Origin of the sequence: Algoriphagus alkaliphilus (assembly GCF_900103735.1) — a bacterium.
Taxonomy (GTDB): domain Bacteria; phylum Bacteroidota; class Bacteroidia; order Cytophagales; family Cyclobacteriaceae; genus Algoriphagus; species Algoriphagus alkaliphilus.
Genome location: NZ_FMXE01000032.1, coordinates 1 through 57671, shown reverse-complemented (window position 1 = coordinate 57671; position 57671 = coordinate 1). Strand labels below are relative to the sequence as shown.

44 protein-coding genes and 1 rRNA gene (1 of these 45 running past the window's edge) are annotated in these 57671 nt (G+C 43.4%); 32 read left to right on the top strand and 13 right to left on the bottom strand.

The features are described from left to right. The 3 genes in view from BLQ81_RS17875 to BLQ81_RS17865 are tightly spaced (each overlapping or abutting the next) and all read left to right on the top strand, a layout consistent with a single transcriptional unit that may run on beyond the window. Window positions 1-1600, top strand: partial view of a TonB-dependent receptor gene (locus BLQ81_RS17875; RefSeq protein WP_092733060.1) — the 3' portion only. 1133 nt of this gene lie to the left of the window's left edge; only the last 1600 of its 2733 coding nucleotides appear in the window; its start codon lies beyond the left edge, outside the window; its stop codon occupies window positions 1598-1600. Beyond that, window positions 1600-2748, top strand: coding sequence for a DUF4249 domain-containing protein (locus BLQ81_RS17870; protein WP_092733056.1), 1149 nt, complete (start codon window positions 1600-1602; stop codon window positions 2746-2748). Before BLQ81_RS17875 ends, BLQ81_RS17870 begins: the two co-directional genes overlap by 1 nt. Further along, window positions 2741-4405, top strand: coding sequence for a hypothetical protein (locus tag BLQ81_RS17865; RefSeq protein WP_092733053.1), 1665 nt, complete (start codon window positions 2741-2743; stop codon window positions 4403-4405). The genes BLQ81_RS17870 and BLQ81_RS17865 overlap by 8 nt, the downstream gene beginning before the upstream one ends. Before the next feature lies 1 nt (window position 4406). Here the strand turns inward: BLQ81_RS17865 and BLQ81_RS17860 are convergent, their stop codons facing one another. The 5 genes from BLQ81_RS17860 to tilS all read right to left on the bottom strand — a co-directional run bounded on the left by BLQ81_RS17860 (window position 4407) and on the right by tilS (window position 11857). Beyond that, a complete protein-coding gene (locus BLQ81_RS17860; RefSeq protein ID WP_092733050.1) occupies window positions 4407-6062 on the bottom strand; it encodes a mechanosensitive ion channel family protein in 1656 nt (551 codons plus the stop codon). A gap of 66 nt (window positions 6063-6128) precedes the next feature. Next, window positions 6129-8834 (bottom strand): hypothetical protein, encoded by a 2706-nt coding sequence (locus BLQ81_RS17855; RefSeq protein WP_092733047.1) that lies wholly within the window; start codon window positions 8832-8834, stop codon window positions 6129-6131. A gap of 102 nt (window positions 8835-8936) precedes the next feature. Continuing rightward, window positions 8937-9872, bottom strand: a complete 936-nt coding sequence (gene mdh / locus BLQ81_RS17850) for a malate dehydrogenase (RefSeq protein ID WP_092733044.1) — start codon at window positions 9870-9872, stop codon at window positions 8937-8939. 146 nt (window positions 9873-10018) lie between these two features. After that, window positions 10019-10534, bottom strand: coding sequence for a Crp/Fnr family transcriptional regulator (locus BLQ81_RS17845; RefSeq protein ID WP_092733041.1), 516 nt, complete (start codon window positions 10532-10534; stop codon window positions 10019-10021). A gap of 3 nt (window positions 10535-10537) precedes the next feature. After that, a complete protein-coding gene (gene tilS, locus BLQ81_RS17840) occupies window positions 10538-11857 on the bottom strand; it encodes a tRNA lysidine(34) synthetase TilS (protein ID WP_092733038.1) in 1320 nt (439 codons plus the stop codon). 125 nt (window positions 11858-11982) lie between these two features. Here tilS and BLQ81_RS17835 point away from each other — a divergent pair, with 125 nt between their 5' ends. From BLQ81_RS17835 to BLQ81_RS17765, 15 genes are all read left to right on the top strand, one after another. Then, the gene (locus BLQ81_RS17835) at window positions 11983-13653 is read left to right on the top strand and encodes an OstA-like protein (protein WP_092733036.1); all 1671 of its coding nucleotides are present in this window, start codon (window positions 11983-11985) and stop codon (window positions 13651-13653) included. Window positions 13654-13795: 142 nt separating this feature from the next. Next, the gene (locus BLQ81_RS17830; protein ID WP_092733033.1) at window positions 13796-14506 is read left to right on the top strand and encodes a T9SS type A sorting domain-containing protein; all 711 of its coding nucleotides are present in this window, start codon (window positions 13796-13798) and stop codon (window positions 14504-14506) included. A gap of 70 nt (window positions 14507-14576) precedes the next feature. Then, entirely contained in the window at window positions 14577-15476 is a 900-nt protein-coding gene (locus tag BLQ81_RS17825; RefSeq protein WP_092733032.1) for an outer membrane protein assembly factor BamD, read from the top strand. Between the two features lie 27 nt (window positions 15477-15503). Continuing rightward, entirely contained in the window at window positions 15504-15818 is a 315-nt protein-coding gene (locus BLQ81_RS17820; RefSeq protein WP_092733029.1) for a DNA-directed RNA polymerase subunit omega, read from the top strand. A gap of 5 nt (window positions 15819-15823) precedes the next feature. Continuing rightward, window positions 15824-17032, top strand: a complete 1209-nt coding sequence (gene coaBC, locus BLQ81_RS17815) for a bifunctional phosphopantothenoylcysteine decarboxylase/phosphopantothenate--cysteine ligase CoaBC (protein WP_092733026.1) — start codon at window positions 15824-15826, stop codon at window positions 17030-17032. 28 nt (window positions 17033-17060) lie between these two features. Then, window positions 17061-17963 carry a type IX secretion system protein PorD gene (porD, locus tag BLQ81_RS17810; protein ID WP_092733023.1) on the top strand — a complete coding sequence of 301 codons (903 nt, stop codon included), beginning with the start codon at window positions 17061-17063 and terminating at the stop codon, window positions 17961-17963. A gap of 39 nt (window positions 17964-18002) precedes the next feature. After that, window positions 18003-19655 carry a DNA repair protein RecN gene (gene recN / locus BLQ81_RS17805; RefSeq protein ID WP_092733020.1) on the top strand — a complete coding sequence of 551 codons (1653 nt, stop codon included), beginning with the start codon at window positions 18003-18005 and terminating at the stop codon, window positions 19653-19655. Window positions 19656-19717: 62 nt separating this feature from the next. Continuing rightward, on the top strand, window positions 19718-20533 hold the full coding sequence (locus BLQ81_RS17800; RefSeq protein WP_092733076.1) for an enoyl-ACP reductase FabI: 816 nt from the start codon (window positions 19718-19720) through the stop codon (window positions 20531-20533). A 285-nt stretch (window positions 20534-20818) separates the two neighbouring features. After that, entirely contained in the window at window positions 20819-22411 is a 1593-nt protein-coding gene (locus BLQ81_RS17795; protein WP_092733017.1) for an amidohydrolase family protein, read from the top strand. Window positions 22412-22481: 70 nt separating this feature from the next. Then, the gene (locus tag BLQ81_RS17790; protein WP_092733014.1) at window positions 22482-23282 is read left to right on the top strand and encodes an alpha/beta fold hydrolase; all 801 of its coding nucleotides are present in this window, start codon (window positions 22482-22484) and stop codon (window positions 23280-23282) included. Window positions 23283-23420: 138 nt separating this feature from the next. Then, on the top strand, window positions 23421-23873 hold the full coding sequence (locus BLQ81_RS17785; protein ID WP_092733011.1) for a MarR family winged helix-turn-helix transcriptional regulator: 453 nt from the start codon (window positions 23421-23423) through the stop codon (window positions 23871-23873). 78 nt (window positions 23874-23951) lie between these two features. Then, the gene (locus tag BLQ81_RS17780; RefSeq protein ID WP_092733008.1) at window positions 23952-24506 is read left to right on the top strand and encodes a YceI family protein; all 555 of its coding nucleotides are present in this window, start codon (window positions 23952-23954) and stop codon (window positions 24504-24506) included. Between the two features lie 167 nt (window positions 24507-24673). Next, on the top strand, window positions 24674-25624 hold the full coding sequence (locus tag BLQ81_RS17775; protein WP_092733005.1) for a ring-cleaving dioxygenase: 951 nt from the start codon (window positions 24674-24676) through the stop codon (window positions 25622-25624). Further along, window positions 25617-26234, top strand: coding sequence for an alpha/beta hydrolase (locus BLQ81_RS17770; RefSeq protein WP_092733002.1), 618 nt, complete (start codon window positions 25617-25619; stop codon window positions 26232-26234). The genes BLQ81_RS17775 and BLQ81_RS17770 overlap by 8 nt, the downstream gene beginning before the upstream one ends. A 264-nt stretch (window positions 26235-26498) precedes the next feature. After that, window positions 26499-27695 (top strand): ATP-binding protein, encoded by a 1197-nt coding sequence (locus tag BLQ81_RS17765; protein WP_092732999.1) that lies wholly within the window; start codon window positions 26499-26501, stop codon window positions 27693-27695. 707 nt (window positions 27696-28402) lie between these two features. On the opposite strand, the gene BLQ81_RS17760 is transcribed toward BLQ81_RS17765, so the two are convergent. Then, window positions 28403-31435, bottom strand: coding sequence for an SbcC/MukB-like Walker B domain-containing protein (locus BLQ81_RS17760; protein WP_092732996.1), 3033 nt, complete (start codon window positions 31433-31435; stop codon window positions 28403-28405). Then, window positions 31432-32658, bottom strand: a complete 1227-nt coding sequence (locus BLQ81_RS17755; protein ID WP_092732993.1) for a metallophosphoesterase family protein — start codon at window positions 32656-32658, stop codon at window positions 31432-31434. Before BLQ81_RS17755 ends, BLQ81_RS17760 begins: the two co-directional genes overlap by 4 nt. Before the next feature lie 203 nt (window positions 32659-32861). On the opposite strand from BLQ81_RS17755, the gene BLQ81_RS17750 reads away from it, so the two are divergent. From BLQ81_RS17750 to BLQ81_RS17725, 6 genes are all read left to right on the top strand, one after another. Beyond that, window positions 32862-33425 carry a septal ring lytic transglycosylase RlpA family protein gene (locus tag BLQ81_RS17750; RefSeq protein WP_092732990.1) on the top strand — a complete coding sequence of 188 codons (564 nt, stop codon included), beginning with the start codon at window positions 32862-32864 and terminating at the stop codon, window positions 33423-33425. A gap of 412 nt (window positions 33426-33837) precedes the next feature. Continuing rightward, on the top strand, window positions 33838-35040 hold the full coding sequence (locus BLQ81_RS17745) for a hypothetical protein (protein WP_092732987.1): 1203 nt from the start codon (window positions 33838-33840) through the stop codon (window positions 35038-35040). 110 nt (window positions 35041-35150) lie between these two features. After that, complete coding sequence (locus tag BLQ81_RS17740; protein ID WP_092732983.1) at window positions 35151-36224, top strand: efflux RND transporter periplasmic adaptor subunit; 1074 nt, start codon at window positions 35151-35153, stop codon at window positions 36222-36224. 3 nt (window positions 36225-36227) lie between these two features. Further along, window positions 36228-39272 (top strand): efflux RND transporter permease subunit, encoded by a 3045-nt coding sequence (locus BLQ81_RS17735; RefSeq protein WP_092732980.1) that lies wholly within the window; start codon window positions 36228-36230, stop codon window positions 39270-39272. Continuing rightward, window positions 39269-42376, top strand: a complete 3108-nt coding sequence (locus BLQ81_RS17730; RefSeq protein WP_092732978.1) for an efflux RND transporter permease subunit — start codon at window positions 39269-39271, stop codon at window positions 42374-42376. The genes BLQ81_RS17735 and BLQ81_RS17730 overlap by 4 nt, the downstream gene beginning before the upstream one ends. 132 nt (window positions 42377-42508) lie before the next feature. Further along, window positions 42509-43657, top strand: coding sequence for a glycoside hydrolase family 5 protein (locus BLQ81_RS17725; RefSeq protein ID WP_092732975.1), 1149 nt, complete (start codon window positions 42509-42511; stop codon window positions 43655-43657). A 74-nt stretch (window positions 43658-43731) separates the two neighbouring features. On the opposite strand, the gene BLQ81_RS17720 is transcribed toward BLQ81_RS17725, so the two are convergent. From BLQ81_RS17720 to BLQ81_RS17695, 6 genes are all read right to left on the bottom strand, one after another. Beyond that, entirely contained in the window at window positions 43732-44424 is a 693-nt protein-coding gene (locus BLQ81_RS17720; protein WP_092732972.1) for a hypothetical protein, read from the bottom strand. A gap of 81 nt (window positions 44425-44505) precedes the next feature. Continuing rightward, a complete protein-coding gene (locus BLQ81_RS17715) occupies window positions 44506-45672 on the bottom strand; it encodes an ATP-binding protein (RefSeq protein ID WP_092732969.1) in 1167 nt (388 codons plus the stop codon). A 252-nt stretch (window positions 45673-45924) separates the two neighbouring features. After that, complete coding sequence (locus BLQ81_RS17710) at window positions 45925-47292, bottom strand: Gfo/Idh/MocA family protein (RefSeq protein ID WP_092732966.1); 1368 nt, start codon at window positions 47290-47292, stop codon at window positions 45925-45927. A 296-nt stretch (window positions 47293-47588) separates the two neighbouring features. Further along, window positions 47589-47804 carry a hypothetical protein gene (locus tag BLQ81_RS17705; protein WP_092732964.1) on the bottom strand — a complete coding sequence of 72 codons (216 nt, stop codon included), beginning with the start codon at window positions 47802-47804 and terminating at the stop codon, window positions 47589-47591. Between the two features lie 66 nt (window positions 47805-47870). After that, window positions 47871-48944 carry an Ldh family oxidoreductase gene (locus BLQ81_RS17700; RefSeq protein WP_092732961.1) on the bottom strand — a complete coding sequence of 358 codons (1074 nt, stop codon included), beginning with the start codon at window positions 48942-48944 and terminating at the stop codon, window positions 47871-47873. A gap of 165 nt (window positions 48945-49109) precedes the next feature. Then, window positions 49110-50051 (bottom strand): Ppx/GppA phosphatase family protein, encoded by a 942-nt coding sequence (locus tag BLQ81_RS17695; protein ID WP_092732958.1) that lies wholly within the window; start codon window positions 50049-50051, stop codon window positions 49110-49112. Window positions 50052-50225: 174 nt separating this feature from the next. On the opposite strand from BLQ81_RS17695, the gene BLQ81_RS17690 reads away from it, so the two are divergent. The 8 genes from BLQ81_RS17690 to BLQ81_RS17655 form a co-directional block, all read left to right on the top strand. Beyond that, window positions 50226-51809 carry an acyl-CoA carboxylase subunit beta gene (locus BLQ81_RS17690; RefSeq protein ID WP_092733073.1) on the top strand — a complete coding sequence of 528 codons (1584 nt, stop codon included), beginning with the start codon at window positions 50226-50228 and terminating at the stop codon, window positions 51807-51809. A gap of 51 nt (window positions 51810-51860) precedes the next feature. Further along, window positions 51861-52214, top strand: a complete 354-nt coding sequence (locus BLQ81_RS17685; protein ID WP_092732955.1) for a four helix bundle protein — start codon at window positions 51861-51863, stop codon at window positions 52212-52214. Between the two features lie 57 nt (window positions 52215-52271). Beyond that, window positions 52272-53336 carry a M20/M25/M40 family metallo-hydrolase gene (locus BLQ81_RS17680; protein WP_092732952.1) on the top strand — a complete coding sequence of 355 codons (1065 nt, stop codon included), beginning with the start codon at window positions 52272-52274 and terminating at the stop codon, window positions 53334-53336. Between the two features lie 63 nt (window positions 53337-53399). Then, complete coding sequence (locus BLQ81_RS17675; RefSeq protein WP_092732949.1) at window positions 53400-54158, top strand: helical backbone metal receptor; 759 nt, start codon at window positions 53400-53402, stop codon at window positions 54156-54158. A 115-nt stretch (window positions 54159-54273) separates the two neighbouring features. After that, window positions 54274-55626, top strand: a complete 1353-nt coding sequence (locus tag BLQ81_RS17670) for a Gfo/Idh/MocA family protein (protein ID WP_092732946.1) — start codon at window positions 54274-54276, stop codon at window positions 55624-55626. Between the two features lie 4 nt (window positions 55627-55630). Continuing rightward, window positions 55631-56392: a 3-keto-disaccharide hydrolase gene (locus BLQ81_RS17665; protein ID WP_092732943.1), complete on the top strand. Its 762-nt coding sequence runs from the start codon at window positions 55631-55633 to the stop codon at window positions 56390-56392. Continuing rightward, window positions 56389-56985 (top strand): 3-keto-disaccharide hydrolase, encoded by a 597-nt coding sequence (locus BLQ81_RS17660; protein ID WP_092732940.1) that lies wholly within the window; start codon window positions 56389-56391, stop codon window positions 56983-56985. Before BLQ81_RS17665 ends, BLQ81_RS17660 begins: the two co-directional genes overlap by 4 nt. A 498-nt stretch (window positions 56986-57483) precedes the next feature. After that, window positions 57484-57671 (top strand): 16S ribosomal RNA (locus BLQ81_RS17655); the annotation flags it as partial.

Here is a 57671-nt window from a genome sequence, read left to right as displayed (position 1 = left end):
ACCAATTGGACAAAAGACCACCTTTATAGTAGGTGCTAGAATGACCTATTCGGATTGGTTGTTGGATTACTTGGAGGATCGAGCGGATCTAGGAGCGAGTAGGGCATTTTTTGCTGATTTCAATGGCACTATTCAGCATCAGGTCAACGAGAAAAATATTTTAAGGTTTACCGGCTATTACAGTGAAGACGAGTTCCAATTTGATCCCGATACGGTTTACAGCTATTCCAACCAAAATTTCGCACTGTCCTGGACACATTATTTCAATGACCGGGTGGAGGCAACCTTTTCGGTTGGACAAGATGCCTACGATTTTCAGGTTCAGGGAGAGGATAATCCATTGAATTCGTACCGGTACAAATTCGATATCCGTCAGCGTTTTCTCAAGGCCCAGTTTCGTCAGGAAAAAGGTGAACGCCACATTTTCACTTATGGAGTTCATTCCATTTGGTATGATTTGAATCCGGGCAAAATAGCTCCTTTTGGGGCAGAGAGTATTGTCATTCCTGATGATGTGCCTACCGAGAGGGCATTGGAGACTTCCCTTTTTTTCGGAGACGAATTTGAAGTCAATGAACAGCTGACAATCTCCGGAGGGTTGCGATACAATTTGTACGGATACTTTGGCCCGCAGACTTTGCCCATTTATGCATCCGGCGAGCCAAATTTGCCACAAAATATCATCGGTGAGCAAAACTACAGTTCCGGTGAACTGGTCAACACTTATCATGGCCCTGAGTTCCGTCTGTCAGGTCGGTATGCCTTGACCAATTGGTCATCCATCAAAGCAGGAGTGAATACCATGCGACAGAATATCCACCTGCTGAGTAATTCATCTGTGATCACGCCTACCGATACCTGGAAGTTGAGTGATGCATTTATTGCACCCCAACGGGGGATTCAGTATGCATTGGGGTATTTTCAGAATCTTAAAAACAATGCGGTAGAGTTTTCTGCGGAAGTTTATTATCGTACCATGGAGAACCTTTTGGACTATCGGTCCGGCGCATCGATTATCCTAAACGACCGCATCGAACAAGATGTCCTGGTTACCAAAGGTAAGGCTTATGGATTGGAACTCTTTCTTAAGAAATCCACAGGAAAACTGAACGGATCAGTCGCCTACACCTACAGTAGATCTCTCCTAAAGACCGATCCACGCGAAGGGAAGGAGCAAATCAATCGGTCGGAATGGTATCCGAGTAATTTTGATCAGCCCCACAATGCCAACGTTGTGCTGAATTATGAACTGAGCCGAAGAGTAAATACCACCCTTGCCGGAAAATACAGTACTGGCCGACCCGTCACGTTGCCCATTGCCAAGTTTGAGTATGGGGGCTCGGAGCGCGTGTATTTCGGGGATCGTAATTCAGTCCGAATTCCGAATTATTTCCGAATGGATTTTTCAGTAAATCTGGAGGGAAACCACAAAGTCAAAAAGCTGGCGCACGCCTCCTGGTCATTCGGGGTGTACAACATTTTGGGAAGGGACAATCCTTTTTCTGTGTATTATATTCCGGAAGGAGGAAAATTGCAGGGGTATAAGCTTTCGATATTCGCAGAGCCTATTCCATTCATCACTTATAATTTCAGATTCTGATGCGAGCGAATATCCTAGGTCTTCTTGCTTTAATTTTCGGGCTTTTTGCCTGTAGGGAACCTTTTGATCCTGAAATTCCCCAGCAGCTCACTTCGGTATTGGTAGTGGAGGGATACCTCGATACAGAAGGGCTGGAGAGCGAACTTCGGATCAGCAGAACTGTTCCGATAGACGCTAAGACGACTTTTGCGCCGGAGATTGGAGCGAGTGTGAACTTATATTCCGAAAGCGGTGCGGCTTTTTCACTGGCTGAAAAAGTGCCAGGCGTTTATGTCTTCGCCCGTGACCTTCCTGAAAATGCCAACTATCGACTGGAAATCGTCCTGCGAGGCGGAGAGCGTTTTGAATCTACTCTGATCCGACCCATCATCACGCCCGATATTATCGATGCCGGTTTTGTAAGAGACCAAGAAGGAGTGGAGGTCTATGTCAATACCCAAGGGAATGAGGCTGCTGATGATTTTCTTTGGACGTATGAAGAGACCTGGATCTTCCGGCCTCGAATCAGAACGATCTATATCTATGATCCGGCCACCAGAAATGTCAGAGACAGAACTCAGGCTGAACAGATTTCGCTTTGCTTTAAAAGCGAGCAAAACCCCGATATTTTGTTGGAGACGAGTTCAAGATTTCAAAATCAGGTGGTTTTCAGAAAAACTATTACCGAAATACCGGTTGGAGATGAGCGAATTCAGGAGCGTTACAGTATTCTGATTTCCCAAAAGGCAATCGATGCAGCTGCCGTTAAATTTTGGGAAACCCTAAAAAGAAATACCGAGGATATCGGGTCAATCTTCAGTCCCTTGCCTTCACAGATTTCTGGAAATATCAAAGCTGTCGGTAACTCTAAAATCCTTGTTCTCGGTCAAATCAGCATGGGGGTGATCAAGCAGCGTAGGATTTACATCAACCTCAGCGATGTTTCCCCATGGGGCTATACCAACCCTATTTTCAGTGGTTGTGTCGTTGCGGAAGAGCCTGTCCGATTTCCAGCGTATCAGTCAGCGTTTGCTAGCGGAGTGGAAGTCCCTGCCCGCGAATTGATGGAGGGTACGACCATAGTTGCTTATTATCCCACAGAAAGAAGATGCGCGGATTGCACCCTGTACGCTTCCCGAACAGTTCCTGATTTTTGGAAAAATGATTAAACGACCTAGAGAAATAGCATTGATCGGATATTTTGATTCGATTTTCAGAAAGCGATTCTTTTCCTTATTTGGGATGATTGTCTTGCTACTGATCACGATCTCCTTAGGTAAAGCACAAGGAGTCAACAGACCAAAAGAAAATGTATCCTTTCAAATTCCCAAAACGCTTTTTTTGGTCGGGGAAAAAATCTGGTTGGAAGCAGAGGTAAAAGGAGATCAAAAGCCAAGCCCCTCAAAAGTCCTTTATTTGGAGTTGGTGGATCGCTTTTCAAATTCGGTGGCTTACGCCAAAGTCCCCTTGGACGAGGGCAAGGCCTTGAATTATTTACTGCTTTCGACAGCCATTCCCTCTGACCACTATTTACTCAGAGTCTACACGAGGATCAGCCCATACCTTGATTTGGAAATTGGGATTGCTCAGCAATTCGTTACAGTAATCAATCCAAAAATTCCCCCCAAAACGGTTGGGACGAATGAATTAATTCCAAAAAGAGCAGGAGTAACATCGTCAGATTTAATACAGTTGAGTGAAGCAAACCCCAAAGTAGGCTCCACATTTCTGCTTTCGTTTGACAATTCTGCAGAGATTATTTCCTCGGGGGTGTCCATTTCCAACCCGTATTTGGAAGAAGAGCAGCGTCAAATTAATTCCAGGGAGGCCTATGTTGAAATTGAACAAAGGCCACTTTTACCTGAGCTTTTTGGACACATTGTGGAATCAAGAGTCCCACAGGCTGATACGAGTCAGACCTATTTTCTCTCACTCCATGGAAAGCAAAGTGCCCTGTACACTGACCGTGCCGATGCAAGCGGACAGATTCTTTTTGATGCGGGCGGTCTTTCACACTGGGATAGACTTATCATTCAGCTGGAAGACGGTGCTGAAATGGAAGGTCTCGAAATCATTTCTCCGGTCGTCAAAACGAAATTCCTTCAGAATTTCAATTTTCCCGTTCTCTCGATTCCAAAAACCGAATTAACTTTTCTTTCGCAACTCCAAAAAGCAGCAGCTGTTGAATCCTATTTTGTGGAGAAATATGACAGTGATTCACTGGAGGTTGTTACAGGATTTGTTGCCGATCACACGTTTTCTTTAGATGATTACACACGATTTGAAACCGTCGAGACTGTCTTTCGGGAATATGTTCCAAGTGTTTCTGTCAGGATTCGCGACAAGAAGAAGGAATTTCGACTTTTGAATGAAGCTGCGAAAAATGTTTTTGATGCCAATCCATTAATCCTGATCGATGCAATGCCGGTCTTTGATTCGGATTTGCTCTCCGGCTTCAATCCCAAATTTCTAAGCAAACTGGAAGTCCTCAACCGGGAATTCTATCTCAATGACCGGACCTATCCGGGAGTGCTAAGCTTTAGTAGCTTTGGAAATAATTTTGGACTTTACCCACTGGCTCCAAGCGCTCGTTTTTTTGATTATTTCGGTCTTCAGCCAAAAATCGAGCTTGATAAATCACAGTTCACAAAACCCGGCGAGGGCGGTAAATTTCCCGATTTCAGGACCGTATTGTTTTGGGGAAAATCAAAGGGCGAAAGTATCCAGACATCCGAATTAACCGGGGACTTTTTGGTTTGGGTCAGGTATTTGGATTCAAGTGGGGAAATCCGGATAGCAAGGAGAAAATTCTCAACCAACCTCTAGATTATTTGGTTTTTTTTGTCAACTCATTCGATACAAACTGATTTAACCGAGTCTTGTATTCATCCTGACTGGGATAGGATGGAGCAAGCCCACTCTTTTCGGGGAACGATTCCATGTGAAGGGTTTGGGTAGGGAAAGCAAAGCGAACCCCCAATGTTTTGGCAAGCTTGACAATCTGAATTAGAATTTCGTGTCTTGCCTTGAGTTCTTCAGGCCAAGTCGGTACCTCAAAGAAAATGTAAAACATTACATCTTGACTGTAGGTCGAGAGATTGTTGAAGAAGATGTTGAAATAATCCTTTCGGGTCATTGGATGTGCCAAAACGATTTCATGAAGTCCATTGACAAACTCCTCAATCAGCTCCGGAGGAGTGTCATACGTGATGGTTAGTGTGGTAAAAAATCTACGGTATTGCCGCAGACCATGATTGTCCACGACTGCATCGGCGATTTTCCCATTTGGCACATACATTACCGAATTTCTGAATGTACGAATACGCGTAGATCGAAATCCGACTTCCTCGACAGTTCCGTCAATTTCCCCTGAGGTCACCCAATCTCCTACCTGAAAGGGTTTGTCAATGAAGATCATGATAGAGCCAAAAAAGTTTTTGATGGTATCCTGAGCGGCCAAAGCGATGGCGACACCTCCGATGGAAATTCCGGTAAGAAATGGGAGAATATCAAGGTTGAGCCCGTCCCGCAGGATGAATAAGGTTCCAACCAAAATAACCAAAGCTTTTAGTGTCTTACGAATCAGAGGGACCAATTGGTCATCGAGTGTGGATTCGGTTTTGGCTGCCAAACTTGCAAAATATGCCGCAATGACATCGACGATTTTATAGAAAATCACCGTGATCAAAAACGGCTTCAGGGTGTCGAATACGGGGATAATCCAGGCATAAATTTCCACTGGCAATTGCAAAATCCGGATGAGTAATGACAGCATCAGTACGATGAGGTAAAAGCTGGTGATTTTGGCAACGGGAAGAAGGTAATTTTCACCGATGTATCCGTATCCCAATCGGTCCAGGAAATAGATCAGCCCTTTGTCAACCAGAAAAGTGAAAATCAAGTGGGCAAGAAAGGTGAGGAAAATCAAAAAAGTAATCCCGACCAATTGCCAAAGTTGAAGTCCCAGATATTCATCAGTCCCAATCTTGGGAAGGATATTCAAAAGTTTATCGCTCCCGTAAGGATAAGTTTCCTTATGAAGTTTTTGAATTTGGCTGACTGAGAAGGATGAGAATTTCCATTGACTTCCCTTTTTTTCAAGAAAGATTCCGGGCAGTTTTGTTTGGTCAAAATAGAATTTATGTTCTCCGTTTGCAGTAGAATCTGCAAAGTTGGCATTGTTTGGTACTTCACTTGTCCGGATGACTAGGCCTTTTCCTTCAAAGATCTGTTGAAGCTTGATGGCGAGTTCCTCAGGGTCACTGTCATTGCCTTGCAGATCCAACGTCCTTGCTGCGCGCTTTGGAAAAAAATGATTTTTGTCGAGGTTGTAGAAAAATGTGAGGGTGGTGTGATAAGGAGAACCTAGGTTGATTCCTTCTTCGATTTGAAGTTCTGTTTTGCTGTCAGTAATGAGTTGTGACAACGCAGAAGAATGGAGGGCGAAAAGAAAAAGCGAAAGCAGGAAAAACTTTTTGGACATCAGCTGTAGTGTTGTTTTCAGGATTGCAAGTTACTTAATCCTGAAGGGCCACCCAAGTTTCCATCCTCAATCAGGCATGAGGTACTCCATCATCCGGTGTCCACTGACTGTCCGGATGGCATATTGATTTCGGGTAGGTTGATGACTGATTTGAATCGCTCCCTCACTCTCCAAAGGAGTGGCAGTCAGCATTGTTCCCTGAAGATTATATAAGTAACCAAATCCCTGTTCAGAATCAGAAACGGCGATTATTTTCCTATCTGAGCCAAAATCAAAATAGCCAAACCCTACCTTTTCACCTGAAATTGGCAGTGTAAACAGTACTTTTTCCTGTTCATTCAGGATTAGCGTTTTTGAATATTGCCTTGATAAAATAATCTCGGAATGTCCCGATTGATCCGCCAATAAGACAAAGCGATTATCCTTGTCGGCTTTGACGAGTTGCGTTCTGTAAGTGATCTCTCCTCCGAAGCTGGCATGGATCAATTCTCCCGTTTGCGATATGGCTGAGATCTTCAAGGTATTCCCTCCAATTCCTGTGGTGATATTGATCGGGGACACAAATTCTTTACCGAGCACGAGAGGGGAGCCAACCTGGTTTTCGCCTCTTCGATTGAAGAAGTGAACTATTCCGCCTTCGGTCTGTGAGACCATGAAGTCACCTTTGCCGGGTACACGGATATGACGTGGAGCCAAGACTGGTTTCTTTCCCAATTTCAAGGGGTTCCAACCTTCCAAACCCTTTCCGGTTCGGTCTAAAAGCCAGAGATTTCCTGATTCTGTCGCTAAGAAGTAACGGTAATCACGGGAATTGTCATAGTCAGCAAGGCTTAGATGTGTTATTTTTTCATTTTCCAGGGACAATGGGAAGCCCGGAAGTGAATTTCCCAACCGATCGATCGCATAGAGTTTGTCCGAAGTGGCTACGAGCAATTGAAGCTTTCCATTTTTCAAAAAATCAATCTGAAATGCATCCGAAATAATCGAGCCTGTCAGTTGCTGGGAATAAACAATTTCTCCACCAGAATTAACCAAATACAAAACATGATTGGCATCCTGCAAGACCAAATCTTCAGTCTTATCATTGAAATTAAGGATGCCTTTAGGCCCGTAAATTATTTTTTCGGGAAGGGTTATAGTTCTGGATGGAACTAAGCTTAATCCAGTTGTTTCTTTCACTGGAACCAGGTTTGCAGTCTGATAGGGGATGCTCAAAGTTGCCTCTGGTTTCCCTCCGATTTGATTGATCCTAAAACTTAGGTAAGGGAATGTTTTAAATACGGAAGCATAAATTTGAAGAAAAGGATTCCATGCAGGATTACTTTTGACTTCCCATTTTTTCCAGATTTTATCCAAAATGAAAGTTTTGGAGTATCCCGCAGCCGGATTTATTGCCCGGTTTCCCGGAGCGGATTCTGGGGCTTTTGCCCAGGTGTTTCCCGAAGCCAAATCATCCAATATGAGTTTCATTCCAGCCGATGAATTGGTCATTACCAAGATTTCGCCCATCAGACTGATATGTGTCTGAGGAAATCCCGTGAATTTTCCATTGAATAAATGGGCAGGGAACTCTTCCTCTGGGAAAAACAGAATTTCCGAACCCCGATAGAAGTCAGATTGATCCTGATCTGTTCCATTTCTGAATTCTTTGAGAAAGGCAAAGGTCTGCGCCGGGTCTAGTGCTTTCGCCAAGATTACCAAATTATCATTCTGATTCCCCAAATTTTCTAATTGAAGGAAATAGAACTCTCCCGAAAAATTATCCAAAAAACCGCGGTCTGTCAGACGGTTTTGGATTTCCCCGCTGATAGTTGACTTAGGTGAAAATGCGGCATTCTGAAGTTTTTGAGACTCAAAAATCCCATCCAGATTGATCTGAGTAAGTGCCTGAGTTCTGTTGGAGATCAGTTTTTGGATATCAGGGAAATTTGCCCTTACCGAGGGAGTGAAATTGATTTCTGCTCCTAGTAGTGCGGGTCCTTTGAAGGTAAGTAGACCCTCTTCAAATGTCAGGTTCAAAGCAAAAATTGATTCATTTAAGGCAAGTTCCTTGACAGTCGAATTTCCCCTTTCTGTCCCGATACCTTCCAGAAATTTCGAAACTCCTTTAGCCGAGAAGATCAATCTTCCCCATTCCGATCCTTTCTTGAGCTCGTCTCCTAATTTTGAGGCCAGAGAATTTTGGTCAGAACTAATGTAAAGTCTTATCGCTTCCTCAACGATGAAGGAGGAGGCTGAAGCAAGCATGACATTGCCCAAGATCGTTACAGACCATTTTCTGGAGTTTCCTGTTCCAAAAAACTCGAAAACTTCCTGGTCACTGTATTTTCTGTTTTGTATGCGAATGTTTTTTGGAAGGCGACTTTTTATTTCTTCCAGAAAATTCAGTGGGGAGTTTGCCCCGAAGTTTATGGAGTATAAAAGTTCAAAGCTGTCTATACCGATGGAATGGTAGCTGATGGTGACTTGCTTTCCACGAAGCGTCTTGGAAACCTGTCCATTTGCCCCAGTGAGACTATCCAAACTGACCAATTGATCGGCTGTTTTAGAGAAGGCTGGCAATTGAGAAAGAATTTGCCAAACCGGCTGATTGACCAATTCATTCCATGTCTGATTGGCTTGGTAGGTCTCAAAAACAAAAATCGCATCTGGCTGGATGAGTTCCAGGCTATTGATTTTGCCGGAATAAAAGTAATTTTCATACAGCCAGTATCCGCCCAGTGAGAAAAGGGTTATTCCAATCAGAACCAAAAGACTCTTCCAGATTTTCACTTAGCTGATCTAGGTAATTTGAAATCCATTATACAAAAAATAGACCTAAGAAGCCCCGCTTTAGGCGGAGAATCTTAGGTCCTATCAAATCATCAGGCTGAATTACTTAGCCAGTTTATCCAAAACATTCATTACTTCCTTCACGTGACCGCGGGAAGTTTCAAGCAGGGCCTTTTCTTCGTTGTTGAGATCAAGCTCAAGTACTTTTTCAACTCCATTTTTTCCCAATATAACCGGTACGCCCAGGTAGCAGTCGTCAATGCCGTACTCGCCGTCCAGTTTGATGCATACAGGGAATACTCTTCGCTGATTCTTCAATATGGCTTCCACCATTTGGGCGGCCGCCGATCCCGGTGCATACCAGGCTGAAGTACCCATCAGTTTTACCAATTCCCCACCGCCAAACTTGGTTCGTTCGATGATTGCATCCAATTTGTCTTTGGATATCAATTCAGTCACAGGGATGCCTGCTACTGTTGTATAGCGCGGCAGCGGAACCATGGTATCACCATGTCCACCCATTAGAATCGCCTGAATTTCTTTTCCGGACACATTAAGTTCTTCAGCTAGGAAAGCTCTGTATCGGGCGGTGTCAAGGATACCGGCCATTCCGATTACTTTGTTTCTGTTGAATCCGGAGGTAAGGTGAGCCTGATAAGTCATGACATCCAATGGATTGGAAACCACGATGATGATCGCATTTGGGGAATGCTTTACCACGTTTTCAGTCACGGACTTCACGATTCCCGCGTTGGTTTCGATTAGGTCGTCCCGGGTCATTCCCGGCTTGCGCGGGAGACCTGAGGTGATCACCACTACATCAGAATTTGCAGTCTTGCTGTAGTCATTTGTGCTGCCTACAGTGCGGCTGTCATACTGATTGATCGGAGCTTTTTGCCAGATGTCAAGGGCTTTGCCTTCAGCAATTCCCTCTTTGATGTCGATTAAAACAATTTCTTCGGCTACTTCGCGATAAGCTAAAACATCGGCACAGGTTGCACCCACGTTACCTGCACCTACTACGGTTACTTTGCTCATGTTTTTTATTGATTTTTATTTATGATTACTGGCTTTGAAAGCGCCGCTAAGATATTAAACAACCACTAGGAATCGAAACTAGCTTCGGAATACTTTGGTCAGGGCTTGGGATTTTTGATAAATGAAAAGCTAAGCGGATGAACTGCTTATTCAAACATTTGCCGAAGGCTGAAAAAGCCAAAAGATTCCCGATAGGACCGGAAAAGGCGTTGGTTATTCCCATTGTAATATTCTGCCAGCGAGGTCATCATTTTTGCTTTGATCTTTGGGTTGCTGTCAAAAATCTCCTGAATTGCAAAATGCGGAATGACAATGAGTTCCGCTTCTTCAGAGTCGATCAGGGCTGTATAGGTTCGTTTCGCATTTTCCAAAAGTGAATTTTCGCCAAAACATCCCCCATGTGTGACTTCCATGATCATTTCGAAATTATCTTTAATATCAATGCTCAGGTTGACTTTGCCGCTTTTGACTAGATACAGTGCCTGACTGGGATCTTTACTGAAAAAAACCACCTCATTACACACATATTTGCGATGGTGCATGGCGGGCAGAAACCGCATCAGTTCTTTTTGCCTTAGTCGTTCAAAAAATTTGATCCGCTGCAAAAAATCAAACATCATCAATTCTTCCCCGTCGTAAGTTTTGGAAAATGGATTTATCATGGATCAGTATTTTTTAAAATAGAGAATGCCTTGAGTCGCAGGGGTAACCTTGCCCCAATCGGCAATCCTCAGTCCGATTACCCAAGCAATTTCCCCAGCTGAAAGTAAAACTTTTATGCTTTTTTTCTTTGCAAGAGGCACTTTAATATCAATTAAATAGTCAGAGATTTTTTTTGAGGAATTCATCCCTAGCGGGATAAATTTATCTCCTTCTTGCCAATCTCTAACTTCAAGCGGAAAATCCAACCTTGAAAAATCAAGTTGGGCGTTGACGGGCGATTTATCCAGTTGACAGGGGTAGTCTTCTCGGATTAATTTATATTTCCCATCAGGAAGTACTAGTTCCGGGGTGTTTTCAGCAATATAGATCGGATCGAAATTCTTTTGATTCTGTGCCAGAACAAGTTCCTCACGATCAAAGTAAAGCACATAACCCGAGCCTTCAAATATCAATCCCGTCTTGGGCTGACCCAAAGCTTCTGCGATGGCTTGAGCCTGATCCGAATTGAAACCGAAAGGGCGAAGCCAAAAATAAAGTAGCGTGGAGGCTCCAGGCTGATTTTGCATTGCTGCAAAAGGAAGGGATTGGTAAGGATGATCTTGCTTAATATTGGTTTTTTTCCAGGTATCAAAAAGCCCACCAAAAGCCCTACCGGTATCTTTTAGCCTTTGGAAGCTGGTCAATAGATTTTTCCGTGCATCAGGCTCAAGTTCATATATTGCAGGTAGACCATTGATTCTTAGGTTATTTCGCTTGTAATCTGATTTTTCGTTTGAGCTATCTTCTCTCCAGGTGAGCTGATTTTCTTGCATGTATTTTTGGATTTCGGCTCTGGAAAAATTTAATAACGGACGGATCAGCCAATCTTTTCGCTCCGCCATTCCGTAGACACCTTCTATTCCGGTTCCTCTTAGCAAGTTGAGAAAAATCGTTTCCAACTGATCATCTTCGTGATGCGCAAGGATTACCCCATCGAGCTTATGCGCAGCTCTGATTTCTTCAAAAAATGCATAGCGGATTTCCCTTGCAGCCATTTGGATGGAGATTCCACCTTGCTTTGCAAATTTCTCAGTGGCTGCAAGTTTTGGATGAAAAGTGTGACGATTGCTCTTTGCCCAATTTTGGACGAATAATTGGTCTTCCTCACTCGCTTTTCCGCGTAGTTGAAAATTGACATGTGCCACCTCGAAATTGATTCCCGACCGGAGTAAAAGATCGCCTAAACACATGCTATCCATTCCTCCGCTGCAGGCTAGCAAATAGTTGGAGGTGGGGGTAATCAGGGCACGGGTTTTAATGTGGGATTGAAAAGCTTCAAGCATTGATCAAAAATAGTTTTTTCTTTGGGAAAAATGGAAAGGTTCTTCGCTTGAATATGTGTGCTTGTGATCTATTTCGAAATAGTTTTACAAGTGTTTCTTCTATTTTTGTCACCTAGTATTCACCTATGAACATTCAATACTTTCTCGCATCTGGTTTTTGTCTACTGTTTTTTTCGGTCTCAGAGGAGAGTTTTAGTCAGCAATCTTCCACTCTTGAAATCAATAGGGCTGACTTACTGAGGGGTGCAAATGGGTTTGAACGATTATTGGGGAATGTGGAGATGAAGCATCAGAATTCCCTGATTTATTGTGACTCAGCCCATTTTTTCAGAGCGGAAAACAGAGCACAGCTTTTTGGAAGAGTTCGGATCAAAGATATCGAAGACCCGATCACCACTACGAGCTCGTATGCCGAATACAATGGCAATACCAAAGTCGCCAAGCTCCGGAGAAACGTGGTTTTCACCAATCAACAAACGACGCTCTACACCGATTACTTGGATTACAACCGGGAAACAAATATAGCCACGTATTTCAATGAGGGGAAAGTAGTGGATTCTACAAATGTCCTTACCAGCGAACGGGGGATTTATGAGGTGAATTTGGAACGTATCACTTTCCGCCAAAATGTAGTTTTGGTTAATCCGGATTACACCATGAAGACCAATAATTTGATTTACCGGACGATTCCAAAAACTTCAGAAACTAAAGGATTGACCAATATTGTATCCAAAGAAGGCTATAAGCTTGATGCGCAGAAGGGAAGCTTCTATGACACCCAACAGAAGCAATTTCGGTTTTTTGATGGGATAGTGGAGACGGAAGAAAGTCGAGTGAAGGCACAGGAATTGTTTTATGATGAGGCAAAAGCATATTACGAAGGCAAAGATGATGTTCGGGTTTTGAACAAGGAACGCCAAGTTGAAGTCTATGGTGACAGGGGGAAATATTGGGAAAATCGTAAGTATAGCTTAGTATACGGCAATGCATTGGTTCGAAAGTACTTTGAAAAGGACACACTGTTTATGACTGCGGACACCTTGATCTCCCAAGACAGTGAGACAGATACGGCAAAATATTTACTGGCTTTCAAATCCATCAAACTTACAAAAACAGATCTTGCGGGAATTGCTGATTCGTTGGTGTATAATTATTCCGATTCCTCGATCAGGTTATTTCAGGATCCGGTGATGTGGAACCATAAAAGTCAAATATCAGCAGACTCTATGGTATTCTTTATTGTAAATGAAGAGCTTGACCGCGTTTTCATGAAGGATAAAGCTTTCGCCATCATGTCAGACACATTGCTGAACTTCAATCAAATGAAAGGAAGGGAAATGACCGGGTATTTCAAAGAAGGACAGATGAAGCGGCTGCTAATTGATGGGAATGGGGAATCCCTGTATTTTGCATTAGAGGCAGATACCCTCACACAGGGGATAAACAGGATTTTGAGTGCTAATATAAAATTGACTTTTAATGATGGGGCAATTCAAAAGGCCAACTTCGGAATCAGGCCCGACGGGAAATTTACACCTGTCCAAAAAATCGATGAAAAGGTCTCCAAATTGGTCGGCTTTAACTGGAGAATAGCAGAAAAACCGGATCGAATGACCATTGATGCCTGGAGAAAACCTGAAGAAATCGATCTCGGGGCTGAAAATTTATTCAATATTCCGGATGTAAAATTAGAAATGCCTTCTGACCGTCAAATACAGGAAAAACTTATGAAATCGAATTTAGCGCCAATTAAAAAGCCGTTGAACCCTGCGATCATGAAAGATAATTTTCTTTGAGTTTTACGTGGTCTTTTTTTCCCCAAAAGCTTAACAACAATTAACCCATATTTTTATTGTGTTACTAATCAAAAAAGTATTTTTGTACGTATATTAAGTTTATAGAAACCCCTTTAGAGTACCCATTTGATTAAAGTTTTACATGAAGTCCTTGTTCAGATTTTTAACATGCTTGCTGGTATTGGTTCCCGTTTTGGCGGGAGCGCAACAGGTTCGTGTGCTGAGTGAGGTGCTGGATTTTTCTGGAGACATTGGTTCTTCTCAACGCAAAACAGTCATAATCCAGAACGAATCAAATCAGATTAAAAACTATCTTCTAAAAAATGTTAGAGGGAGTGTTGGGTCCTCCCAGAGAGTAAAAATTTGTCTCAGTGACCAATGTTTTGATCCTAAAAAGGACTTGACAAAGATTTCTTTAAAGCTACAGCCGGGAGAGATTTTTACAGACCTCTATTTGGAATTTGAAATGGGCATTACAGAAACTCGAGGAAGTTTTGACTTATTTTTTGTTAACTCAGAAAATATTCGAGAAAATTTCGTCGTTGAGGCTAGGTATGAAGTAGCCAATGGTTCAAGCACTGATTTCACCCATAAAGACATCAAACTCAGCGAGATTTTCCCAAATCCAAGCAATAGAATTGCACAGTTGAACTATGAATTGGTTAATCCAAAAGCGAAAGCAAAGATCACGATCAACAGTTTCATTGGTAATCCTATCGCCGAATTTGAATTGGATCCTGAGCGCAATTCCTTAGTGATTAATGTAACGGACTATCAGCCGGGTGTATATTTCTATACCCTCTTCGTAGACAACAAAAACGTAGTAACCAAAAAACTACAAGTCAAGAAGTAACAATCCTTGGATAATTCAGGTATTTGAATACGAACAATTTACCCGTATATTTGCGGTCTTGAAAATGAGCATGCAGCTAAAATCCCTACTATTTCTTTCAGTTCTGTTTCTAATCGCCTCCTGTGGGCCATTTGCCAAGTTGGAAAAAAGCACCAATTGGGAAGAGTTATATAACGGGGCCAATAAATACTATCAGGAAGGAGAATATTCAAAGGCGATTATCCTCTATGAAAAGGTTTTGCCTGTAATAAAGGGGTCAGAGAAGGCCGAAATGGCCGAATATAATTATGCCAACTGCCATTTTAAGATCAAGCGGTATATCGAATCAGCAGGGTACTTCAATTCTTTCTATAGAACCTACAACAGAAGTCCTTTGGCTGAGGAAGCCCTTTTTATGCATGCGTATTCCCTCTACTTGGATGCTCCTGATTTCAATCTTGATCAACAAAGCAGTCGGGAAGCAGTAGCGGCAATACAGCAATTTGTTACCCGATTTCCTGAATCTGCAAGTTATGAGCGGGCAATGGACATGCTGATTGATTTGGAAGGAAGATTTGAGGACAAAGCATTCAGTGAGGCGCAGATGTACTACAAGCTGAAGGATGGGCTTTTCCCGGGTGACTTTTACCGAGCCTGCATTGTCAATTTTCAGAATTTTGCAAAAGATTATCCTGAAAGTAAGCGCAATGAGGAGTTGGGATACAAACTCGTTGAAGTTGGATTTGGTTATGCTAAAAACTCCACTTTTGACAAGAAAGAAGAGCGTTTGAATGATGCAATTCGATTTGCCAGCCACTTTTACAGAAAATACCCAAGCAGTGCTTACATTGGAAAGGTGAAGGGGTTTGAGGCTGATACACGAAAAGAACTTGATGCGCATCTGAAGCTCAAAAAAGAATATGCTGAAAGAACAGCAGCTGCTGAAGCCAAAGCTTTGTCTGAGGCTAAAGCAAATGAGGACGATAATTAATACAGAAAATCAAAAACTAACTATAGTATGGCTATTAACCCATCAATTGTAACGCGTGATCTTGATAAGGTTGCTGATAAAACAGGCAACATCTATGAGTCTCTTCACATCGTGGGACAGCGTGCAAAACAGATTTCCACCAATCTTAAGGAAGAATTGAACAACAAACTTTCTGAGTTTGCTTCAACTGTGGATAATCTGGAAGAAGTATTTGAAAACAAGGAGCAAATTGAAATCTCCAAGTTTTACGAGCGTATGCCAAAACCCTCTACCATGGCAATGGAAGAATTTATGGAAGGTAAAGTGTATTACAGATTCCCTGCGGAAGAGGGAGCGGAGTAATCGAGATGGGCCTTCAAGGTAAGCGAATACTAGTAGGCGTGACTGGCAGTATTGCTGCTTACAAGTCTGCTCATTTGACGCGTTTACTTATCAAATCCGGAGCTGAAGTGCAAATCATTATGAGCACTTCAGCTTTTGACTTTATCACCCCCCTCACGCTTGCCACCCTATCCAAGCGCCCTGTTTTTTCTGAATTTTCCGACAAAAAAACCGGAAAGTGGACTAATCATGTGGAACTTGGACTTTGGGCTGACCTTTTTATCGTAGCTCCGCTAAGCGCAAATACCCTTGCTAAATTTGCCAATGGGATCTGCGACAATCTTCTCTCCGCAACTTATCTCTCCGCCCGTTGCCCAGTCATGCTGGCTCCGGCAATGGATCTGGACATGTATCAGCATCCAGCTGTTCGGGAGAACATCAGCAAAGTTCAGGCCTTTGGCAACATCTTATTGGATGCCGAAAGCGGAGAATTGGCGAGTGGTCTGTCAGGTCAGGGAAGAATGATGGAGCCGGAACACATCCTGAATCAGGTTGAAGTTTTTTTCAATACTAAAAAAGACTTTGCCGGCAAAAAGGTTTTAATCACTTTGGGACCTACTCAGGAAGCGATCGATCCTGTTCGTTTTATAAGTAATCACTCCTCCGGTAAAATGGGAATAGCAATTGCAGATGCTTTTAAATCCCGAGGGGCAGAGGTTTTTTTGGTTTCAGGACCTATTTCCATTCCTTTTAGGTCTGCTGATTTTCATTTGACCAAGGTCAAATCTGCTCATGAAATGTATGAGACGGCCAGAAAGATTCATGCTACTATGGATATCTGTGTTTTCGCAGCGGCAGTTGCAGACTATGCTCCGGCAGTAATCGCTTCCCAAAAAATCAAAAAAAATGAATCCGAGATGTCCATTTTATTGAAAAAGAATGTGGACATCGCCTTAGAATTGGGCAAATTAAAACAGACGAGGCAATTGCATATTGGCTTTGCATTAGAAACTGAAAATGAAGAAACGCACGCCAAAGCAAAACTGGATAAGAAAAACTTTGATTTGATCGTTTTGAATTCAGCTAAGGACGAAGGGGCAGGATTTCAACATGACACCAACCGGGTGAAAATCATTCATGCGGATGGTAGATTTGCCGATTCAGGACTTATTTCAAAATCTGAAGTTGCAAATTTGATATTGGAAGAAATCAAAAAAGTGCCAGTTTGGATTTGAGCTTTGGAATTTTAGCTACTTTAGACCTATGACAAAATTCAGACTTCTGATCCTCCTTTATTTTTTCGCACAGGCTCTGCAGGCTCAAGAATTGAACTTCACTGTGATCATCAACAGTGACCGCTCCAGAATTCAGAACACTGATATTTTCAATCAAATGAAGTCCAGTTTTGAGCAGTTTCTCAATGGAAGGTCCTGGTCAAATGACGAGTATCGCCCAGAAGAAAGAATCAAAGGAAATCTTTTGATTACGATCAATGACGTGCCTCAAATCGGATTCTATAGTGCCACAGTTCAGGTGCAGGTTGTGCGGCCGGTTTACGGAACCAATTACGAGTCCTTGATTTTTAATTACGCGGATAGAAACTGGAATTTTGAATACCTCGAATCTCAGCCATTGGAGTTTAATAGGTTTACTTTTTTGAATAGTATCAGTTCACTTTTGGCATTTTATGCACATATCGCCTTGGGAATTGATTCTGACACCTTCGCCAGTCGTGGAGGCAATCCTTACTTCGAAGTAGCAAATGATATAGTCAATAATGCCCAACAATCTGGTCGTCCGGGTTGGGTTCAGACACAAGGCGACCGTAGAAGTCGTTATTGGCTGATCAATGACATCTATGTTTCCACGATCTACGGATCAATTCGAGAAGCCTATTACCTCTATCACCGTCAAGGGATGGATCTGATCCAGATAGACCCCGATACGGCCTATAAAAACATACTGGAAGCAATACGCCTTGTCACTGAAGCTAACAAACTTCAACCCAACGGGATATTCACCATTGCCTTTGTAGACGCAAAATCAGAGGAGATTTCCCAGATTTTAAAAAGAGCACCTTTTGAAATTAGAGACGAGGCGGTCAAATTACTTTTGCAAGTTGACCCAAATAACGCCAGAAAGTATAACGAGCTACTGAGAAGCTAAGTCTGTTTTTTTTAGCTTTGCGCAAAGCCTTTCCTGTATATGCTCAAATCGCTCAGCATTTCCAATTACGCACTTATTGATCAGTTAGACATGCAGCCAAGTAAGGGGCTTAGTATGATTACCGGTGAAACGGGGGCTGGAAAATCAATCATGCTCGGGGCTGTCGGGCTTCTGCTTGGGAATCGTTCAGATACTAAAGTACTCCTTCATGACGACAAGAAATGTGTCGTTGAAGGGGCTTTTGATATTCGTGAGTATGGGCTGAATAAGTTTTTTGAGCAGGAAGAACTGGACTACGAAGAAACTTGCATTATCCGCAGGGAAATCAGTCCGGGAGGGAAATCCCGTTCTTTTGTCAATGACACCCCTGTTTTACTCGAATCACTTAAGATTCTCGGGTCAAAACTCATGGATGTCCACTCACAGCACGATACGCTTCAACTCGGAGAGGGGAGTTATCAACTGAGCTTGGTGGATGCTTTTGCTTCCACGAGTTCCGAACTGGATTCTTATCAATTGAAATTTAAGAGCTTTAAAAAGGCAAAAAGGCAATTCGAAGAGTTGAAGCAAAAGGCCTTTGAAATGCAGAAGGAGGCGGATTATAATCAATTCCAGCTGGATGAATTAAGCGCTCTGACATTGGTAGCGGGAGAACAAGCCGAACTGGAATCTGCTCAAGAAGTCCTCGAGAATGCAGAAGAAATCAAACTCAAAATAAATGAGATGCTGGCCCTTTTTCAGGAGGAGCAGATTGGAATTATTCAGGGTTTGGCTCAGATTCAGCATGGAATGCAAAGCCTGGAGCGCTTAGCGCATAAGTTTTCCGAAATCCGGGAGCGTTTCCAAAGTGTATTTATCGAAGTAAAAGATCTTACAGAAACCTTGATCGATGAAGAAAGCAAAGTGGAAATCGACTTTGCAAAATTGGATCAGATTCGGGAGCGACTCAGCAAAATCTACCAACTTCAGAAAAAACATGGGGTAAATTCGGTGGAGGAATTGATGCAGATCGAAAATGAACTCGCGGATAAAGTGTTTCAGTTTCAGAATCTGGACGAAAGTCTGGCAGAAGCGGAAAAAAGCTTAAAGGAAGCACAAGCATTGTTGGCTGATTCCGGAGCCCTGCTGACTAAAAAGCGGCAGTCTTGTTTTCCACTATTCGAAAAGCAACTCCAGGAATTACTTATCGGGCTGGGGATGGAAAACGCCCGAATCCAATTTGAACACAAACCTGTTTCGCCTTCTTTGTCTGGACTTGATGAAGTGGAAATTCTGTTTTCGGCAAACAAAGGAGGGGTTTTGCAGCCTTTGAAGAAAGTAGCTTCGGGAGGGGAGTTTTCCAGATTACTATTTGCAATCAAATATTTGATGGCCGATAAAATGGCTTTGCCAACTTTGATTTTTGATGAAATTGATACGGGAATATCCGGTGAAGTTGCCCTTCAGATGGTCAGGATGATGAAAGAAATCGCAACCCGACATCAGGTGATTTGCATCACACATCTGCCTCAGGTAGCAGCCAAAGGAGACTTGCATTATTTTGTTTACAAGGATAATTCATCAGAAAAAACGATCAGTAAAATCAAGCTGTTGGCCGCCGAAGAGCGAGTGACCGAGCTTGCTAAAATGATCGCAGGAGCCAATCCCTCTACCTCTGCATTGGAGAGTGCCAAGGAGCTATTGCTTAATTGACAAGTGTAATCCCAAATTTTCCCTATTTTTACATCGAATTTTTGAAATCAATCCAAAGCTATATGCCAGAAAATTTACTAAAAGGAAAAGTTGGAATCATCACAGGAGCCCTAGATGAAAATTCAATTGCCTGGAAAACTGCTCTAAAAGTAAAAGAACAAGGAGGTCGATTTGTCCTCACCAATGCTCCCATTGCCATGAGAATGGGCGCAATTAAAGAACTGGCAGAAGAATGCAATACGATCGTCATTCCGGCTGATGCTACTGTATTGGAAGATATTGAAAAGCTTTATGCCGAGGCCAAAGAGTATTTGGGTTCTGATTTTGATTTCCTTTTACATTCCATAGGAATGTCTCCAAATATTAGAAAAGGCAGAAGCTACGGCGATCTGAATTATGAGTGGGCGATGAAATCGTATGATGTTTCCTCGATCTCTTTTCACAAAATGATGCAGGTAGCTGAGAAGATGGATGTGATGAAGGAGTGGGGATCAATCGTAGGCCTATCTTATATCGCTGCGCAGCGCGTATTTCCATTCTACACCGATATGGCCGATGCAAAGGCTTTGCTCGAAAGTATTGCCCGAGGATATGGATATCGGTATGGTAAATTGAAAAAAGTAAGAGTCAATACAATTTCCCAATCTCCAACCAAAACCACTGCAGGTTCGGGCATCGGAGGATTTGATTCCTTTTACAACTTTGCAGAGTCCCTTTCACCACTAGGCAATGCCACAGCAGAAGCTTGTGCGGATTACATTGTCACGATGTTCTCTGACTTGACCAAAATGGTGACCATGCAAAATCTCTTTCATGACGGAGGCTATTCCTTCACAGGAATTTCCGAAGACATTATGGAAAAGTTTAAAGATTTATAAAACCACTAATCTCTATCCAAAAGCCCGATTGAATTTCAGTCGGGCTTTTTTTAGTGTATATCCGCTTTTGACAGGTTAAATTCAATAAAAGAAAGCACGTTTAACCGATGAATTCATAGTTTCTTCGGTCTCCCGAATCCGGTCTTTACTCCGGAGACTGAGGGAAAATCAGTATACTGCCGGAAATGGCCTAATCACTATTGGTTTTAATCCAGCTGTCCGAATCACATTTTTTCCTGATTCATTTTATACTAACTTATTGTCCTAATATTAGCCATTCAATCTATGTTTAAGAGAATTTTATTCATAGCCTTAACAGGCTTTGCTTGTGCTTTTCAAGCTTTTGCCCAAATCATGCCCGCCCCAACCAGATCGGAAGGTGAGGGACCCTATTCTAAATTGATCATTAGGGGCGTGATTTTGGTGGACGGAACAGGTGCGCCTCCAGTTGGCCCGGTGGACATCGTTGTTGAGAAAAACCGGATCACTCAAATCCAATCTGTAGGCTATCCGGGTCTTTCAATTAATGAAAACAGACGACCAAAAGCCGATGAAAACACCAAAGTGCTGGACATGGAAGGACATTACCTCCTGCCCGGATTTGTGGATATGCATGGACATATTGGAGGCTCCGGTCAAGGAACGCCGGCTGAATATGTTTTCAAATTATGGATGGCACATGGCATTACGACCGTTCGTGATCCATCTGCCGGTAACGGTCTGGATTGGGTGCTGGATCAGAAAAAGAAATCCGCAACCAATGAAATCACCGCACCCAGGCTTTTGGCCTACACTTCATTTGGACAAAAAAGCGAGTTTCAGATTACTACTGCCGAGCAGGCAAAAGCTTGGGTAAATCAAAATAAAGCAAAAGGTGCCGACGGTATCAAATTCTTTGGAGCAAATCCCGAGGTGATGCAAGCGGCAATTTCTGAAAACAAAAAAATAGGCCTTCGCTCTGCTATGCACCATCAGCAATTGGACGTAGCAAGATGGAATGTCCTGAATTCTGCCCGTGCCGGTCTGACCTCAATGGAGCATTGGTATGGTTTGCCTGAAGCACTTTTTCAGGATCGAACCATACAGGATTTCAGATTGGATTATAATTATCAAAATGAGCAACACAGATTTGGGGAGGCTGGAAAGCTATGGAAGCAGGCAGCTCCGCCATATTCTGAACATTGGAATAAGGTCATGAATGAATTGCTGGAACTTGACTTTACACTTGACCCGACTTTCAATATCTATGAAGCTAATCGGGATTTGATGCGGGCTCGTACCCAAGAATGGCATGCGGTCTACACTTTGCCCTCTCTTTGGAGATTTTATGCGCCCAGCAGACAATCTCATGGTTCCTATTGGTTTGACTGGACTACCGAGGAAGAAGTTCAGTGGAAAGAAAATTACCGCCTTTGGATGACATTTGTAAATGAGTACAAAAACCGAGGAGGCCGTGTGACGGCAGGTTCTGACTCTGGGTTTATTTATCAGTTATATGGATTTGCCTACATACGCGAACTCGAACTCCTGAGGGAAGCGGGATTTCACCCATTGGAAGTAATTCGTTCGGCAACTATGTATGGGGCAGAAGCCTTGGGGATGGACAAAGAAATAGGTACAGTTGAAGTAGGTAAATTGGCAGATTTCGTAATAGTCGAAGAAAATCCTCTTCAAAACCTAAAAGTACTTTATGGAACTGGTACTATTCGGATCAATGAAAATAATGAACCTGTAAGGGTCGGAGGTGTGAAATACACAGTCAAAGACGGGATAGTTTACGATGCCAAGCAGCTGCTCGAAGATGTCCGAAAGATCGTTGATGCTCATAAAGCCAGAGAAAACGCACGGATAACCCAGCCAGGATTGGATTGGGAATAAGCTGCCATTGATAGCTAAACTGATTGATTATTTTCCATTTACAGACCACTTACCCTTAATCCTAATTTTTATGCCGCTAATCGAAGTCAATGGAGTGAACCTTTTCTATCAAGAAAAAGGAACCGGTAAAGAGACAATAATCTTTTCTCATGGTTTGCTTTGGAGCCATAAAATGTTTCAAGCACAGATTGATTTCTTTAGCCAGAATTATCGGGTGATTGCATATGACCATCGGGGGCAAGGTCAAAGTGAGGTGAAGGGTCCATTTGATATGGAAACTGTAGCAGAGGATGCAGCGGCATTGATTCAAAAGTTTTGCAAAGAACCCATCCATTTTGCAGGCCTATCCATGGGAGGTTTTGTAGGAATGAGGCTTGCCTCGAGATATCCCGAATTATTAAAAAGTCTGATTCTTCTTGAGACTTCAGCCAATGCCGAACCGGTTGAAAATTTACCCAAGTACAAAACATTAAATGGAGTGGTAAAATGGCTGGGAGTGATTCCGCCAGTTGCAAAAAAAGTGATGCACATTATGTTTGCGGAAAGTTGGCTTACAAATCCATCAAACAAATTGGCGATTAAGCATTGGAAAAATGAACTTTCGTCAAATAAAAAAAGTATCACAGGGCCAGTGGAGGGAGTGATCTATCGCAAGGGAGTGGAAGACGAATTGTCAAAAATTACCTGCCCAACTCTGATTATCGTGGGCGATGAGGATGTGGCTACTAAGCCTGAAAAGGCGAAATATATTCAAATGGGGATAGCAGGTGCAAAACTTCATGTGCTCACCGGTGCCGGACACAGCAGCTGCATCGAAAAGCCGGATGAGGTCAACCGGCTGATTTTAGATTGGCTGACTAAGAGTAATTAAGAATAAAAGGTATATGATGACCTTTTTCTTTTTTAAGACCAATGAAAACGAGCTGGAATTTTTTTTTGTTTTTTTTTCCGAAAATCAAACTTTTTCTTACATTTGAATGTATATACATTAAATCCAAATGTAATTAATATGGGAAAAATCGAAGATGCCATTCAGCAAAAGGAGTTCAAGGATCCTTACAACAAGTTGGTGGTGAACTTGCTTTACACCCACAGTTACTTGGTGACTTCTCAAAACGCCTTATTCAAGCCGCATGAACTTTCACCGGAGCAGTACAATGTACTCAGAATTCTAAGAGGGCAAAACAGGGAACCGACGACAGTTTCTTCCATTCAGGATCGGATGCTTAACAAAATGTCCAATGCTTCAAGACTTGTGGACAAACTAAAAATGAAAGGATTGGTCAAGCGGGAGGAGTGCCCAAGTGATCGGCGTCAGGTTGATGTTTTAATTACTGAAAAAGGGCTTGAGCTTTTGAACGAATTGGAGGTTAAGGTAGAACAAGGCAACAGAACCTTTGTAAATCTCACAAAGGAAGAAACCAATCAGTTAAATGACCTTTTGGATAAATTAAGGGGGTAAAAAAATTTCGAAAAATAAATGTCTATACAATCGATGTTAATACAATTCTAACAAATACTAATTTAAACAAACAAAATTATGAGTACTACAAAATGGATTATTGACCCTACACACTCTGAAGTTTCTTTCAAAGTAAAGCATTTGGTGATTTCAACAGTGACTGGTTATTTCAAAAGTTTTGAAGGAACTGCCGTCTCAGCCTCTGAAGATTTTGAAGATGCAACAGTTGGCTTTTCTGCAGCTATAGACAGCATTGATACCAATCAGGCTGACCGTGATGGTCACTTGAAGTCTGCGGACTTCTTTGATGCCGCCAATCACCCAAATTTGACTTTCGAAGGAAAAATCTCAAATAATGGTGGAGAATATAAGTTAGTCGGAGAACTTTCTATCAGAGGGAATAAGAAGGAAGTCTCTTTGGACGTTGATTTTGGAGGAATTACTGCAGATCCTTACGGGCAAACTAAAGCCGGTTTTGAAATCGAAGGTAAAATTAGCCGTAAAGAATTCGGATTGGTATGGTCAGCAGTGACTGAGGCTGGTAGCGTGGTAGTAAGTGATCAGGTTAGATTGATCCTCAACGTGCAGTTGGTAAAGCAGGAAGTAACAGAGTCGGTAGCGGCTACTGCTTAAAAACAAAAAGGCTGCCTAAGGGCAGCTTTTTTGTTAAATTAAATGTAGAGCTTATTCAATCGGCACATCTTAGAATGATCATTATGCACCTGCCTATGGCAGACCGGCCTGTTGGATAATTTAGGGACAGGAGAATTATCAGGACCTTTGAAAAAAACAATAATCACATGACACCATTAATCACCGGCATTCACCACATCACGGCCATCGCCGGAAGTCCGCAAAAAAATATTGATTTCTATTCAGGCATCCTTGGATTGAGGCTGGTGAAAAAGACAATCAATTTTGATGCTCCGGATGTTTATCATTTCTACTTCGGAGATGAATTGGGTCGCCCGGGGACGGTTTTCACTACGTTCCCATTCAGCGGAGCAAGAAAAGGCACTAAAGGAACGGGCGAATTGACCTACACGGCCTTTTCTATTGGAAAAGATTCACTGGACTATTGGATTGAGCGGTTGAAAAAGTTTGGAATCATAGTTTCTGATGTCCAGAGCCGATTTGGAGAAAAACTCATTCGATTCGAAGATCATGACAGTATGGGGATCGAATTGGTTGCAAACGACCAAGACGACCGGCCCGGATGGACGTATGGTCACATTCCTTCACAGCATTCCATCAAAGGGTTCTATGGCGCAACATTAAATCTTCGGGCTAAGGAATTGACTGCCAAATTGCTGACCGAACACATGGATTACAGATACATCGGTCAAGAGGGCGATCGATTCCGCTATGGTACTGAAGGGAAGCCAGGCGATATTGTGGATCTATTGATTGATAAAATCGGAAACCGTGGAGTTCAAAGTGCAGGGACAGTTCACCACATCGCGTTCCGCACAGCAAATACACTTACCCAGCTTCAGATTCAGGAAATTCTGATGAAAAACGGTTACCAGGTGACTGAAGTCAAAGACCGGAATTATTTCAAATCGATCTACTTCCGCGAGCCGGGAGGCGTATTGTTTGAAATCGCAACTGATGAACCGGGTTTTGCGATTGATGAAGATGAAGCACATTTGGGTGAACTGATAAAGTTGCCAAGTTGGGCTGAATCCAGCCGTGAAAAGATCGAAAAGAACCTGACACCTGTGAAGCTTGACATTGAATCCTATGCCTGATATCAAAAGAGTAGGGCTTCCCCTACATGGAGCTAAAAGAGCAATCATCCTGATTCATGGCCGTGGAGCTACCGCTGAAAGTATGCTTTCGCTCGTTCCTCACCTTAATCTGACCGATTATGCAATTTTGGCTCCTCAGGCCAACGGAAATTCTTGGTATCCGTTTGGGTTTATGGCTACTGATGAAGGCAACAAAGTTGCATTGGATAACTCGCTTGGTATTTTGAAAGAAACATGGAGCGAGGTTGAAGCAGCTGGAATTCTTGCCGAGAACACAGTTTTTCTGGGGTTTTCTCAGGGAGCCTGTCTCAGTCTTGAATTTTCGGCTCGCAATGCTCAAAAGTTTGGTGGTGTAGTAGCCTTTACTGGCGGATTAATCGGAGAGAAATTGAAGACTGAAAATTATTCGGGGGATTTTCAAGGAACTCCCATTTTCATCGGTAGCAGTGATCGAGACTTTCACGTTCCTGCTAAAAGAATAAAAGAATCAGCTGATCTGCTTCGCAAAATGGGAGCAGATGTAACTATAGAATTATCTGATGACCCGGGTCATACCATCAGGGAAGATGAGATAAACTGGGTAAACCAAAACATTTTTACCAATAGATGACTCTTGAAAGCGCCTTCTATCTGGCATGAAAGATTTTCTTGTAAGGTCTATTTAGTTTAAAAAGTCCCCGGCACGTTGTCGGGGTATTTTTTTGTCTTTTCTATTCGGATTTAATTGGACTTTGATTCCGATTTAAGTGATTTTTGATCGTTTTTTTGCTTAAAAATTATTTCATAACTCATTGAATATAAATAAAATGAATTCCATATTTGGAATTTACTCAATGTATTGAGTAAATTTAATCAATACATTGAGTAAAAAGAAATGACCTTTCAAAGAGCGGAAAAAATCCAAATCCAGCACCGTCTTCAAAACGAACCCCGCAGGTTTATCCAAGTGATCTATGGCCCGCGACAGGTTGGAAAAACTACGCTCGTGCGTCAGGTAATCCGGGACATGAACAGTCCGCATTCTCTTGTGGCTGCAGATTCCGTTCCTGCAAGTGATCAGGTCTGGATCGCTCAGCAGTGGGAAAATGCGCGGGTTCGGCAGCAACTTTCACCCGAGACTCCCTACCTCTTGGTCATTGATGAAGTCCAAAAGATTGATAATTGGAGCGAGCAGGTCAAAGCGGAATGGGACAGGGACACCCTAGAGGAGCGGGATATCCGAGTGATATTGCTTGGTTCCTCCCGGTTGATGTTGCAGCAGGGGTTAACCGAGTCATTGGCAGGAAGATTCGAGGCGATGTATATGGGGCATTGGTCATACGCTGAAATGAAGGAAGCATTCGGTCTGACTCCTGCCGAATACATCTGGTTTGGAGGTTATCCTGGAGCTATTACCTTGAAGGAGGACGAAGACCGCTGGAAAAGCTATGTCCGGGATTCGCTCTTGGAGACCAGTATTTCTCGCGATATTCTGATGCTGACTCGTGTGGATAAGCCTGCACTGATGAAGCGGTTTTTTGAGATTGGTTCAGTGTATTCCGGACAAGTACTCAGCTTCACCAAAGTCATGGGGCAGTTGGCAGATGCAGGCAATACCACTACTTTGTCTAATTACCTTGAGCGCCTCAATGAGGCAGGTCTCCTTGGCGGACTGGAGAAATACAGTCCCAATCTGGTCCGAAAGCGATCCTCCAGTCCCAAATTCATGGCGCATAATACTGCCATCATGTCTGGGATTTCAAATGAAACCTTTGAGACACTTCAGGCGGATCACCGAGCTTGGGGTCGCTGGGTGGAGTCCGCAGTCGGGGCGCATTTGATCAATCAGGCCTTCAAAGACAAGAGAATCTCTATTTACTACTGGCGGGAAGGAAATGACGAGGTGGATTTTGTAGTCGAATACAATAAACGCATCATCGCATTGGAAGTGAAGACTTCCAAAGTCGGCGGACTTGCCGGGTTGAATGGGTTCGCTAAAATCTATCGTCCCGAAAAGGCATTGGTCATTGGCACTGATGGTATTCCATGGGAAGAGTTTCTTCAGATGAATGTGTTGGATTTATTTACTTAAAAGACAGTCTTTTGGCTGTCTTTTTTGCTTAAAAATTATTTTATAACTCATTGAATTACAGTAGGTAAAACCATATTTTGTAATTTTACTCAATGTACTGAGTAAAATTACTCAATGACTTTTTTTTCGCCACTAAGTCCCGAAGGCTCGAAGAAATTGAAGTCCCTGCTAGCACAAGCCTTTCGACCTCCCTAGCCGCTTTACAGGCTTGTACTTGGGATAATGCAGTCTTCAGACTGCTTTCAATTGATGATGATTTATTCAACAGCAGCATCAGTCTACTTTGGGCAGGTCTGAACCATGAACCAATTTAATTAAAATGTTCCCGCAGATTTTCGCAGAAAAAGACACAGATTTTCACGGATTATTAAACACAGAATCATGGATTAATAATTTAACAATAGCCTCCTTTCTGGGTGCTAAATCTGAAGACTGCATGGGTCCAGGTCCGAAGAACCGATTTATTGACAAAAAGCTTTAGCTTTTCTCTGTGCTCTCAAACAAGCTCAAAAGTGAAATTGGGATTAAAGTTCAAATCAAGCCAAAGATCTACCAAAAACAATCTCTCTCCTTTCTCTGTGGTAAAAAATTCAAATTAAAAGCAGTCTGAAGACTGCATTAAAATAGGTCCAAGTCTAAAGACTTGAACAATTCCGAATTTTTGGAAATTTTTATTTGCGCCTTACTGCCTTTGTGGCAATCTTTTCTTAAAACGAATAACTCACCTGTGAGCCTCGCTCCGGATCCAGCTCAATCTGCGCATAGACGCCGACTTCCTGCTGCAATTCTTCCACGTGGCTGATGATTCCGACGATCCGATTTTCGTGGCGAAGGGACTTGAGCGTCTCAAAAACTACCCGGAGCGCATTTCGGTCCAAGGCACCAAAGCCTTCATCCAGGAAGAAGAAGCTTTGATCGGCTTGATTGAGTGCTTTCACTTTTTCTGCCAATGCCAAGGCCAGGCACAGGGATGCCTGAAAAGTCTGACCCCCGGAAAGCGTCTTCAGCAAACGTCTTTTGCCGCCGTTCAGATAGTCAATCACCCAAAACGTATTGTCATCGTCGATCTCCAGGCTGAGGCTGTTTTTGCTCAGTTTCATAAATCGCACATTAGCCGTGTTGCAGAGTTCTTTGAGATAGATGGAGCTGACGTATTTGACAAATCCGCTTCCACGAAACATATTATCCAGCTCTTTGAGGTTGCTTTCCCGGTTTTGGAGTTTGGAATAAATCTGCTCCAACCTCGCCTTTTCTTCCAGATTTTTGAGGGATTCTTTGATTTCCTGCCCAAGGAGTAGCTGCTGTTTTTGGAGATTTTCTGCTTCGGATTGGAGGAGCTGCAGCTTTGCTGAAAGTTGGAGGAAGGATTCCTCTTGGAATAGGCTGACTTCGGGATTTTTTGTCAAATCCTGAATTCTACTTTCGGCGATAGCCAAATCCTGATCAAACTTGGTGATCTCCCTCAGGACTTTTTCGGCATCCAAAGAATGCTCAAACAGCTGAATCAAAACTTGTTCGTCAGGAAATCCAAACGCTACTTTCAGCTGTTCAAAGCGTTCTGCAAATTGACTTAGCTTCTCGGCAGTTTCTTTTTTTAGCTTGGTGAAAGTCTCCAGATCAGCAAGGTTTTTGACTTGCTCGCCACGCTTCTCCTGAAGGTGTTTTTGCTTTCCTTCCAAGAGTTGAATCGCTTCCTCGATATCCTTTTCGACTTTTTGAAGGGTCTGCCGGATCAGGTCAGCTTCCTTGGTGAAAAAGCCCTCGCAAAATGCCGGATCCTTGATTTCTTCCTGCTTGGAGCTGATTCCGGACTGAATGGATTGCATTTTCAGCCGGGATTGGTTCAGCTCATTTTCGGCCTTTTCCAGAGCTTCTTGTTCCGTATCCAGCTTTTTTCGGGTAGTTCGGATGTCAAGTTGGAGCTTTTCGAGGCTTTTTGCCGAATCTGAGATTTGCTGGATCTTAGCGGAAAGTGATTCCTGATTTTCAATTCCTTGGTTTGACAAGGTTGACGTCAAGTTGGCTATTTGCTGACTGAGTTGCGCTAATTCAGCTTGCTTGGCTTCCTTGTTTTTACGAAAGTTATCCAGGTGAATGGCCAATTCATTTTGCTTTTGAATTGCATTTTGGATCTGCTGAATTTGGCTTTTTTCCAATGCGAGCTCCTGAGTTTTTTCACCGAGTTCTTTTGCTTCTTCTGCAGCTTGCAGCGGATCGGGATGCTCCAAAGCGCCACAAAGCGGACAAGCCTGCCCATCGTGGAGGAGATGAATGTGGGCCACCAAACCCTGCTTTTGGATCAGTGAATCGCGCTCGGATTCTAGCTTGGTAAGTCTTTCCTTTCCTGTTTGAAGCCAGGATTCCAGACTACTTTGCGTGGAGGGGAGGGCTTGAAGAATTTGGGCTAGTTCGCTTTCGAAAGCTCGGGATTCATTCTCGATTTGCTTTATCTCGGCGTTATACTTTGCTGCTTGGTTTTCCCAGTTTTTCCAATCCCGCTCCGCAGATTTCAAATCTGCCAATAGCGAACTGTCGGTTGGTGCTATCTTTTCATTTTGGCCCTCCAACTGCTGGATTTGCAGTCTAAGCGCTTTTTGAGCTGTTTTTTTGGTGTCAATCTGAGGTTGGAGGGTTTCGAGTTGAGACTTCGCCGCTTGCAGATTTTGGTTTAAAAGCTGGATCTCCAGGACTTTTTTGAGGTCACGAACTTTGGCTTCCCGCTGTGGACGTTCCTGGTTTTTTTTCTTGAGTTCAATTTCCTCATGTTCTAGCTGAGCCACTTCTTTTTCAAAACGGTCCTTGAATCGAATGCAATCCTCGACGCTGACCGAGTATTTTTCCAACTCGACTTTGGCATCGTTCCGCTTTTCCCAAGTGGGTTTGAGGTGGGTTTTTGCCGTGATGAATGCTCCATGAAGCTGTCGCCTGGATTCGATCTCTGGCTTTTTTCCGAGTAGTTCAGTTCGAAGCGTCTGATAATTGAGGAGTTCCTGGTGCTGAGTTCTTAGGATTTCTTTTGCCCGAAATTCCTGATCCGCTTGTTTTACAAAACTTTCCGCATGGGTAAGGGACGCTGTCAGCTTGGCAAACTGCCCTTCTTTTTCGACTAGCTTATCTTGGGTGAAAAGCTCAAGCGCATTCAGCTGCGTTTCCAGTCGGATTTTTTCTTCCCGAACTACTTTAAGCAGTGAGCCGGTTTTGCCTGAAAGATCAAAACGCTCCAGTCCAAAAAGCTCCTTCATCATCTCTGCCCGTGGCCCAGGCGTGAGATCGATGAATTCACGGAATTTTCCCTGAGGAATGATCACGGTCTGCTTGAAGTGGTTCTTTTGCATCCCGACAATCTCCTCACCACGCTGACTGAGGGCTTCCCATGTGTCACCGACACGTTCATAAAATGTGTGTTCGGCAGGTTTTACATCTTCAAAAATTTTGGGGTTTCGCTTGCTCGCATAGCGGGCCAAATAGGTCTTGACATTGTTTTTTCCGGCACGGAATTCAAAATTTATCAGCAATTGATCGCTTTGGAGATTGAGCATGGAGTTCTTTTCTCCCCGGTCCGAAAGCCGCTCGGTACTGCCGTAGAGGGCCAAAAGTATGGCTTCCAAGATGGAGGATTTGCCGCTGCCTACAGCACCGAAAATCCCAAAAAGTCCTGCGCCGGTCAGTTGATCAAACTCGACGGTTTGTTTTTCACGGTAGGAATATAAGCCCTGAATTTCAAGTCGTACTGGGATCATAACTGGTCGTTTTGGCTGATGACTTCTTTGAAAAGGTCCAATAATTCTGCATGGGGTTCCTGCCCTTTTTCACTATGATAGAAAAGGGTAAACAGAGTGGTCATGTCCTTGCCCAAATCCTCGACCTGTAGACTATAATTTGCTTGTCCAAGTGGATTTTTGATTTGGGGAATCAGATTGACAATGCCGTCATGGGCTTTCATCAGCGATTTCCGTGTAGCCGCATCGATCGAGTGCTCGGTCTCGTAGGTCAACTCGACAAAGCAATAGGGGTTTTCTTCCAGCCATTGGAGTGCAGGGGCAAGCGCATCAAACTTGACGCGAAAGAGTGGCCGTCCCTGTTTGAGCCCAATTGGGCGATAGGTTGCGGGTTTTCCGGGTTCCAATTCAATAAGAATAACATTTTTTGTCTGATCTGCTTCGCTGAAAGAGTAGGCTAGCGGCGAACTCGAATAGACCACCGGAATCGAATCATGGCCTACGGCATGGTAGCGATGGAGGTGGCCCAAAGCTGCGTACTGGATTTGATCGGGGAGGTTTTGGGTGAAAAGTGCCTGTGTTCCACCTACATGGAGAATCGGGCGCTCAGATTCGGGTTCGGCTTCCGGTATTTCGCCTTCTTTCATAAAGAAAAAATGGCCCACAAAAAGATTGACACCGGCCTGATCGCAGTATTTATAGGCAAGTTGGTTCCATTTACTTGACAGGATAGTCCGAAATTCCCCCTCCCGATCGCCTTCGCCCAAGTAGGTTTTGAGCGAGACTTCATTGGCATAAGGTGCCAAAATCAGCCTTATTGGAAAATTATGCCCGGGCAATTTCAGTTCGATAAAACCCGATTCGGAGCGGGTGATTTCCATTCCTGAATCCAGCCTACCGACAGGAATTACGTTTTCATATTTCCCATAGAAAAATATCCCCAATTCCCTCGCCAGAGGATCCGGTGCCTCGACAAACTGCGTACTGTCGTGATTGCCGGAGATGGCCACGATGGCTCGGGTCCCGTTTTTGGAGAGTCGCTTTAGGGTTTTGTAGAGCAACTCGACGGCTTCGTGTGTGGGATTGAAAGTATCGAAAATATCGCCTGCGAGGAGGATCAAATCCACGTTTTCTTCATCAGCAATCCGGCAGATTTCATCGAGCACGAGCTTTTGTTCTTCGAGACGGGAATATTCCTGAAGGCGCTTGCCGAGGTGCCAATCGGCGGTGTGGAGGATTTTCATTGGTTTTTTGTCAACGGTCCACAGTCAACGGTCCACAGATGCGGCGATCATTTTGAGGCTAGAGAAAATAGGAACAACTCAAAAATTGCATCAAGGAATTTTGACTAAAGATTATGCACTAAGATAAGTGGCAAGTCCGCATCCTGCAAGAGAACTGAGAAGCTTGACAGGAATTGGCACTTTTATTGAAAAATCGGGCGGAAATGGTAGATTCGGCGGTGAAAATTCGATTGGTTTTGGTTTTTCTTTTTGGGTTTTGGGCTGCTGTGGCGGAAGCGCAGGTCGATTCCCTATTCATCCAAGAGGGGACAGCCAGTTTTTATGGGAAAAAGTTTCATGGCAAGAAGACGGCTAGCGGGGAAGTTTTTTCGCTAGACAGCCTGACCGCTGCACACAAGCGTCTACCGCTGGGAACTATTGTCCGCGTGATCAACCAAAAGAATGATTTGGCTGTGGTGGTACGGATCAATGACCGATTGCCCAGCTACTCCAAGCGGCAGATTGATATTTCGAGAGCAGCGGCTACTCGGATCGACATGATCCAGGATGGCTTGGCAAAAGTTCGAATCGAGGCAGTGGATCTGGACCAGCTTGATAAGCTCGTGGAATATTATGCCGAGAAAGAGCATCTTGGATTGCGGATAAGGCCTTATTATCAGGGAATTGTGTTACCAAAGCGAACGTTGGATTTGAATTTAGCTGAGTTTCAAACTGAAGAATTTAAAAATTATCCGCCTGATTTTCAGTTGGTTAAAAACCAATTTTAAATTTTTTATGAACTACACTTGCTTTATTGGATGGGGGGGGGGTAGTTTGGCTAACGAAAGATCAAGGTCGGCACCGAAGTCTGGATTTTTCGCAAAACCAAAGGTTGGTCTTGAAAATATTTCGTAATCAAAAACTCAAAACATGAAAAAGTTAAAAATAAGTTTGGCTACAATTTTTTGTTTAGCCTTGAGTATAAGTCCGATGTTTGTGAATGCCCAAAATTGCGGTACCCTTGCAAGCGGATACAATATAAGAATTAATGGTACGAATGTTTGTGTTCTTAATAATGCATCACGAGAATGTTTTGCTATAATTAACCCATGTCCAGAACAATAATTCAATACCTTAATCTATAAGTATTCGAACACACATCTTTGTTATTTGAAGATGTGTGTTCTTTTTTTTATAAATATGAAAAAAATATATGTCTTGGGTTTTTTACTTTCTTTCCTTTTATCTTCATGTGACCAAAATGGAAAAAATAAAAAGGAAAGTAGCGGATATTTAAAATATAATGGATCTATTACAGAATTGACACCTATTCTATTCAAAGAAACAAAAGATTCAATCACTTTTAACTTGCCTTTAATCCTCCCAATCCACATTTTTTCTAGCGATTCCACAATTATGATTTATGATCTTGCAGATCAACATTTAAAACAGTTTTATTTAAATGGTAATAAAGGGTCTTTTAATCCCATGCAAGAAGGACCAAGTAGGATTTCTGGTGCGAATTTTAGAGGAGTTGGATACATCGAAAATGGTTATGATAATTTATTGATCGCAACAAATACTACAATTAAAGAATTTAATTTTTCAAAGGGAACATTTAAAGAGGAAGTCCTTGATAGTTATACTGATTGTGTTTCATTTAATTCTTCGTTTTATGAAGTTTTTTCAAAGATTAACGATGATGAAACTATATTTATTTCTCAAAATGGTAATCCTTGTTATTCCCTAATTGATTTGGGCGATTCAGTTACTCCAGAAAATTTTTGGGATAAAACTTTCGTGAGGATTAAAACAAATAAAAGGGCAGATTCAGTTCAAACTCTTCGGCTTCCAGAGCTTAAAAATAAAAATACTTTATACGAAAGATTTAGGTTATATCTCACTTATAATAAGGAGTCTGATCGTTATTATGGAATGCTTAATCCACTGAATTATTTATTTGAATATCGAATAAACTTAAATTCTTTGGAGCTTGAATTAACAAATTATTGGGATTTGACTTTGCCGCAAACTGATTTACCAATTAATTACTTCATTGAAAAGGTTATAAATACGGAAATGATGAATAAAGCCTTAGACTATAATTTTGAATTAAATTTTATTGATTCCTTTGGGGATTATATATTTATATCTTATCATCCATCTAAGGATATTAAATTTGATAATCCTGACGATGCTCCTTATTCTTCTCATTATTTTTTAGCTGTTTTAAATTTAAAGGATAAACTTGTAAGAACTTATTCTCTTAACTATGATGAAATCCAATATTTCGGAACATCAAATGGTAACGTCTGGTTTTATGATGTTGTTAGTTCGGAGCTTTCTGGCCAAACCAAATTTAGATTATTTAGAATTGATGAGTTACTTTCTCTTGGGATATGATATCTTAAAGTACATATATGTAAATGGTAAATTCCCAAAAAATTTACCTGTGAGCTATTGTTTGAAAAAAATCTTATATCTTAGTTCCTCTACTTTGAAATCATAAACCAATGACTGTTTTTTCTACTGCTCGATTAGGGGTTTTTGCCCTTCTGCTCTTTTCCTGTTCCAAGGCTGAAAAAGGTTCCCAGGAAATTCCCTCCGAGTCCTTCCGAAATGAAGTGGCAGCCACAGAAGTCAGAACTGCGACTGCCCAGCGGAAAAGCTTTGACTACCTGATCAATGCCATCGGGAAACTCGAAGCTCAAAGCGAGGTGAAAGCACTTGTCGAGCGAGAAGGATACTTGGAAAAGGTACAGATTGTTGAAGGGCAATATGTCGAAAAAGGACAGATCATCGCCACATTGGACCGACGGGAGGCTGAATTTGCCCTCGAAAAGGCCAAAATAGCCGTAGTCAAAGCACAATCCGAATTGGAAGTCCTGAAGGCTCAATTTCACCTGGCTTTGGAATCCAAGGATAGTATGGTTTCCAAAACAGTTCAAAACCGTATCCTGGTCAACAGTGGCCTTTCCCTTGCCGAAGTAGAGTTGAAAGAAGCCCAACTGAATCTCTCCCGCTGTGAAGTTCGTGCTCCTGTCTCCGGCAAAATTGCCAATATCAAATTCAGAGAAGGAAGTCTGGTAAGTAAGAATGCCGAGTTTGCCGAAATCCTTTCTACAGATCGGCTTTTGCTGCGGGTGAATGTACTCGAATCCGATATTCCCCTGATTTCTTCTAATCAGCGTGCAGAAGTCTATCCCATCTCTGATTCTCAAAATGCCATCGAAGGCCGCGTCACCGCCATCAATCCCAAAGTGGATGAAAACGGTTTGGTTCAAGTCTCGATCACGCTTACCTCTGTCAAGAATCTTCTTCCGGGCATGAATGCCCGTGCAATCATCCGTTCTCCACAAAACAACAGTTTGGTAGTACCGAAAAATGCCGTGGTTTACCGATCCGGGCGCGCTGTAGTCTTCACCGTCGAAAACGGCAAAGAATCCAAATGGAACTATGTGGAAGTGGGCAAAGACAATGGACAAGAGATCGAAATCCTGGACGGAATCCCCGAAAACAGTACGGTAATCACCACCAATAATCTTCAGCTGGCTCATCAGGCACCTGTTCAAATCGTAAAAGAATAAGCCATGATCCGATTTTTGCTTGAGCGGCCGATCGCGGTGACGATGTCTTTTTTGGCTTTGATGGTGTTTTCGGTGATTGTGTTTCGGCTGTTGCCGATCTCGCTTTTGCCTCCCATCGATGTGCCGCAGATCGTGGTGAAGGTCACCTATCCCAATGCCTCTCCCGAATCCATCGAGCAAAACGTCCTGCAGCGAATCCGTGAAGGACTGATCACGCTTAATGGCCTGGAGGAAATGGAAAGCAAGGCGGGTTCGGAGATCGGAACTGTCCGCCTGACCTTTGACTATGGGACTAAAATGGAACTGGCCTACATCGATGTCAATGAAAAGATCGACCGCCTGACCAATTCCCTTCCCCGGGACCTTCCCCGGCCTGAAGTCATCCGGATCAATACCTCCGATATTCCCGTCGCCCGTGTTCAGGTCATTCCCAAAGTAGATGTGGATCAGGTGGAGGTCAGCCTTTTGGCAGAGAATGTCCTCAAAAAGCGCATCGAACAGCTGCCGGGAGTTTCCTTGGTCGATATCAACGGGAAGCGGGAGCGGATTATCTCCGTCCAGCCCAATGACGGTGCCTTGGCGGCATTGGGTATGACCCAAAAGGAATTGATCGAGGCTATCAAATCTGGAAATGCGGAGCTGCCGGGAATCAGTGTCAAAGACGGACAGTTTCGCTATTATCTTCGATTGGCCACCCGAGTGGACACGCCTCAGGACATTGAATCCTTGCCTGTGCGATCTCCTAGCGGGGCGATTGTCCCTTTGGGAAGAGTGGCCAATGCCCGCTACGAAACGCAGGAAATGCTCGGCTATCATCTTTTCGGACTGAATGAAGGTCTGGTGATCACCGTTCACAAACAGGCTTCGGCCAAGATGAATGAGTTGATCCCCGAGCTGAAAAAGTCGCTGGAGTTGTTTCGTGTGGACTATCCTCAGGTGGATTTTGAAATCACACAGGATCAAAGTAGCCTGCTCAATGCTGCCATTTCCAACCTGCAGACGAGCTTGCTTTTCGGGGGTATTTTCGCATTTGGAGTGCTTTTCCTTTTCATCAAAGACTATCGGATTCCGCTGATCATGGGAATCAGCTTGCCGACTTCGTTGCTGATTAGTTTCCTGGTTTTCTACTTTTTCAATATCTCTATCAATATCATTTCACTTTCTGGACTGGCACTGGGGATCGGAATGCTGATCGACAATGCAATCATTGTCTTGGATAACATCACCCGAAAGCGGGAAGCGGGGATTCCTCTGTTTGAGGCTTGCGTGCAGGGTTCCAATGAAGTGATGGGTGCGCTGATCAGTTCGGTGCTTACGACTTTAGCGGTATTTGTTCCGCTGGTGTTCCTGAGTGGGATCTCAGGAGCTTTGTTTTACGATCAGGCAGTAGCTGTTGCGGCGATTCTTTCGGTATCCCTTTTGGTGGCCTTTGTGTTGCTTCCGTTGCTTTATTGGTTGATTTTCCGGGTAGGAAAACGGGATTCGCTCAAGGGCGAGCCCAAGGCTTTTCTTCGGGTTTTGGGTGTCTATGAACGGGGTTTTAACTGGATTTTTGCCCGGAAGAAATTGGCTTTGATCGGTTTCTTCATTTTGATTCCTCTAGGTTTAAGCATCAGTCTTTTACTTAAAACTGAAGGCCTGCCTGAAATCGAAAAGCCGGATGCGACACTTGAAATCGACTGGAATGAACCCATTTCTGCGAGTCAAAACCGGGATCGATTGCTCGTACTGATTCGGGGAGTGAAGGACTATTCCCAGGCCGAAGCGGATGTGGGCGTACGGCAGTTTTTACTTTTTGACGGGGACAATTCTATTCAGCGCTCCTCCCTTTATTTGCTTTTCCCTTCGGAAAAAGAAAAAGAGGTCCAGTTGGGGTTCCTCAGAAAGCGGCTGCAAACCGATTATCCCCTAGCCACTTTTATCCTGGGAGATGCGCCCAATGCATTTGATCAGCTATTCAGCTCCAATATGCCCTATTATGAGGTGCGCTGGAAAGACCTGAAAGCCAAAAAACCAATCGAAGCCGAAAAGATGAAGCCTTGGCTGGAGAATTTCCCTGCCGAAAGCTGGGAACCCGGACCCGGACTTCAGGAGGAATCCTCCGTGGTTTTTAGCCTGCTGGCAGATAAACTCGCCTTATATCAGATCCCGGTCAATAGTGTGCAGGATCAGTTGTCCCGTTTGTTTGGTGTTTTTACGATTACCGATATCCGACGATTTGGGGAAATCACACCAATTCGTCTCCGCGAAAATCAGGATCGATTTGAAGATTTGCTGCGGAACACGCGAGTTTATGCCTCGGACAGCACCTCCTATCTGTTGCGTGAATTTGTGGATTACCGATATGCCGATCAATACAAATATGTGACGGCAGACCGTGGGGGGATTTTCCAAAGTGTGTCAGTGACCTCTGAAAATCCGAATGACCGGTTCAAAGATTACATCGAATGGGGAGTTGACAAAAATCTCGCCGTAGAAACCAAAGGGCAATACTTCCGGGACAGGGAAAACATCAGCCAATTGATCGGGATTTTGGGGATTTCGGTTTTGCTGCTGTACTTCATTTTGGCGGCCCAGTTTGAGAGTTTTGTACAGCCTCTGATCGTGGTTTTTACCTTGCCTTTGGGAATTGGAGGAGCCTTTTTGGTGCTGTTGCTTTGCGGCGCGACGCTGAATGTGATGTCTGCGATCGGATTAGTCGTCATGCTGGGAATCATGGTCAATGATGCCATCCTCAAGATCGATACGATCAATAGGCTTAAGGTAGAGTTTGCGGAGCAATCTGGACTTTCTGGAAAAGCTCTCTTGGATATAGCCATTCATGAAGCAGGTAAAATTCGCCTCAAGCCGATTCTGATGACTTCAATTACGACGATTTTGGCCTTGATTCCGATTATTTTCAGTGTAGGTTTGGGAGCTGACCTGCAGCGCCCACTGGTTTTTGCGGTGATTGGAGGCTTGACGATTGGGACAGTTACTGCACTGTATTTTGTTCCGTTGATGTATTGGTTTTTTGATTCGGTGGTAGGGAAAAAGGAAAAGCTATGACAGCATTTCGGGTTCTGATCGCATTTGTGGTTTTGGGGATTTTGGGCTTTGCCGTAGTCCCTTTACTTTCTGTGGATCTGAATCCGAGGGAGCGGGAACCCGTCCTGTCGATCAGGTATGGGATTCCGAGGTCCTCGCCTGAAATCATCGAAAAACTCGCCACCTCTCCGCTGGAAGGTGCTTTTTCCCAGCTTTCCGAGCTCAAAAAAATCACTTCGGTGTCCAACTACGACCAAGGTTCGATCACACTTCGGTTTGATAAAAAATCGGATATGGAGTTGAAGAAGTTTGAGGTATTGGCACTGATCCGGCAGGTGTACCCTCAGCTTGACGAACGGCTGAGCTACCCGGTAGTCACTCAATCTGCGCAGGCACGGAATGATTTCAAAACCCCGATCCTGACCTACAGTATCAACGGTCCTTTCGCTTCCTTTGAAATAAAAAAGATCGCGGAGGATGTCCTGAAGACAGCCTTGACACGGTTTGCGGAAGTGGAGGAAGTGCAGATTCGTGGAGCAAATGACTTGCAGGTTTTTGTGACTTTTGATGCCCAAAAGATGCAGTCCTTCGGCATTTCGCGAAATCTGCTTAACAGTCAAATCACTCAGGCCTTTGGTCAAAAGTATCCCGGAACAGTGTATAACAACAAAGATGAAACACTCTTTGTCACGCTGGACAGCAAACTGAACAATCTGGAACAGCTCGAAAATCTCAACATCCGTCAGGTTGGCGGAATGGAAGTCCGGCTTAGGGATATCGCCAAAGTGACGATGGAAGAAGGCGAGGCGACAAACTATTACCGGATCAACGGGAATAATTCGGTGACTTTGACGGTGATCAATCGGGATGGCGTTAATAAGGTTCTGCTGGCAAAAACACTCAAAGCGGCCATAGAATCGGCCAAGGCGAATCTGCCTCAGGGTTTCGAGGTGCGTCTGGAAAATGATGACACGGAATTTCTCGAAAAGGAACTGAACAAAATTTATAAGCGATCCGGCTTGTCCATCTTGATCCTGATCACGTTTATTTTTCTGATCAATCGCAATTGGAAATACCTGAGCATTCTGTTTTTGGGAATTGTAGTCAATCTGAGTTTGACGGCAATGGTCCTGTATTTTTTGAAAGTGGATATCCACATGATCACCATTGCGGGATTGACGATCAGCTTTGGGTTGATCGTCGATAATGCCATCATTATGATGGATCACCTGCACAAGTATCGAAACCGAAAGGTCTTTGTCGCATTGCTTGCTGCTTCGTTGACAACTGTAGTCGCTTTGATGATGGTGTTGCTCTTGCCTGAGGAAGACCGGAAAAGTCTGACTGAATTTTCGGTGGTAGTCTCGGTGATGTTGGGAGTGAGTTTACTTGTTGCACTCTTTTTTACTCCGGCGTTTTATGAGGTTTTATTTAAAGAATCGGTTCAAAAAGGCAGAAAACTCACTCTTCCCAAACTAAGAAGCCGGGTCAACTGGCTTCGGAGATATGAGAAGGGGATAGCTTTTACCGCCAAGTACAAAAAGACCTTTTTGATCGCAGTTTTGCTCCTCTTCGGGACACCGATTTTCTTTCTTCCTGCCAAATGGGAAGGACAGGAATGGTACAACAAGACGGTGGGCAATACTTTTTATCAGGAAGAAATCCGCCCCTATGTCGACAAAGCGCTTGGCGGTTCGCTTCGGATGTTTGTGCGGGGAGTATATGAGAAAAGTGCCTATCGCGAAGCGGAAAAGACGCGTTTGTATGTTTCGGCCAGGCTTCCGTTTGGCAATACCCTGGATCAGATGGACTTCATCATGCGTGAGTTTGAGGCCTATCTGAAGGGTGTGGAGGGAGTGGATCAGTTTGTGACCAATGTGATTTCCGGTCAATATGGCCAAATCACCATCACTTTCAAGGAAGCTTACGAAAAAGGGGCTTTACCCTATCAGCTCAAGGGAAAGCTGTCGGTGAAATCAACCGACTGGAGCGGTGCGCAATGGAATATTTATGGAGTAGGTCAGGGCTTCTATACAGGAGGAGGCGGTGAGGGAATTCCGAGTTTCCGGGTGGAAATGAAAGGCTACAATTTTGACGAACTCGAGCGGCAGTCGGAAGTATTGGCTGAGAAGCTACTGCAGCATAAGCGGATTCAGACAGTCAATACCAATGAGCGCCTCAGTTACAATGAACAAAAGACACGGGAATATGTCCTGCGTCTGAATCAAAATCAGATTGCTTTGGGCGGGACGAATCAGTTTGAGGTGCTAAATACGCTGCAGGATCTGTCCAAACCTCAAGGCCCATCAACTTATCTGGAACTGGCCGATCAAAACTACGGGCTGATGCTTCGGGAGCGGCAATCGGAGAATTTCAGCAAGTTTGACCTGGAGCAAAAAGGCCTGATCAGCGGGGAAGACCGGATCCTCAAAATTTCGGATTACGGAACTCTGAATCTGGAAAATACCACGAACGCCCTTCACAAAGAAGACCGTCAATACATCCGGTCTGTCAGCTTTGAATACATGGGATCGGCTAAGTTTGGCAACGAATACCTGGACGAAGTACTGGATGAAATGAAAGTCCTCATGCCGATCGGCTATGAGGCCAAGAAGCAGACCTGGAGCTGGAATTCAGAAAAAGCCAAGCGAGAGTACGGCCTATTGGGACTTTTGGTCGTGGGTATTTTCTTTATCTGCACGATTCTGTTTGAGAATTTCAAGCAACCGTTTTACATCATCTTCCTGATTCCGATCAGCTTTATTGGCTTGTTTTTGATCTTCTCGCTCTTCGATTTTTACTTTGATCAGGGAGGTTATGCGGCTTTTGTGATGCTGGGCGGATTGGCGGTGAATGCAGGGATTTTTATCCTGAATGATTTTAACAATCGAAAAACCGGAGTTTATAATCGAAACATTTTGAAATCAGTAGCAGGAAAGGCTATTCCGATTCTGTTGACAGTGCTTTCCACCTGTTTTGGCTTGGTGCCTTTTCTGATTGAGGGGCAAAATGAGATCTTTTGGTTTTCCCTTGCGATCGGTACGATTGGAGGCTTGGTATTCAGCATGGTCGGTGTTTTTTGGATACTTCCGGTGTTGATGTGGAGGAAGGAGAGGAAAGTCTGACCTTTTTCTGTAAAATTTTGAAAAGGTTCCTGCAGATTATCGCAGAAAAAGACACAGATTTTCACAGATTTTATTAAATCGATGTGTAGTGTCTTGGTTTTTTTGCAGTCGCAAACCCTAACTAATCTATCTATGAACAGTCAGAATTCCCGCCGTGATTTTTTGAAAAAAACCGCTTTGGCCACTGCCGGAGCAAGTTTGCTTCCTTTGTCGTCTTTTGCGCAAGCGAAACGAAAAAACAAACTTCCGGCATGGAAGGGCTTCAATCTACTGGATTTTTTCTCCCACAACCCGGATCAGGGCAGACCGACCAAGCCGGATTATCTCACCTGGATAGCAGACTGGGGGTTTGATTTTGTGCGTGTCCCTATTTCCTATCCGAGCTATTTGGACATCGATCGCACCCGACCAATCAGACCTGATGAAGTGCTGAACTTTGATGAAAGCAGGTTGGAAAAAGTGGATCAGTTGGTAGAGAAAAGTATCAAACAAGGCTTGCATGTGAGTCTGAACCTTCATCGCGCGCCGGGATTCTGTATCAATGCAGGTTTTGAAGAGCCCTATAATCTATGGAAAGATCAGGAGGCCTTGGATGCGTTTTGCGCGCATTGGGAAATGTGGGCAAAGCGATACAAGGGGATCTCATCGAAGAAACTCAGCTTTGACTTGGTAAATGAACCTTTTCAGCGGGAAAATCCCAATGACCAGCACAGTCCAGGCGGACCGGTAGATGTGGCGGATTACCACCGTGTGGCGAAAGCTGCCTTAGAGCGGATCAAGTCTGTAAAAAAATCCCGTTTAGTCATCGCCGATGGCAATGGTGGTGGTGGAATTGCTGTACCGGAACTGGCGGATTTAGACTTGTCTCAAAGCTGCCGGGGCTATCATCCTTTCCCGATTTCACATTACAAAGCTGGTTGGGTGTACAAAGATCCTTCGACCGTCCCACCTGTAGATTGGCCTTTGCCGCAAGGAGAAAAAACACTCGATATCGATAACATCCGCCAATACTATGCGCCGTGGAAAGCGCTAATCGATCAGGGAGTGGGTGTGCACTGCGGCGAATGTGGCTGCTATAATCAGACACCACACAAAGTATTTTTGGCGTGGTTTGGAGATGTACTTCAAGTGTTGAAAGAGATGGAAGTAGGATTTGGGATCTGGGAGTTTTCGGGGGCATTTGGGGTGATGAATTCCGGGCGAAAAGATGTGGAGTATGAGGATTGGTATGGGGAAAAGTTGGATCGGAAATTTTTGGAGCTACTGAGGAGGCAGATTTGAAGGAGGAAGGATTACAATGTGTTTTTTCGATATCGGGTGAAAATGTAGTCCTTAAATATTTTTCGTTTGGTTTTTTAAATTCCAATATGAATTAAGCCGACGGAAAACATCAACAGATCCAAAGGTGACCTTCGGTAGTTGTAATCAAATTTCCCGCCGCCTCCGGGTTCTGCTTTATAGGTGGCGTCACCTTTGGTGAGAAAGCGCACCGAATTCCCGGTTTGATAATTGCCTTTCAATTCTAAAAATAAGCCGGAGGAGTTAAGGGGGATTTGCACTCCAGTTCCCACTGAGTAGGACAATGTCCAATTTTCGAAATCTTTGCCGGACTCAATTACTTCATCCGAAACAATAGAATCTCTTATTTTGAACCGAGTGTAAAGGTAGTTTGCCCCGAATTTGGCTTCCATGAAATGCCTAATATTCCCGAGAGGATTCGTTTGATAGCGCATCACTGCCATTCCCGTCAGAATATTGTTATTGCGTCTCAGCCGAAGTTCATCATTGAACCCCTGGTAATAATCTGTTCGCTTTTCCAACTTGCTGCCATAAATTCCATAGCCCAATTCAAATCCAACCTGAATCGGGAAAGTTTGTGCTTCATGAAGGAAAATACCTGAGATCGTAGGGATGAAAAGTCCATTGGTTTCGTCTTTTAATTTTCCTTGGGCAAACCCACCATTGAAATGGCCTCCAGCCGACCAAAATTGGGCATTGGCAGTATATCCAAAAAGCATCAAAAAGAGGGAGAGGGATAGTTTTTTCATACAAAGAATTTTTTCTTTTTACGGAAAAAGAAGCCAAAGTGGTTTTGAATAGTTGGAAAAGGGTCAGTAGCTTTTTGGCTACTAACCCTTGGTTTTGCTTTGCTCCAAAAACTCTAAAAATCCAATCAATCCAATCACTCTGACATTTTTTGCTAATGGATAATTTTCATCTTTTGGTACGATGACATGAAGAAGTGGGATTTCGAGATCTTGCATTGCTATATAGGTCCCTTTTGTCAAGACTGGAGCAGAACTGAATTTGATCTCTGCTGCGGCAAGCCATCGGTTATTTCTTCGGATTAGCAGATCGATTTCGGCGCCGTCATGAGTTCTATAATAATACATTTCATCATCCGATAAGAGTACGGAGGAGACTTGTGCAATCACAAATGACTCCCAAGATGAACCCAAAATCAGATTTCCGAAAACAGAATCTCTATTGAATATGCCCAATAGATAGTGCAACATACCTGTATCTCTGTAATAAAGTTTAGGTGCTTTAACCAATCTTTTTTTGGGATTCACTGCCCATGGGTATAATTCTCTTATTAAAAATGCTTCTACAAAGAAGCTGAGGTAGGTTTTAACGGTTGGGATGCTTAAACCTAGGGATTTTGCATATGTTGAGTAGTTTAAAATTCCACCGTTTGATGAAGCAATCATCATTAGGAATTGGCGAGTTACTTTAGAATTGGCAGGTAGTCCATATTGAGGCAAATCACGATGGATATAACTTGAGACAAAATTTCGATACCAATTGCTCTTAGATTTTGCATTGGAATAAAGAAATACCTCAGGAAATCCCCCAAAAATCCACAGATCTTCCCAAGATTCGGTTCGATCGATTTCTAGAAGAGACAGCGGCATCATTTCGATATAGGAAATTCTTCCTGCCAAACTTTCAGTACTTTGTCTCAGTAGGGCAGGTGAAGCTGAACCAAGAATTACAAATCTTCCGGGCTTTCTATGAATATCTACCATCGCTCTGATCAGTGGAAATAGGTTTGGCAAATGATGGATTTCATCCAGGATGATGGTTTTGTCCTGATTTTCTTCGAAAAAAAATTCAGGATCATTTAGCCTGTTTAGATCGGAGATTTTTTCCAAATCCAAATAAATCGACTCAGACTGATAAATAGCTGATTTGGCAAGTGTGGTTTTCCCTACTTGTCTTGGTCCAATCAGTCCTGTGACAGGAAACTGATTGATTGATTCATTAAAATCTGATTCTATTTTCCGCTTAAACATCCCCGTAAATCTAAAAATAAATTTTAGATTTACGGGGATAAATATTTTATAAAAATATGATATTCAATTTAATAATTAATTTTGATGTTCTTTTTAATTTTGGATAAATCTTATTCTTAGGTTAATAGGATTTGAGACAGCCTCGACAATTTTGCAAACTATTGAAAATCAGATCTACCAGGTTTCCAATAAAAAAATCTCTTACGCTTGATTTTTGTAAGGGATTTCATATTCGAAATAAATAGACTCAAATCAAACGTTTTTCGGCTCCGGGTGAACGTAAGGAGCGCGATATGGCCTGCGAAGTCTTGCTGTGGCTTCGGGATCGTTAAGTACTGTCATGGTTTTGGGGTCATAGCGAAGGGCTCGACCACCAAGATCCATGGAGATATTGGCTAGAATACAAGAAGCAGTTGAAATATGGCCGTCTTCCACATCAGCAATTGGTAAGGTGTCTTTATCAATGGACTCAAGCCAGTCTTGCATATGAATTCGGGTGGCAGGGGCGGCGTTAAGCTCGATTCGTTCTTCCGTCAGATCTTCCGGATATTTCTCCCGCTCAAAGAAGCATTCGAAATGTACTTTTTCTTCATTAGTGTCATAAGGAATGTAATCTGCCTGCATGGTGCTTCCCGCCAACATTCCTTTTTCTCCAAATAGTTTGAAAGACCAAGGGTATTCCGGATCCGGCGCGTTGCCCCATGTGCGGTGTTGCCAGACCACACTCAGTTCAGGGAATTCAAAAATCGCTGTTTGAGTGTCAGAAATATTGGATTTCCCTTCCTTTTGGACGTAGATGCCTCCGGTCGAGGTGATCTGGGTTGGCCAGCCGAGGTTCAGCATCCAGCGAACGGTGTCGAGCATGTGCACACACATGTCACCGGTGATACCATTGCCATATTCGATGAATGTTCTCCACCAGCGGATGTGAGGTAGACCATCATAAGGTCTCAGCGGTGCCGGTCCGGTCCAAAGCTCATAATTCAGAAAGTCCGGAACGGGTTCGATGGGTGGATTCCCATTGGCGCGCATGTGAAAATAGCAGCAGACTTCTGCATGGCTGATTTTGCCCAGCTTTCCGGTGTCGATGATTTGTTTTTTGGCATCGATGAGGTGTGGGGTACTCTTGCGTTGGGTGCCGATTTGTACCTTTTTGTTGTACTTGCGGGCTGCGGCAAGGATTGCCTCTCCTTCGATCACATCGACTGAAATTGGCTTTTGCAGATAAACGTGTGCGCCAGACTTCAGTGCATCGATGGCTTGGAGTGCATGCCAGTGATCCGGTGAACCGATAAGCACGAGGTCACATTTATGTTTCTTGAGAAGTTCCCGGTAATCCTCGAAAAGCTCCGGGACTTTCTTTGATTTTTGTCTTTGGGAGACAAGCTCTCCAGCAGCGGTGAGGAGGTTTTTGTCTACATCGCAGAGGGCGACCACTTCTACATCGGCCACTTGGATCAGGCGGAAAAGGTCGGACTTGCCATACCAGCCTGTGCCGATTAAGGAGACTTTAAGCGGGCCTTCACGGTCTTTGAAGTCCATTCCAAACAAGCCAAAACTGGCCAAGGTCATCATGGCTGTGGAGCCTTTCAAAAAGTCACGTCGATTTACTTGATTCATAGGTTTTTGGGTTAAGAGGTAATGTTGATCAACAATTTACAAAAAGGGTGGACAGATGCAAATCGGGATGGGATGGGAGGCTAAAGTTGGAAGGTGGGAAGGTTGAAAAGTTGGAAGGTTCTTTCTTGTTTTAGAAATGACCGAAATTTATAAATGACTACCCTTAACTCTTTTCCAAATTCTCCAAGTCGTCCAGGTCTTTCGATCTTTTTGACGCGTTTTTCGCTGCTATCAAATCATTTTTATGCAGTGTGCATTCAAAAATTCCCGGAAATCCTCCTGAAAAATATTTCCCGTTACTCCCTTTTTTTGATTTGAAAGAAAGTTTTGTCCATCCTTGGCGGATTATTTAAATCATACCCGTAGGCAATGCTGTTTAGGTACTGGTGAATTCTGAGACGCTCCTGCCAAGTGAGTTTTTGGTGTTCCTTTCCGTAGTTTACCTGTTCTGAAGCATTTCTGGCTTGGAATGCAGTTCGGTCCAGGCGGTATTTTTTTGGAGAATCACTCATGAAAATCAAGTTATGAATTTGAGGTTAGAAATAATAAATCCGAAATCCGAAATCCCAGATCTGAAATCAGAATTTCACCCCAAATCGTTCACCCAACTCAGTCAAATCCTTCACCACGGGATCCAGTAATGGAATTCCGGCTGTTCTTCGGATTGCCTCCAATTCCCGCTCCGGGTCACCAGGAATTAACACTCTTTCGTTTCCTGGAGTTGGAGTTGCCGAGCGAAACCGAGTGATCCAATTGTCCATGTGGGATTTGAATTCATCAGCCGGTCGGAATGCATCCACACGCATTGCGCCGAAAAAGTGACCAATTCCTTCACCTACCAAGTTTGGCAAAGGGTCAAGAAATGCAACAAATGGAGGAACCCAAGGGCCATAATTGGCACCTGAAAGTACCGCAGAGAAAATATCCACAATAGCACCCAATGCATAGCCTTTGTGCGAACCGTGTTCCCGATCTCCTCCAAGAGGAAGCAAAGCTCCACCGTCTTTTACACCGTTAGCAGAGGTGGTTGGACTGCCGTCTTTGTCCTGCACCCAGCCGGTTGGAGTATCGAGACCTTTACGTTGCAGGATTTCCAGTTTTCCATTGGCAGCAGTGGTGGTTGCCATGTCGGCGACAAATGGAGGTTGGTCTTTTGCCGGAATAGCCACAGCGATCGGATTGGTGCCAAGCAGTCTTTCTCTGGAAAATGTAGGGGAAACAAGCGGACTGGCATTTGTTAAGGAAATCCCGATCATGTCATGTTCCAAAGCCAACATCGCATGATAGCCGGCGATTCCATAGTGATTTGAACCTTTCACTGAAACCCAGCCAGTGCCTACATTCTTTGCTTTTTCAATGGCGACTTTCATCGCAAATGGAGCAACGACCAATCCCAAGCCGCTGTCTCCATCGACTACCGCAGTGGAGGGTGTTTCATATGCGATGTGAACATTCGGGGTAGCATTGATTCTTCCTTTTTCCCACAATCTTACATAACCAGAAAGTCTCGCAACACCATGGCTGTCCACACCACGAAGATCTGCGGAAAGCAAAACCTCCGTACCAATCCTGGCATCTGCCTGAGGACAGCCGATTTTGGTCAGCATTTCGAATGTGAAGTGGTATAATTGATTGTAAGAGTAGGTTTGCATAAACTAGGAGTCGTAAATTCTGAAAATCGGCTAAAGATAAGTATTCAGGTAAACTTTAGCGATTGATTTTTGGCTCGAAAACTCCCTTAAAAAGTCAGGATTGTCTAGGGAATTTCCTTTTTTAGCCTAGAGCCCATCGGAAGGATAAAGCAATTGACAGGAGGGTTAAACCGTAGTTTCTCCTGAAAGTAATCTGGCTACGGCTCCTTCTTTCAAAGAATAATGAGAGCAGACAATAGCCTCAACTGGAATGTATCGAAGGATAAATTCAATGAGGTAACTGGCGACAACAATCATGTCGACACGCATTGCAATCATTCCGGGGATTTTCAGTCGCTCTTCTCTGTTTTTGGTTTTGAGCATTTCAAAAATACATTCAAAGTCAACGGTAGGGAGTTCAAACACATGCTGACCGGTCAATTTGCACTGAAGCATCGATTCGAAATAGATATCCGTCAGTGTATCAAAAGTACCGGAGGCACCGACTAAAGCCGTTGGCTTAAAGTTTTCAATTGCTTCAATCACTGGCTGAAGTTTTTCCTTGCAGTAAGATTCCAGTTTTTCCACCTCGTCCTGCAGTATGGGATCGTGATAGTGGAAAGCATCCAAAAGGCGTTGTCCTCCAATTTCAAAGCTTCTTTTCCAAAATACCTCTCGGGAAGTTCCTATGATGAATTCAACAGAACCACCCCCGATGTCCATCATTAATGTAGTTTGACCATTGAGCGAACCGGAAAGGTTGATTCCTTCATAAATAAGTTGGGCTTCTTGCTCTCCGGATATCACGTTGATATGAATTCCAAGATCAGCCTTGACTTTGGATACAAACTCGGATCCGTTTTCGGCGTTTCTTACCGCGCTGGTTGCAAAAGCAAAAACCTGATCGATGTGTTCTCCGTCGATCAGGTTTTTGAAGTGTTTTAGGGTATGAAAGGCTCTTTTTTGAGCGTCAGGGGCAATTTGATTTTGGCTAATTCCGCCTTGGCCGAGTTTGACAGCAATTTTTTCCTTGTAAATAGTCTTAAAGCCTACTCCATTCAGTTCCACCAATAACAAATGAAATGTATTGGTTCCCATGTCAATCAAAGCTGCTTTCCGGGTACTCATTTTACTGCCAAAATTTTGGATGGGCGAATATAGAATTTTTTTTAAAAGTTCGGGTGAGGATTTGAAAAGTACAGTGTTATGGTTTTCTGAACTTCAACTTTCAACCGATGAAGGAAGCTGAATTTTTCCAATCCAATCAAGGGGCTATATTTGGATGGTAATAAAATCAGAGAAATGACAGAATCGAATAAACCCATTTATACTTTGCCGGGAAATGCTGAAAAGCTTGAGCTTTTACAGAAGAAAAACGCGGAAGCTTTAGAAGGAGGAGGAAGAGCGCGGATTGCCTCCCAGCATAAAAAAGGAAAATTGACTGCGCGGGAGCGGGTAGATCTGTTGATGGACGAGGGGACTTTTGAAGAAATCGACAAATTTGTAATGCATCGCTCTAAGGATTTTGGTCTGGACAAAGAACATTATTTAGGTGATGGGGTAATCACAGGATATGGGGAAGTCAATGGTCGATTAGTTTATGTTTTTTCTCAAGACTTCACGGTTTTTGGAGGTTCGCTTTCAGAAACTCATGCGGAGAAAATCTGTAAAATCATGGATATGGCCATGAAAAATGGAGCTCCCGTGATAGGCTTGAATGACTCCGGAGGAGCGAGAATTCAAGAGGGAGTAAACTCATTGGGAGGCTACGCGGATATTTTTTACAGGAACACGAGAGCTTCAGGGGTAATTCCCCAGATTTCTGCAATTATGGGACCTTGCGCGGGAGGGGCTGTTTATTCTCCTGCGATCACAGATTTTATCCTGATGGTAGAAAATACCTCCTACATGTTTGTCACCGGACCAAATGTGGTGAAAACTGTAACTCAGGAAACAGTTACTGCCGAAGAACTTGGTGGAGCGTCAGCGCATAGCACAAAGTCGGGTGTGACACATTTTGCCTGTGCCAACGAACTTGAGGCAATCAGGCATATCAAACGCCTGCTGAGTTATATTCCCCAAAATTGCGAGGATCATGCCCCTGTTTATCCTTATGAATTGAAAAAGGACGAGGGAAGAAAAGTGCTGAATACACTGATTCCTGAAAACCCAAACCAACCCTATGACATGCGGGACGCGATTCGTGGAATCGTGGATGAGGAATCATTTCTGGAAGTTCATGAAAACTATGCGGATAACATTGTTGTTGGATTTGCCAGAATTGCAGGAAGAAGTATAGGCATCGTAGGGAATCAGCCGCAATCCATGGCGGGAGTTTTGGATAATCACGCTTCTGTGAAGGCAGCTCGATTTGTTAGATTCTGCGACAGTTTCAATGTCCCCTTGTTAGTTTTGGTAGATGTGCCGGGCTTTTTGCCGGGAACTGATCAGGAATGGAACGGGATCATCACCAACGGTGCTAAATTGCTTTATGCCTTTTCGGAAGCGACAGTTCCGAGAATCACCGTGATTACCAGAAAAGCATATGGAGGTGCGTATGACGTGATGAACTCCAAACATATCGGAGCAGATATGAACTACGCTTGGCCGACAGCTGAGATTGCAGTGATGGGAGCTAAAGGTGCGGCAGAGATTATTTTCAAAAAAGAAATTGCGGAAGCATCTGATCCAGAGGGGAAGCTTCAGGAAAAGGTAGACGAGTACACTGCCAAGTTTGCCAATCCTTATCGGGCCGCACATCGGGGATTTATCGATGAAGTAATATTGCCATCAGATACTCGAACTAAACTGATCAAGGCTTTCAAAATGCTGGAAAATAAGGTTGATAAGCTGCCTAGGAAAAAGCATGGGAATATTCCATTGTAGTCCATGGATTATAGACCATGGTCCATAGAGCGTTAACTCTTAATTTTAAGTATGGCATTTAAATTTGAAAATCTTCAGGTTTGGCAGAAAGCCATGGATCTAAATGATCTTACATTCGAGATTTCGAAGGAATTTCCAATAGAAGAGAGGTATAATCTTACATCTCAAATTAGAAGAGCAATTGATTCAGTTTCTCTAAATATTGCCGAAGGTAGCACCAGCCAAACTAACCCCGAATTTGCTAGATTTTTGGGTTATTCTATTCGATCTGTTGTTGAAGTAGTCTGCGCCTTATTTATTGCAAAAAGGAGAAATTATCTTTCGAACGAGATCTTTCAAGAAGCCTATTCTAAGAGTGAAGAGTTAGTGAAAATGATTCAAAGTCTAAAAAACCATCTTAAGTAAACTTTAAAATTCGGGAATCCATGGACTATGGTCCATGGACTGCTAAACTGAAAACACATGAACCCACTCCACTTCCTCACCACCTACCTCAACAACGCTTCCCCCACCGGCTTCGAAGCATCAGGCCAGCAGATTTGGTTGGATTACATCCGGCCTTTTGTGGATACCTATTTTACCGATAATTATGGGACGGCAGTTGGTGTCATCAATCCTGAGGCAGAATTCAAAGTAGTGATCGAGGCGCACGCTGATGAAATAAGCTGGTTTGTAAACTACATCAAAGATGACGGCTACATCTATGTTCGCCGAAACGGAGGATCTGACCACATGATAGCGCCATCTATGCGGGTGAATATTCATACAGATAAAGGAGTTATTCCAGGGGTTTTTGGTTGGCCCGCTATTCATGTTCGGAAAGAAGGAAAAGAGGATGCGCCAACTTTGGATAATATTTTCATCGATGTAGGAGCTCGCTCCAAAGCCGAAGTGGAGGAAATGGGAATTCACGTAGGCTGCGTGATTACTTTCCAGGATGAATTGATAGAACTCAACGGGAAATTCTGGTCCGGTAGAGCTTTGGACAACCGAATCGGAGGATACATGATTGCCCAAGTTGCCCGCAGAATCAAAGAAGCAGGAGTCCAACTGCCATTTGGGCTTTACATCGTAAATGCAGTGCAAGAGGAAATCGGACTTCGTGGTGCTGAAATGATTGCCAAACGAATTAAACCTAATTTGGCTATCATCACAGACGTCTGCCATGATACCACAGCACCTCTATATAATAAGGTGTCGAGCGGAGATCAAACCGCAGGCAAAGGTCCTGTTTTGACTTACGGAGCATCAGTCCACAAGAAATTACTCGATTTGATTATTTCTAAAGCCAAAGAAAAAGCCATTCCATTCCAGCGAGCAGCTGCATCTCGGGTCACAGGTACGGATACCGATGCGTTTGCTTATTCCAATGAAGGCGTACCCTCAGCTTTGATCTCACTTCCTTTGAAATACATGCACACCACAGTGGAGACTGCAAGTAAGGAGGACATCGAGCAGGTGATCAATTTGATGTATGAGTTCTTGTTGGATTTTGACCCGAAATTTGATTTTAAGTACATTAAATAAGTCCACTGACTACTGACCACGGTCGACAGCTGTGGTCTTTGGACTGTCGACCGGGGACCAATTATGCATTTCACAGACCATCTTTCCCGTACTATTTTTCTTTCAAAGCCACCCGAGCGGATTATTTCCCTCGTTCCATCCCAGACTGAATTATTGGTGGATTTGGGTTTGGAGGAAAAGATCGTCGGTGTGACCAAGTTCTGTGTTCATCCTTCTCGCTTGAGAAAGTCAAAGAAAATCATAGGCGGCACTAAAAATTATCGGCTCGAAGTCATTGATGCCTTAAAGCCAGATCTGATTATAGGCAACAAGGAAGAAAATGATCAAACGGGAATCGAGTCTTTGGCAGAGAACTATCCAGTTTGGATGAGCGATATTTTCGATTTTAAAGATTCCTTAAGAATAATTTCAGACATAGGCGAAATCACTGGAACACAATCCCAGGCCACTGAAATCATTTCGAAAATCGAATCTTCTTTTGCTAAAACCATTCCATTCAAAGGAACATGTGTTTACCTGATTTGGGAAAACCCAAAGATGGCTGCTGGAAAAAACACTTTTATCGATGCTATGCTCTCTGTCGCAGGATTTAAAAATCTGATTCAGGCAGTGCGATACCCCGAGCTTTCGGAGGAAATGCTAGTCAAGCTTAATCCTGATTATTTGCTTTTGAGTTCAGAGCCCTTTCCATTTAAGGAAAAGCATCAGAATACTTTTCGGAAGCTTTTACCAAAATCTAAGATCCAATTGGTAGATGGAGAGCTTTTTTCGTGGTACGGAAGTCGATTACTTCATGCCTCCGATTATTTTAAAAGATTATAGGCTAAGGAGGCGGAAGTGTTTGATCTCCACTCGTAAAAATTAAACTTACTAGAAGGTACTTTTTTAAAAAATTCAATTAACTTTTGAGCTCTAACATTAAACCTATTGTATTCAAATGAAGGATAATCGAAGGAGCTTTCTAAAAAAGCTCGGCTTGACTACCGGTGCGGCGGCTTTGTCACCGTCCATTTTGGCAGAAACTAATACCAATAATCAGGAATTTCTCAATCGCTCAGAAGATTATTCGGCGGATCAACCCATTAGATTGGCTTTGATTGGTGCCGGGATAATGGGTACAGAGGATACCAATACGGCACTGCGTCATGCGAATGTGTCTTTGGTTGCTGTTTGTGACTTGTACGATGGACGACTAGCAAGTGCCAAACAAAAGTGGGGAGACCATCTTTTTACCACTAAGGATCATAAGGAAATCCTGAAAAGAGCGGATGTAGATGCCTTAATCATTGGGACGCCTGATTCCTGGCACAAGCAAATCTCCATTGATGCATTGAATGCCGGGAAGCATGTGTATTGCGAAAAGCCAATGGTTCACTCTGTAAAAGAAGGAGCCGAGGTAATCGAAGCCTGGAAAAAGTCTGGCAAAGTGATGGTCGTAGGATCTCAGGGGATTTCATCATTGGGAAATGAAAAAGCGAAAGAATTATTGGCTGCCGGAGTAATTGGAGATTTGGTTTATGCAGAAGGGTTTTGGGCAAGGCATTCTCCGGAAGGAGCATGGCAATACAATGTGCCTGCAGATGGGAATGAGAAAACAGTCGATTGGAAGCGATACATTTCAAATACCAAAGCCAGAGATTGGGATCCATTGCGATTTTTCCGTTGGAGAAATTACCTGGATTATGGTACCGGTATGTCAGGAGATCTTTTTGTCCATCTTTTTTCGAGTTTACACTTTATCACCAATTCTAAAGGTCCGAATAAAGTGTCATCCATGGGAGGATTGAGATATTGGAAAGATGGACGTGAAGTTCCGGATGTGTTATTGGGGATGTTTGACTACCCCGATAGCCCTGAGCATGCTGGCTTTAATCTTTCACTGAGATGTAATTTCGTGGATGGGACCAGCGGTACTACTTATTTGAGAATCGTTGGGACAAAGGGTTCTATGGATGTAAAATGGGAAGAGGTGGTGGTTAAGTTGAATAACAATGCTGAAAGTGATGATCCGTTTATGAAAGAGCAGGCAAAACTTCGGTCAGCGTCAGGGGAAGAAGAAAGGGCGAAAATTCTTCCTCCTCGTGAAACATCTTACGCAGCCGAAAGAACTTGGAAAGGTGCACATTACGATCACTTTGGAAATTGGTTTAAAGCAATTCGAACAGGAGGAACTGTTGTCGAAGATCCTATATTTGGATTCAGAGCTGCGGCACCAGCGTTATTATGTAATGACAGCTACTTCCAGGATAAGTTTATTAAGTGGGATCCAATAAATATGAAATTGATATAAGACTATGAAGAAAAGTAAAATAATATGGATGGCTTTGCTCTCCCTTGCATGGGCTTGTGGCCCCAAGGAGACCGAAGAAACTACTGAAGTGGTGGAGGAAGTTGTTGTTCTTGACAATTCGCTCTCGGAAGAGGAAAAAGCTGGCGGCTGGTTCCTTCTTTTTGACGGCACATCTATGGAAGGTTGGCGCGCTTTTAATGGAGATACTACTCCTCCAAACTGGATTATCGAGGATGGAGCGATGAAAGGACTTGGCGCAACCGGTGGAGAGGACTTCGGAGGAGACATTGTATTTGGCCCGATGGAATTCGAGCAGTTTGAAATGGAGTTCACCTGGAAGATTTCATCCGGTGGTAACAGTGGAGTATTCTACCACGTTGTGGAAGGTCCAAAATACAAAGCTCCCTATTATACTGGACCGGAATACCAAGTGATAGATCAGATTGGTTTTCCGCAGCCATTGGAGAAATGGCAATCATTGGCAGGCGACTATGCCATGTATGAACCGGATTACGAGGGGGTCGTTAAGCCAGCAGGAGAATGGAATACTTCAAAAATCATTTTCTCTGAAGCTGGGGCCAGCTATTGGCTAAATGGGAAAAAGACGGTAGAATTTATTCCTTATTCTGAAGATTGGACAACCAGAAGAAATTCCGGTAAATGGAATGATTTTCCTGATTATAAGATTGCGAAAAAAGGACTGATTGCGTTGCAGGATCATGGTGATCCTGTTTGGTTTAAAAATATTAAAATAAGACCCCTATGAAAAAAGTACTAATACTTGGGCTTTTGCTTCTCGTAGCTCAGGCTTCAATTGCTCAAAAGAAGAAGAAATTATTTAACGGCAAAGACCTTACGGGTTGGGTCATCTACGGTACTGAAAAGTGGTATGTAGAGGATGGGCTGTTAATTTCCGAGAGTGGGCCGGATAAAGGATATGGTTATTTAGGTACTGAGGAAAATTTTGATGACTTCGAGATCAATCTTCAATTCAAGCAGGAAGCCAACGGAAATAGCGGGGTTTTTATCCGTTCCACTGTGGATGGCACCAAAGTTTCTGGCTGGCAAGTGGAAGTAGCACCTCCGGGCAATGATACGGGGGGCATATATGAATCCTATGGAAGAGGGTGGTTGGTTAAGCCCGAGCCTGAAAAGGATAAAGCTTTGAAATTTGGAGAATGGAACAAAATGAAAATCGTTGTGAAAGGGGATAATGTCACTTCCTATTTGAATGGCGTAGAGATGGTCAACTTCACCGATGCTAAAATTGGGGAAGGAAAAGGAGGAGTTTTGCTCCAGATCCATGATGGTGGAGGAATTAAAGTTTATTGGAGAAAAATTGTATTGAAGAAGTTGTAAGAAACGAAAACACTCCAAATTGAGGCCTTGAGATTTTAATTCTCAAGGCTTTTTTATTTGTTGGATATTTTTCTTAATCATTTCCAGCGACTTATGTAATTGGGCGATTTTTTTCAAGGTTTGGTATTGTTGTGGTAAAAAAAAGGGAGATATTTGCACTCCCAATCGAGGCAAACGGCTTTGGGCAGTGGAGGAAAAAAGAGAGGGGTAATTGAAGATGTCGGAGTTTGACATCAGGGATTCTCAAATTTATTTTCGAGGAGTAGTTGAAAAAGTAAAAAAGCTGGTTACCTTTGCATCCCTGTTCGGAAGGAACGGGAATAAAAGAGGATCGGATAAAGGAAAAGAGAGCTGAGAGGCTGTTTTTTGACAATCCTGCCGAATGAGGCTGGGTAAGTTCTTTGAAATGTTGTAAGAGAGAGAAGAAAGCCTGAGAAAAAGGGCAGGAAGTTGCTGGGATGCTTTAGGGTGCTCAGTGATTGACACTAATGATAAATTACAATGGAGAGTTTGATCCTGGCTCAGGATGAACGCTAGCGGCAGGCCTAATACATGCAAGTCGAGCGGCAAGTCGAGGAGTAATCTAAGACCTAGAGCGGCGCACGGGTGCGTAACGCGTATGCAACCTACCTCATACAGGGGGATAGCCCGGAGAAATCTGGATTAATACCCCATGGCACGTTACA

Excerpts from the sequence above, each read along its gene's own strand:
- BLQ81_RS17870 (WP_092733056.1), top strand. The coding sequence starts at position 1,600 with ATGCGAGCGAATATCCTAGGTCTTCTTGCTTTAATTTTCGGGCTTTTT.
- BLQ81_RS17865 (WP_092733053.1), top strand. The coding sequence starts at position 2,741 with ATGATTAAACGACCTAGAGAAATAGCATTGATCGGATATTTTGATTCG.
- BLQ81_RS17860 (WP_092733050.1), bottom strand. The coding sequence starts at position 6,062 with ATGTCCAAAAAGTTTTTCCTGCTTTCGCTTTTTCTTTTCGCCCTCCAT.
- mdh (WP_092733044.1), bottom strand. The coding sequence starts at position 9,872 with ATGAGCAAAGTAACCGTAGTAGGTGCAGGTAACGTGGGTGCAACCTGT.
- BLQ81_RS17845 (WP_092733041.1), bottom strand. The coding sequence starts at position 10,534 with ATGATAAATCCATTTTCCAAAACTTACGACGGGGAAGAATTGATGATG.
- tilS (WP_092733038.1), bottom strand. The coding sequence starts at position 11,857 with ATGCTTGAAGCTTTTCAATCCCACATTAAAACCCGTGCCCTGATTACC.
- BLQ81_RS17835 (WP_092733036.1), top strand. The coding sequence starts at position 11,983 with ATGAACATTCAATACTTTCTCGCATCTGGTTTTTGTCTACTGTTTTTT.
- BLQ81_RS17830 (WP_092733033.1), top strand. The coding sequence starts at position 13,796 with ATGAAGTCCTTGTTCAGATTTTTAACATGCTTGCTGGTATTGGTTCCC.
- BLQ81_RS17825 (WP_092733032.1), top strand. The coding sequence starts at position 14,577 with ATGCAGCTAAAATCCCTACTATTTCTTTCAGTTCTGTTTCTAATCGCC.
- BLQ81_RS17820 (WP_092733029.1), top strand. The coding sequence starts at position 15,504 with ATGGCTATTAACCCATCAATTGTAACGCGTGATCTTGATAAGGTTGCT.
- coaBC (WP_092733026.1), top strand. The coding sequence starts at position 15,824 with ATGGGCCTTCAAGGTAAGCGAATACTAGTAGGCGTGACTGGCAGTATT.
- porD (WP_092733023.1), top strand. The coding sequence starts at position 17,061 with ATGACAAAATTCAGACTTCTGATCCTCCTTTATTTTTTCGCACAGGCT.
- recN (WP_092733020.1), top strand. The coding sequence starts at position 18,003 with ATGCTCAAATCGCTCAGCATTTCCAATTACGCACTTATTGATCAGTTA.
- BLQ81_RS17800 (WP_092733076.1), top strand. The coding sequence starts at position 19,718 with ATGCCAGAAAATTTACTAAAAGGAAAAGTTGGAATCATCACAGGAGCC.
- BLQ81_RS17795 (WP_092733017.1), top strand. The coding sequence starts at position 20,819 with ATGTTTAAGAGAATTTTATTCATAGCCTTAACAGGCTTTGCTTGTGCT.
- BLQ81_RS17790 (WP_092733014.1), top strand. The coding sequence starts at position 22,482 with ATGCCGCTAATCGAAGTCAATGGAGTGAACCTTTTCTATCAAGAAAAA.
- BLQ81_RS17785 (WP_092733011.1), top strand. The coding sequence starts at position 23,421 with ATGGGAAAAATCGAAGATGCCATTCAGCAAAAGGAGTTCAAGGATCCT.
- BLQ81_RS17780 (WP_092733008.1), top strand. The coding sequence starts at position 23,952 with ATGAGTACTACAAAATGGATTATTGACCCTACACACTCTGAAGTTTCT.
- BLQ81_RS17775 (WP_092733005.1), top strand. The coding sequence starts at position 24,674 with ATGACACCATTAATCACCGGCATTCACCACATCACGGCCATCGCCGGA.
- BLQ81_RS17770 (WP_092733002.1), top strand. The coding sequence starts at position 25,617 with ATGCCTGATATCAAAAGAGTAGGGCTTCCCCTACATGGAGCTAAAAGA.
- BLQ81_RS17765 (WP_092732999.1), top strand. The coding sequence starts at position 26,499 with ATGACCTTTCAAAGAGCGGAAAAAATCCAAATCCAGCACCGTCTTCAA.
- BLQ81_RS17760 (WP_092732996.1), bottom strand. The coding sequence starts at position 31,435 with ATGATCCCAGTACGACTTGAAATTCAGGGCTTATATTCCTACCGTGAA.
- BLQ81_RS17755 (WP_092732993.1), bottom strand. The coding sequence starts at position 32,658 with ATGAAAATCCTCCACACCGCCGATTGGCACCTCGGCAAGCGCCTTCAG.
- BLQ81_RS17750 (WP_092732990.1), top strand. The coding sequence starts at position 32,862 with ATGGTAGATTCGGCGGTGAAAATTCGATTGGTTTTGGTTTTTCTTTTT.
- BLQ81_RS17745 (WP_092732987.1), top strand. The coding sequence starts at position 33,838 with ATGAAAAAAATATATGTCTTGGGTTTTTTACTTTCTTTCCTTTTATCT.
- BLQ81_RS17740 (WP_092732983.1), top strand. The coding sequence starts at position 35,151 with ATGACTGTTTTTTCTACTGCTCGATTAGGGGTTTTTGCCCTTCTGCTC.
- BLQ81_RS17735 (WP_092732980.1), top strand. The coding sequence starts at position 36,228 with ATGATCCGATTTTTGCTTGAGCGGCCGATCGCGGTGACGATGTCTTTT.
- BLQ81_RS17730 (WP_092732978.1), top strand. The coding sequence starts at position 39,269 with ATGACAGCATTTCGGGTTCTGATCGCATTTGTGGTTTTGGGGATTTTG.
- BLQ81_RS17725 (WP_092732975.1), top strand. The coding sequence starts at position 42,509 with ATGAACAGTCAGAATTCCCGCCGTGATTTTTTGAAAAAAACCGCTTTG.
- BLQ81_RS17720 (WP_092732972.1), bottom strand. The coding sequence starts at position 44,424 with ATGAAAAAACTATCCCTCTCCCTCTTTTTGATGCTTTTTGGATATACT.
- BLQ81_RS17715 (WP_092732969.1), bottom strand. The coding sequence starts at position 45,672 with ATGTTTAAGCGGAAAATAGAATCAGATTTTAATGAATCAATCAATCAG.
- BLQ81_RS17710 (WP_092732966.1), bottom strand. The coding sequence starts at position 47,292 with ATGAATCAAGTAAATCGACGTGACTTTTTGAAAGGCTCCACAGCCATG.
- BLQ81_RS17705 (WP_092732964.1), bottom strand. The coding sequence starts at position 47,804 with ATGAGTGATTCTCCAAAAAAATACCGCCTGGACCGAACTGCATTCCAA.
- BLQ81_RS17700 (WP_092732961.1), bottom strand. The coding sequence starts at position 48,944 with ATGCAAACCTACTCTTACAATCAATTATACCACTTCACATTCGAAATG.
- BLQ81_RS17695 (WP_092732958.1), bottom strand. The coding sequence starts at position 50,051 with ATGAGTACCCGGAAAGCAGCTTTGATTGACATGGGAACCAATACATTT.
- BLQ81_RS17690 (WP_092733073.1), top strand. The coding sequence starts at position 50,226 with ATGACAGAATCGAATAAACCCATTTATACTTTGCCGGGAAATGCTGAA.
- BLQ81_RS17685 (WP_092732955.1), top strand. The coding sequence starts at position 51,861 with ATGGCATTTAAATTTGAAAATCTTCAGGTTTGGCAGAAAGCCATGGAT.
- BLQ81_RS17680 (WP_092732952.1), top strand. The coding sequence starts at position 52,272 with ATGAACCCACTCCACTTCCTCACCACCTACCTCAACAACGCTTCCCCC.
- BLQ81_RS17675 (WP_092732949.1), top strand. The coding sequence starts at position 53,400 with ATGCATTTCACAGACCATCTTTCCCGTACTATTTTTCTTTCAAAGCCA.
- BLQ81_RS17670 (WP_092732946.1), top strand. The coding sequence starts at position 54,274 with ATGAAGGATAATCGAAGGAGCTTTCTAAAAAAGCTCGGCTTGACTACC.
- BLQ81_RS17665 (WP_092732943.1), top strand. The coding sequence starts at position 55,631 with ATGAAGAAAAGTAAAATAATATGGATGGCTTTGCTCTCCCTTGCATGG.
- BLQ81_RS17660 (WP_092732940.1), top strand. The coding sequence starts at position 56,389 with ATGAAAAAAGTACTAATACTTGGGCTTTTGCTTCTCGTAGCTCAGGCT.